The organism is Paenibacillus plantiphilus, assembly GCF_927798095.1.
Lineage (GTDB): Bacteria > Bacillota > Bacilli > Paenibacillales > Paenibacillaceae > Paenibacillus_Z > Paenibacillus_Z plantiphilus.
In genome coordinates this window covers 1-57,671 of the sequence record NZ_CAKMMF010000026.1, presented here as the reverse complement: position 1 = coordinate 57,671, position 57,671 = coordinate 1, and the positions used below count along the sequence as shown (strand labels likewise).

Annotated in this window: 46 protein-coding genes and 9 tRNA genes (1 of these 55 running past the window's edge); 48 read left to right on the top strand and 7 right to left on the bottom strand. The window is 49.4% G+C overall.

Annotated features, from left to right (window positions below; translation table 11 throughout):
* From nirB (L6H65_RS20130) to L6H65_RS20090, 9 genes are all read left to right on the top strand, one after another.
* Positions 1-1,573: the 3' portion of a nitrite reductase large subunit NirB gene (nirB, locus tag L6H65_RS20130; RefSeq protein WP_236344444.1), read on the top strand. The gene continues 857 nt to the left of window position 1, outside the view; only the last 1,573 of its 2,430 coding nucleotides appear in the window; its start codon lies off the left edge, out of view; its stop codon occupies positions 1,571-1,573.
* A gap of 20 nt (positions 1,574-1,593) precedes the next feature.
* The gene (gene nirD / locus L6H65_RS20125; RefSeq protein ID WP_236344443.1) at positions 1,594-1,929 is read left to right on the top strand and encodes a nitrite reductase small subunit NirD; all 336 of its coding nucleotides are present in this window, start codon (positions 1,594-1,596) and stop codon (positions 1,927-1,929) included.
* A gap of 64 nt (positions 1,930-1,993) precedes the next feature.
* Complete coding sequence (locus L6H65_RS20120; protein ID WP_236344442.1) at positions 1,994-3,169, top strand: MFS transporter; 1,176 nt, start codon at positions 1,994-1,996, stop codon at positions 3,167-3,169.
* Between the two features lie 53 nt (positions 3,170-3,222).
* On the top strand, positions 3,223-5,691 hold the full coding sequence (gene nirB / locus L6H65_RS20115; protein WP_236344441.1) for a nitrite reductase large subunit NirB: 2,469 nt from the start codon (positions 3,223-3,225) through the stop codon (positions 5,689-5,691).
* Between the two features lie 10 nt (positions 5,692-5,701).
* Positions 5,702-7,846, top strand: a complete 2,145-nt coding sequence (gene nasC / locus L6H65_RS20110; RefSeq protein ID WP_236344440.1) for an assimilatory nitrate reductase catalytic subunit NasC — start codon at positions 5,702-5,704, stop codon at positions 7,844-7,846.
* 590 nt (positions 7,847-8,436) lie between these two features.
* On the top strand, positions 8,437-8,952 hold the full coding sequence (locus L6H65_RS20105; protein WP_236344439.1) for a DUF6036 family nucleotidyltransferase: 516 nt from the start codon (positions 8,437-8,439) through the stop codon (positions 8,950-8,952).
* Positions 8,927-9,388 (top strand): hypothetical protein, encoded by a 462-nt coding sequence (locus L6H65_RS20100; RefSeq protein ID WP_236344438.1) that lies wholly within the window; start codon positions 8,927-8,929, stop codon positions 9,386-9,388. The genes L6H65_RS20105 and L6H65_RS20100 overlap by 26 nt, the downstream gene beginning before the upstream one ends.
* A gap of 21 nt (positions 9,389-9,409) precedes the next feature.
* Positions 9,410-10,198: a GTP pyrophosphokinase gene (locus L6H65_RS20095; RefSeq protein WP_236344437.1), complete on the top strand. Its 789-nt coding sequence runs from the start codon at positions 9,410-9,412 to the stop codon at positions 10,196-10,198.
* A 135-nt stretch (positions 10,199-10,333) separates the two neighbouring features.
* Positions 10,334-10,561, top strand: a complete 228-nt coding sequence (locus L6H65_RS20090) for a DNA-binding protein (protein ID WP_236344436.1) — start codon at positions 10,334-10,336, stop codon at positions 10,559-10,561.
* 145 nt (positions 10,562-10,706) lie between these two features.
* On the opposite strand, the gene L6H65_RS20085 is transcribed toward L6H65_RS20090, so the two are convergent.
* On the bottom strand, positions 10,707-11,483 hold the full coding sequence (locus L6H65_RS20085; protein WP_236344435.1) for a Cof-type HAD-IIB family hydrolase: 777 nt from the start codon (positions 11,481-11,483) through the stop codon (positions 10,707-10,709).
* A gap of 190 nt (positions 11,484-11,673) precedes the next feature.
* On the opposite strand from L6H65_RS20085, the gene L6H65_RS20080 reads away from it, so the two are divergent.
* The 7 genes from L6H65_RS20080 (at position 11,674) to L6H65_RS20050 (ending at position 21,019) form a co-directional block, all read left to right on the top strand.
* A complete protein-coding gene (locus L6H65_RS20080; protein ID WP_236344434.1) occupies positions 11,674-12,222 on the top strand; it encodes an RNA polymerase sigma factor in 549 nt (182 codons plus the stop codon).
* Complete coding sequence (locus tag L6H65_RS20075; RefSeq protein WP_236344433.1) at positions 12,209-13,072, top strand: hypothetical protein; 864 nt, start codon at positions 12,209-12,211, stop codon at positions 13,070-13,072. The genes L6H65_RS20080 and L6H65_RS20075 overlap by 14 nt, the downstream gene beginning before the upstream one ends.
* 437 nt (positions 13,073-13,509) lie before the next feature.
* Positions 13,510-17,466: an S-layer homology domain-containing protein gene (locus L6H65_RS20070; RefSeq protein WP_236344432.1), complete on the top strand. Its 3,957-nt coding sequence runs from the start codon at positions 13,510-13,512 to the stop codon at positions 17,464-17,466.
* A gap of 280 nt (positions 17,467-17,746) precedes the next feature.
* Positions 17,747-17,935 carry a hypothetical protein gene (locus L6H65_RS20065; protein ID WP_236344431.1) on the top strand — a complete coding sequence of 63 codons (189 nt, stop codon included), beginning with the start codon at positions 17,747-17,749 and terminating at the stop codon, positions 17,933-17,935.
* A gap of 141 nt (positions 17,936-18,076) precedes the next feature.
* On the top strand, positions 18,077-18,991 hold the full coding sequence (locus L6H65_RS20060; protein ID WP_236344430.1) for a helix-turn-helix transcriptional regulator: 915 nt from the start codon (positions 18,077-18,079) through the stop codon (positions 18,989-18,991).
* A gap of 47 nt (positions 18,992-19,038) precedes the next feature.
* Positions 19,039-20,040 (top strand): cysteine peptidase family C39 domain-containing protein, encoded by a 1,002-nt coding sequence (locus L6H65_RS20055; RefSeq protein WP_236344429.1) that lies wholly within the window; start codon positions 19,039-19,041, stop codon positions 20,038-20,040.
* 16 nt (positions 20,041-20,056) lie between these two features.
* On the top strand, positions 20,057-21,019 hold the full coding sequence (locus L6H65_RS20050; protein WP_236344428.1) for a hypothetical protein: 963 nt from the start codon (positions 20,057-20,059) through the stop codon (positions 21,017-21,019).
* 531 nt (positions 21,020-21,550) lie between these two features.
* On the opposite strand, the gene L6H65_RS20045 is transcribed toward L6H65_RS20050, so the two are convergent.
* A complete protein-coding gene (locus tag L6H65_RS20045; protein ID WP_236344427.1) occupies positions 21,551-21,850 on the bottom strand; it encodes a hypothetical protein in 300 nt (99 codons plus the stop codon).
* Between the two features lie 124 nt (positions 21,851-21,974).
* Between L6H65_RS20045 and L6H65_RS20040 the strand changes: the two genes are divergently transcribed.
* Positions 21,975-23,387: an aldehyde dehydrogenase gene (locus L6H65_RS20040; protein ID WP_290370460.1), complete on the top strand. Its 1,413-nt coding sequence runs from the start codon at positions 21,975-21,977 to the stop codon at positions 23,385-23,387.
* Positions 23,388-23,411: 24 nt separating this feature from the next.
* On the opposite strand, the gene L6H65_RS20035 is transcribed toward L6H65_RS20040, so the two are convergent.
* Complete coding sequence (locus tag L6H65_RS20035; protein WP_236344425.1) at positions 23,412-24,092, bottom strand: LrgB family protein; 681 nt, start codon at positions 24,090-24,092, stop codon at positions 23,412-23,414.
* On the bottom strand, positions 24,022-24,471 hold the full coding sequence (locus L6H65_RS20030) for a CidA/LrgA family protein (RefSeq protein ID WP_236344424.1): 450 nt from the start codon (positions 24,469-24,471) through the stop codon (positions 24,022-24,024). The genes L6H65_RS20035 and L6H65_RS20030 overlap by 71 nt, the downstream gene beginning before the upstream one ends.
* A 148-nt stretch (positions 24,472-24,619) precedes the next feature.
* Here L6H65_RS20030 and L6H65_RS20025 point away from each other — a divergent pair, with 148 nt between their 5' ends.
* The 20 genes from L6H65_RS20025 to L6H65_RS19930 all read left to right on the top strand — a co-directional run bounded on the left by L6H65_RS20025 (position 24,620) and on the right by L6H65_RS19930 (position 49,055).
* Positions 24,620-25,093, top strand: a complete 474-nt coding sequence (locus tag L6H65_RS20025; protein WP_236344423.1) for a MarR family winged helix-turn-helix transcriptional regulator — start codon at positions 24,620-24,622, stop codon at positions 25,091-25,093.
* Between the two features lie 562 nt (positions 25,094-25,655).
* The gene (locus L6H65_RS20020; RefSeq protein WP_236344422.1) at positions 25,656-26,690 is read left to right on the top strand and encodes a LacI family DNA-binding transcriptional regulator; all 1,035 of its coding nucleotides are present in this window, start codon (positions 25,656-25,658) and stop codon (positions 26,688-26,690) included.
* Positions 26,691-26,876: 186 nt separating this feature from the next.
* Positions 26,877-28,148: an ABC transporter substrate-binding protein gene (locus L6H65_RS20015; RefSeq protein ID WP_236344421.1), complete on the top strand. Its 1,272-nt coding sequence runs from the start codon at positions 26,877-26,879 to the stop codon at positions 28,146-28,148.
* Between the two features lie 73 nt (positions 28,149-28,221).
* Positions 28,222-29,088 (top strand): carbohydrate ABC transporter permease, encoded by an 867-nt coding sequence (locus L6H65_RS20010; protein WP_236344420.1) that lies wholly within the window; start codon positions 28,222-28,224, stop codon positions 29,086-29,088.
* A 15-nt stretch (positions 29,089-29,103) separates the two neighbouring features.
* A complete protein-coding gene (locus tag L6H65_RS20005; RefSeq protein WP_236344419.1) occupies positions 29,104-29,991 on the top strand; it encodes a carbohydrate ABC transporter permease in 888 nt (295 codons plus the stop codon).
* A 74-nt stretch (positions 29,992-30,065) separates the two neighbouring features.
* Positions 30,066-31,565, top strand: a complete 1,500-nt coding sequence (gene arfA, locus L6H65_RS20000; RefSeq protein ID WP_236344491.1) for an arabinosylfuranosidase ArfA — start codon at positions 30,066-30,068, stop codon at positions 31,563-31,565.
* 46 nt (positions 31,566-31,611) lie between these two features.
* Positions 31,612-33,519, top strand: coding sequence for a glycoside hydrolase family 127 protein (locus tag L6H65_RS19995; protein ID WP_236344418.1), 1,908 nt, complete (start codon positions 31,612-31,614; stop codon positions 33,517-33,519).
* 346 nt (positions 33,520-33,865) lie between these two features.
* Positions 33,866-34,393 carry a GNAT family N-acetyltransferase gene (locus L6H65_RS19990; protein ID WP_236344417.1) on the top strand — a complete coding sequence of 176 codons (528 nt, stop codon included), beginning with the start codon at positions 33,866-33,868 and terminating at the stop codon, positions 34,391-34,393.
* Positions 34,394-34,395: 2 nt separating this feature from the next.
* Complete coding sequence (locus L6H65_RS19985; RefSeq protein WP_236344416.1) at positions 34,396-34,779, top strand: hypothetical protein; 384 nt, start codon at positions 34,396-34,398, stop codon at positions 34,777-34,779.
* A 22-nt stretch (positions 34,780-34,801) separates the two neighbouring features.
* Positions 34,802-36,862: a ThiF family adenylyltransferase gene (locus L6H65_RS19980; RefSeq protein WP_236344415.1), complete on the top strand. Its 2,061-nt coding sequence runs from the start codon at positions 34,802-34,804 to the stop codon at positions 36,860-36,862.
* A 4-nt stretch (positions 36,863-36,866) separates the two neighbouring features.
* Positions 36,867-37,931 (top strand): flavin-containing monooxygenase, encoded by a 1,065-nt coding sequence (locus L6H65_RS19975; protein ID WP_236344414.1) that lies wholly within the window; start codon positions 36,867-36,869, stop codon positions 37,929-37,931.
* A gap of 128 nt (positions 37,932-38,059) precedes the next feature.
* A complete protein-coding gene (locus L6H65_RS19970; protein WP_236344413.1) occupies positions 38,060-38,749 on the top strand; it encodes a response regulator transcription factor in 690 nt (229 codons plus the stop codon).
* 323 nt (positions 38,750-39,072) lie between these two features.
* Entirely contained in the window at positions 39,073-40,212 is a 1,140-nt protein-coding gene (locus tag L6H65_RS19965) for an ABC transporter substrate-binding protein (RefSeq protein WP_236344412.1), read from the top strand.
* A 15-nt stretch (positions 40,213-40,227) separates the two neighbouring features.
* Positions 40,228-41,190, top strand: a complete 963-nt coding sequence (locus tag L6H65_RS19960) for an NHLP bacteriocin system secretion protein (protein ID WP_236344411.1) — start codon at positions 40,228-40,230, stop codon at positions 41,188-41,190.
* Between the two features lie 22 nt (positions 41,191-41,212).
* Positions 41,213-43,387, top strand: coding sequence for an NHLP family bacteriocin export ABC transporter peptidase/permease/ATPase subunit (locus L6H65_RS19955; RefSeq protein WP_236344489.1), 2,175 nt, complete (start codon positions 41,213-41,215; stop codon positions 43,385-43,387).
* Positions 43,388-43,429: 42 nt separating this feature from the next.
* Positions 43,430-46,123, top strand: coding sequence for an NHLP bacteriocin export ABC transporter permease/ATPase subunit (locus L6H65_RS19950; RefSeq protein WP_236344410.1), 2,694 nt, complete (start codon positions 43,430-43,432; stop codon positions 46,121-46,123).
* A 115-nt stretch (positions 46,124-46,238) separates the two neighbouring features.
* Complete coding sequence (locus tag L6H65_RS19945) at positions 46,239-46,394, top strand: hypothetical protein (protein ID WP_236344409.1); 156 nt, start codon at positions 46,239-46,241, stop codon at positions 46,392-46,394.
* Between the two features lie 64 nt (positions 46,395-46,458).
* The gene (locus L6H65_RS19940; RefSeq protein WP_236344408.1) at positions 46,459-46,653 is read left to right on the top strand and encodes a hypothetical protein; all 195 of its coding nucleotides are present in this window, start codon (positions 46,459-46,461) and stop codon (positions 46,651-46,653) included.
* 110 nt (positions 46,654-46,763) lie between these two features.
* Positions 46,764-48,086 (top strand): dicarboxylate/amino acid:cation symporter, encoded by a 1,323-nt coding sequence (locus L6H65_RS19935; RefSeq protein WP_236344407.1) that lies wholly within the window; start codon positions 46,764-46,766, stop codon positions 48,084-48,086.
* Positions 48,087-48,134: 48 nt separating this feature from the next.
* The gene (locus tag L6H65_RS19930) at positions 48,135-49,055 is read left to right on the top strand and encodes an ABC transporter substrate-binding protein (RefSeq protein WP_236344406.1); all 921 of its coding nucleotides are present in this window, start codon (positions 48,135-48,137) and stop codon (positions 49,053-49,055) included.
* On the opposite strand, the gene L6H65_RS19925 is transcribed toward L6H65_RS19930, so the two are convergent.
* A complete protein-coding gene (locus tag L6H65_RS19925) occupies positions 49,047-50,498 on the bottom strand; it encodes a HAMP domain-containing sensor histidine kinase (RefSeq protein ID WP_236344405.1) in 1,452 nt (483 codons plus the stop codon). The genes L6H65_RS19930 and L6H65_RS19925 overlap by 9 nt on opposite strands.
* A gap of 119 nt (positions 50,499-50,617) precedes the next feature.
* Positions 50,618-52,051 carry a HAMP domain-containing sensor histidine kinase gene (locus L6H65_RS19920; RefSeq protein ID WP_236344404.1) on the bottom strand — a complete coding sequence of 478 codons (1,434 nt, stop codon included), beginning with the start codon at positions 52,049-52,051 and terminating at the stop codon, positions 50,618-50,620.
* Positions 52,052-52,765: 714 nt separating this feature from the next.
* Between L6H65_RS19920 and L6H65_RS19915 the strand changes: the two genes are divergently transcribed.
* From L6H65_RS19915 to L6H65_RS19865, 11 genes are all read left to right on the top strand, one after another.
* Positions 52,766-52,984: a hypothetical protein gene (locus L6H65_RS19915; protein WP_236344403.1), complete on the top strand. Its 219-nt coding sequence runs from the start codon at positions 52,766-52,768 to the stop codon at positions 52,982-52,984.
* A gap of 235 nt (positions 52,985-53,219) precedes the next feature.
* Positions 53,220-53,292 (top strand) — tRNA-Glu (locus tag L6H65_RS19910).
* Positions 53,293-53,303: 11 nt separating this feature from the next.
* Positions 53,304-53,380, top strand: a tRNA-His gene (locus L6H65_RS19905).
* Between the two features lie 5 nt (positions 53,381-53,385).
* Positions 53,386-53,459: transfer RNA gene (locus tag L6H65_RS19900), tRNA-Gln, on the top strand.
* A 1-nt stretch (position 53,460) separates the two neighbouring features.
* A tRNA-Leu gene (locus L6H65_RS19895) sits at positions 53,461-53,547 on the top strand.
* 140 nt (positions 53,548-53,687) lie between these two features.
* Positions 53,688-53,764 (top strand) — tRNA-Pro (locus L6H65_RS19890).
* A 22-nt stretch (positions 53,765-53,786) separates the two neighbouring features.
* Positions 53,787-53,864 (top strand) — tRNA-Glu (locus L6H65_RS19885).
* Between the two features lie 7 nt (positions 53,865-53,871).
* Positions 53,872-53,948: transfer RNA gene (locus tag L6H65_RS19880), tRNA-Asp, on the top strand.
* Between the two features lie 5 nt (positions 53,949-53,953).
* Positions 53,954-54,028 (top strand) — tRNA-Ile (locus tag L6H65_RS19875).
* A 93-nt stretch (positions 54,029-54,121) separates the two neighbouring features.
* Positions 54,122-54,203 (top strand) — tRNA-Leu (locus tag L6H65_RS19870).
* A 52-nt stretch (positions 54,204-54,255) separates the two neighbouring features.
* Positions 54,256-54,846, top strand: coding sequence for a ribonuclease H-like YkuK family protein (locus L6H65_RS19865; RefSeq protein ID WP_236344402.1), 591 nt, complete (start codon positions 54,256-54,258; stop codon positions 54,844-54,846).
* Positions 54,847-55,013: 167 nt separating this feature from the next.
* Here the strand turns inward: L6H65_RS19865 and L6H65_RS19860 are convergent, their stop codons facing one another.
* Complete coding sequence (locus L6H65_RS19860) at positions 55,014-57,254, bottom strand: CHAT domain-containing protein (protein WP_236344401.1); 2,241 nt, start codon at positions 57,252-57,254, stop codon at positions 55,014-55,016.
* Between the last annotated feature and the right edge of the window lie 417 nt (positions 57,255-57,671).

The following is a 57,671-nucleotide window of genomic DNA, read 5'->3' as shown; positions in this document are numbered from 1 at the left end:
CTTGGTTGCTCCGCTTTATGAGCAGGGTGCAGTGCTGGCGAAGCGGCTTGCCGGTATCGAGACGGGCGGCTATCAGGGCTCTGTCGTATCCACGAAGCTGAAGGTGTCGGGCGTGGACGTATTCTCCGCAGGCGCTTATGCAGACGGACCGGATACGCGTGCTGTTCGTGTTCAGGATGATTTTGAAGGCATTTATAAGAAGGCTGTCATTAAGGACGGCAAAGTAATCGGCGCTGTATTATTCGGAGATATAAGCGACGGCTCCCGCCTGTTCGCTATGATTCGCAACGGCGAGGACGTGACCGGCAAGGAGAAGGAAGTGCTTCTCGGCGAAGGCGGAGGCAAGACCAAATCCGGTGTAGACCTTGTTGCCGCTATGAGCGATGACGAGATTGTGTGCGGCTGCAATGGCGTATCCAAGGGTGCGATCGTGCAGGCGATTCAGGAGAAGGGCTGCTCCAGCATCAATGATATCAAGGCTTGCACCAAGGCATCCGGCTCCTGCGGTGGTTGTAAACCGCTTGTTGGAGATGTGCTCACCTATGTGCTTGGAGCCGACGGCGTGAAGAGTGTCAAGGAAGGGATTTGCGGCTGTACAACGCTTGGACGCGATGAAGTGGTCGAAGCGATTCGCAGTATGCGCCTGACGACCTCGAAGGAAGTTATGAACGTGCTGGAATGGTCGAACACGGAGGGCTGCTCCAAGTGCCGCCCGGCGCTCAACTACTATCTCGGCATGGTATGGCCGGAAGAGCATGAGGACGAGAGAGAGTCCCGCTTCGTGAACGAGCGCAACCATGCGAACATTCAGAAGGATGGCACGTACTCTGTTGTACCAAGAATGTATGGTGGTGTAACGACACCGAAGGACTTGAAGAAAATCGCGGAAATCGCGGAGAAATATGAAGTGCCTCTCGTTAAAGTGACGGGCGGTCAGCGCATCGACTTGCTCGGTGTGAAGAAGGAGGACCTGCCGGGCATGTGGGCGGATCTTGATATGCCGTCCGGTTATGCCTACGGCAAGACGCTGCGTACCGTTAAAACCTGCGTCGGCTCCACCTTCTGCCGGTTCGGCACACAGGATTCCATCGGGATGGGCATTCAGCTTGAGAAGCGGTTCGAGCGTTTGAGCACGCCTGCGAAGGTGAAGATGGCTGTGTCGGGCTGTCCGCGCAACTGTGCGGAGGCGACGATTAAGGACTTCGGCGTTGTCGCCATCGATGGCGGCTGGGAGCTGCATGTCGGCGGCAACGGAGGAACGAAGCTTCGCGGTACGGATCTTCTGTGCAAAGTGAAGACGGAGGAGGAAGTGCTGGAGTGGTCAGGCGCGTACCTGCAGTATTATCGCGAGACAGGCAAGTACAATGAGCGGACGGCTGAATGGCTGGAGCGCGTAGGACTGGATACCGTCAAAGCTGCGCTTGAGAGCAGGGAAGATCGGCTCGCGCTGGTGGGACGCATTGAGAAAGCATTGGATTTGATGAAGGAGCCTTGGAGAGAGATTATTGAGAAGCCGGAGCTTCGCCGGACGTTTGAGCCCATGGATACACAAGCTGCACCATCCATTCTGTAAGCGAGAGGATGACAACATATATGAAACGGATACTTGTAGGGAATATTGCGGAAATTGCGGAGAAGAGATCACGGGTTGTTCGGATCGGATCGTTAGAGATAGCGATGTTCAAGCTGTCGGGAGGTGCGATCAAGGCGATTGAGAACCGTTGTCCGCATAAGGCGGGCAAGCTTTCGGAAGGAATCGTCTGCGACCACCACGTATACTGTCCGCTGCATGATTGGAAGATTGATCTGCATGATGGTCAGGTCCAAGCCCCGGATGACGGCTGCGTAGCCTCCTTTGAGGTTGAAGTAGATGAGCAAAGCGGCGACATGTGGCTGCATATTACAGATGAGAGCATTCTGGCCTCTTAGATTAAATTTGTGGGTGTGTGTGAAACATACCGGCATTGAGAATGGAAATATAGGAGATATTACGATGCGACACAATGGATCTGCGAGGGCGCTTGGGTTATCTACATTGGCTATGACGGCCTCATTCGTTATTTGGAGTGTATTCTCCCCCATCGCGGGGCAAATACAAGAGATTTTCCAGTTAAGCACTCTTCAGAAAAGTGTGCTGATCGCAACGCCTATTCTGCTAGGCTCAATTCTGCGGATTCCGATGGGCATCTATACAGACCGATATGGCGGGAAAAAGGTGTTCACCGCAACGATGCTGTTCCTTACACTTCCGCTGCTGCTGGCAGGATGGGCGCAATCCTATTGGATGCTCCTGCTGTGTGCGCTGTTCATCGGCATGGCCGGTACGACATTCGCGGTCTCGCTGACCTATGTATCGAGATGGTTTACGCCGGAACGACAAGGGCTCATACTTGGATTAGCAGGGTTAGGCAACTTGGGTGGAGCGGTGGCGAACTTCTCCATCCCGATTATTTTCAGCCGTTATGGCCTGTCTTGGGTATTCTGGAGTCTTGCCATTATGATCGTGGTTGTAACTTTGATCTTCTGGCTCGGAACCAAGGAGCTGCCTAAACCTGCACAGACGAAGACATTCAAACAATCCATGGAGGTTCTGAAGCAAGAGCCGACGTGGTTTCTATCGATATTCTACTTCCTGACGTTTGGCGGGTTTGTTGCTTTCAGCGTATATTTGCCGACATTCCTGAAGGAATTGTTCCAGCTGTCAGTGACAGATGCGGGCTTGAAGACGGCAGGCTTTGTCGTCGTGGCGACACTCATTCGTCCGCTAGGCGGCTACTTGGCTGACCGGCTCGGCTCGCGCAAAGTGCTTGCGGTTGTGTTCGCCGGCATCGCGGTATGCGCGCTTGTGATGGCGCTGTCGCTGCAGCATTTTGTAGCTTTCAGCGTGGGCTGCTTGATGGCGTCGGTGCTGCTTGGACTTGGCAATGGAGCCGTATTCAAGATGGTCCCTGAGGTGTCGACAGGCAATACGGGCGCTGTAACGGGTATTGTGGGCGCGGCTGGCGGCATAGGAGGCTTCTTCCCGCCGATTGTGCTTGGTATTATTAACGATTTGTCAGGCGCCTATACATTGGGCTTCGTGCTGCTAATGATAACTGCCTGTGCTTGTTTGTGGATGAACCTTGCAACCAAGCGGCTGAAGGCTGCGAAAAAAGTCGCGATGGCTTGATCGATTGGGTGGATAAGGAAGAACTTCAGCATCGGAATGTGAGGTTGTGCAATATGGGGAAACAAAAACTTGTTGTCGTAGGGAACGGGATGGCGGGTGTGCGGTGTGTCGAAGAGATTCTGAAGCTGGCGCCTGACCGATTCGAGATTACGATCTTCGGCAGTGAGCCGCATCCGAACTATAACCGCATCATGCTCTCTAAAGTGCTTCAAGGCGATACCAAGGTAGATGATATTACGATCAATGATTGGCAGTGGTACAAGGATAATGATATTGCGCTGTACACGGGTGAAACGGTTGAGCGCATCGATACGAAGTCACGGCTGGTAGTCAGCGACAGCGGACGCAGTCTAAGCTACGATCATCTCATTATTGCAACTGGCTCGCTGCCGTTTATGCTTCCGCTGCCGGGGGCCGACAAGCCGGGGGTAACGGCTTTTCGGGATATTAAAGATTGCCAGACGATGCTCGAAGCTTCGAAAAGCTACAAGAAAGCCGTCGTGATCGGCGGCGGTCTGCTTGGTTTGGAGGCTGCGAGGGGCTTGCTCAATCTGGGCATGGAGGTTCACGTTGTTCATATTTTTGACCATCTGATGGAGCGGCAGTTGACGCCTACGGCGGCGGGGATGCTGCGCCAGGAACTGGAGAAGCAGGGAATGCGCTTCCTGCTCAAGAAGCAGACGGAGAAGATTCTCGGCAAGAAGCGGGTTGAAGGTCTGCTGTTCAAGGACGGGAGCAAGGTGGAGGCGGATCTGGTCGTCATCGCGGTCGGCGTTCGTCCGAACATCAAGCTGGCGGCAGACAGCGGCATTGAGACGAATCGGGCCATCGTCGTCAATGATTATATGGAGACCGATGTGCCGGATGTGTACGCGGTTGGCGAATGCGCAGAGCATCGCGGCATGGTATACGGACTTGTTGCGCCGCTTTATGAGCAGGGCAAGGTGCTGGCCAAGAAGATTTGCGGCGTTGAGGCTGAGGCTTACGAGGGCTCCATTCTCTATTCGCAGCTGAAGGTTTCCGGTGTTGAAGTGTTCTCAGCCGGGGAAATTCGCGATGCGGAGATTACGACCTCTGTCAAGGCATTCGATGGAATCCGCAATACGTATAAGAAAATTTCTGTACGCGATAACAAAATCGTCGGAGCTGTCTTGTTCGGTGACAGCAGCGAAGGAAATAAGCTGCTCGGCTACATTAAGCAGCAGGCGGATATATCGGTGCTGGATACCGCAGCTGCCGCAGGTGCTGGCGGTGGTTTTGATGAAGCTTATGTCTGCTCGCTGTCGGATAAGGAGACGGTATGCTCTTGTAATGGAGTAACTAAGGGAACCATAATGGATGCCGTTCGCGAGAACGGCTTGGAGACCGTCGATGAGGTTCGCGCATGTACGAGAGCCTCCAGTACATGCGGCGGCTGCAAGCCGCTCGTATCTGCGATTCTGGAGCTTGCGCTGCAGAGCAAGGATGCGCCAGAACCGGAGAAGGAGAAGGTGTGCGCGTGCACAACGTTGGACCATGAAGAGCTGCGGACAGCGCTGGGCAGCGGCGGCTACACATCAGCAGATCAAGCGATGAATGGGCTGGGCTGGCTGCAGGCAGGCGGCTGCAGCGTATGCCGACCTGCACTGCAGTATTATGTTGGTGCGGTGCAAAGCGAAGTCATTGCGAGCGGGGAGGCGGAGCAATTCGCCACGATTGGGAAGGCTCCGATCTCGTCGCCGCAGGCATCGTCTGCGAGCATGCTTGCAGACGGCACGTATGCGCTTGTTCCTCGCATGTATGGCGGCGTCACAAGCGCTGAGCAGCTGAGGAAAATTGCGGATGTCATTGAGAAGTACAATATTCCGCTTGCCAAGCTGGCTGGCGGGGCTCATCTGGATTTGCTCGGCATCGAATCGCAGCATGTCGATTCGATAGGAGAGGAGTTGGGTCTTGCTGAAGGCGGCAGTAGTGCCAATGGCAATCGTGGCATAAGCGGTGGCAGCCGTAGTGGCAGTGGTCAGGTGTATGGCAGACGGATTGCTTCTGTTGCGACCTGCCACGGTATCCGTTATGATGGCAGTGCCATAAAGGATTCTGTCGGGATGGGCGCCGCTCTTGAACGGAAGCTTGAGCATCTGCAAATGCCCGCACCCGTATTCGTGGCAGTGTCCAGCAGTCCGCTCCATCGTGCAGGAACGCTGATGAAGGATCTGGGGATCGTCGGTGTGCCGGGAGGCTGGGAAATCTATGTTGGCGGCAGCGGGAACGCCCAGCTTCGACAGGGACAGCTGCTGTGCATGGAGCCTGCAGAGGCTGGGGCACTGGAGATGTCAGCATCCTTCCTGCAATGGTATCGGGAGGATGCGTATTTCGGGGAGACAACAGGGCAGTGGGTTGAACGTGTGGGGCTGCTGCAGCTTCGCGAAGCTTTATTCGACTTGTTGTTCCGCGCGGATCTGATGGCAAGGCTGAATGAAGTGAATCGGCATTCGGAACACAATCAAGTAAATCCGCAGCTGACGGCTGCTCTGATAAAGTGAGCTGAGCGATATGAATCAAGTGATAGAGCAACAGGACGGCTTGTCGAAGCTGGTCATGGATACGCAATGTCCGTTCTGCAGCGTACAGTGCAAAATGCAGATTATTGAAGAGAGGGAGACTGGCAAGCGCCCTGTCTATACGGTTAATCCGACACCGAATGCGGCATCCGAGGGGCGTCTCTGCATTAAGGGGATGAATGCCTACCAGCATGCGCTGACTGGAGAGCGTCTTCTTCATCCGATGATGAAGAAGGACGGTCAATTCATACGCATCTCCTGGGAGGAAGCTTACAGCCTTATTGAGCGGAAATTCACCGCATTGCAGGGTCAATATGGGAAGGATTCCGTCGGTGTATACGGCGGTGGCTCGTTGACCAATGAATCGGCATATTTGCTCGGCAAATTCACCCGAATTGCTCTTCGCAGCAAGTACATTGATTACAATGGACGGTTCTGTATGTCTGCAGCAGCTTCCGCAGGCAATAAGGCATTTGGCATGGATCGAGGTCTGACGAATCAACTGGCGGATATTGAGCTCGCGAAATGCATCGTGCTTGCGGGCACGAATATTGCAGAGTGCCAGCCGACCTTGATGCCTTACTTCACAAGGGCTAAGGAGAAGGGCGCTTATATCATTGCGATAGATCCACGGGAAACAGGTACAACTCGCATGGCTGATCTGCACCTGTGTGTGAAGCCCGGCATGGATGCATCGCTGGCGAACGGCATGCTGAAGGTTCTGCTGGACGAGGGGTTGATCGATGAGGGCTTTGTGCAGCAGCGGACGAAAGGATTTGCTGAGCTCAAGGCCCACTTGGAGGAGCTGGATTTGGACGCAATCGCCGAGCTTACCGGTGTTCCGGTGAAGCTGATCCGTCAGGCGGCGCTTGCTTACGGCAAGGCATCGACGGGCATGGTCTTCACCGCTCGCGGTGTCGAGCAGCAGACAGATGGTTACATGGCTGTGCGGAACTTCCTGAACCTTGTGCTGTTAACCGGCAAGATCGGCAAGCCAGGCAGCGGCTATGGCGCGGTAACGGGCCAAGGGAACGGACAGGGTGGCCGGGAGCATGGGCAGAAGGCCGACCAGCTTCCGGGCTATCGCTTGATAGAAAATGCTGAAGACCGCGCATATGTGGCGAATGTATGGGGAATTGATCCGAGCGAGCTTCCGGAGAAAGGTGTATCTGCTTACGAGATGATGGAGAAAGTGCATGAGCAGGAGATTCGTGGCTTGTTCGTTATGGGCTCCAATCCGATCGTATCGAATCCCAATGCCAATTTCGTGGAGGAAGGGCTTCGCAAGCTGGACTTCCTCGTTGTCGCTGATATGCTTATGTCAGAAACGGCTCAGTTGGCGGACCTGATATTGCCGGCAACTGCTTACCTGGAGAATGAAGGAACGCTGACGAACCTCGAAGGCCGTGTATTGCTGAGACAATCGAGCCGACCTGCACCGGGCGAAGCGAAGCATGACTGGGAGATTCTATGTGAGATTGCGGAGAAGCTCGGCAAAGGGAAATATTTCGGCTTCTCATCAGCCGAGAGCATATTCGAGGAACTCCGTCTTGCGAGCCGGGGCGGGATTGCCGATTACTATGGCATCACCTATGATCGGCTGCGCAAGGAGGAAGGTGTTTACTGGCCTTGCCCTGCACCAGACCATCCCGGTGCAAAGCGGCTGTTCGAGTCAACGTTCGCGCATGAGGACGGCAAAGCGGAGATGATCCCCGTGCAGAATCATCTGCCGAAGGAACAGGTCAGTGCTGATTATCCGCTGTACCTGACAACAGGCCGCGTGCTCACGCAATATTTGACAGGCGTGCAGACGCGGAGGAGTCATTCCTTGGCTGCGCGTGATGTAGAATCGTTCATGGAGATTCATCCGCGCACGGCTAAAAAGTACCGTGTTGAAGATGCAGCGCTCGTGAAGCTGGAGTCCGTTCGCGGGACGATATTCGTCCGCTGTCGATACAGCAGCGACATCCGTGAGGATACGGTATTCGTTCCGATGCATTGGGGCGATACGCAGAACGTGAACAAGATTACGAATCAGGCGCTGGACCCAACATGCAGAATGCCGGGCTTTAAGGTTTGCGCGGTGAAGGTGAGCCCATTCGCGATTGAGGCTGCAGTCGGATACCTGGCGAAATAAATACGGACTTACAGACGGCAAATTTCCGTCTGTAAGCTCCGCTTTAAGAAGCTCTTCGTGACCACAAATTATGTGGTAACGGAAGCTTTTTTTTCATTTCCCGACACTCCAGAAACACCGTCTGTTAACTCCCAATCATCCTCAAATCCCATTGTGCCACTGTTTTTAAGCAGCAAATGCCGAACAAGAAACCGATAATAAACCTAAAACAATCGCAGCATGCCAAGTGAATCATCCTTCGGAAAAATGGAGGCTGCTTGCCAAACCCTTTCCAACAACCGCAATATGTTGTTAATAGAAATTCATCTCGTACAAATGACTATCAACGAGAATAATAGTAGATTTAATCCCTTTTATTTACAGTTCCTATTTTTAGGGAGAAGATGCATGCTTGTGGCAGAAAAATGTCGATTGACGTCGACTTCACAGATGCTTTTTGAGTAGAGTCCTCAACTATTTCCCTGTAGCTTATGTACTATAAATGATGTTACACAACTATAGTGAAGTGTAACTGGACTGTTTTTGTATATAATAATAGATAGAAATGGTGGGATGGCGCTGTATATACTATGGCTGAGGGGGTGGAGCGAATGGGCAATGAAGCATTCAGCACGGAGGAAAGCATACTTCGGCTCTTCGAGGAAGTCGATAAGGCTCTTCATGGAAAACCATTAATAGAAGTATTTGTTGTTGGATATTCCGCGATTGTGTTGGCCAGAGCAAATAATCGGGGGTCCAATGATGTAGTTATCATCCCGTCGAGATTCTCCAGAGTTTTCTCGGAGCATGGTCTTGAGGTGTTCGATGAACATTATTTCTACCTGCCGGCCGATTATAAATCGAGATTAAAGCCGGTAAGCAGGAAGTATGACAACCTTAACGTTATGTATGTGGATGCACATGATATCTGGTTTACTAAACTGGGAGCCTTCCGCAATAAGGATAAGGTTGACATGATCCAAATGATCAAAGAAGGCGTAGTGGACGTTCATCTGCTGGATATATTGTTCAAACAGTGGAATGCCTATTGGTTTAAAAACAACCCCGAGCTGGAGGAAAACTACAACGAGGTGAGGTATTATGATACCCGAAACTGTAGTACCTAAGGATGTGTACAGGGATGCTTTCAAACAATATGTATTTGATTTAGCAATGAAATGGCTGGGGCTTCGCGCGGAATTATCTTTGCCTTCTCTGGTTCTCGATAAGATTGAGGCCGTCTCCGGAGAAAATCATCGGGCAGTATATTTGAAATATCTTTTGCCCTTGGCGGAGCCTGATTATATCGGGCTTGTCCCAACCGATATAATCGTTCAGATGCACAAAGTGCTGCATAGTCTGCGAATGAATGATCTTGCCTACAATGATTTCATGGTAAACCGGTTCTGCGATATTTTCCTTGAGTCTGTTGACTGTAAGGGACTACTGTACACGCCGCTGCCGGAGGGGTACAAAGATTTGCAGAAGCTGGTATGGATGTTCGTGCAAGCTTTCAGGAAGAATGTCGCGCCGCAGTATTCACAGGGGCATGAGGTTATTTAGCGGGCGGAAGAGAAACTCAATATGGCACAGGAAGGAATAGGCGAAGTGACTCCAAACCAAGTCGAACAATTCAAAAATATGAAGAGAGAAATTACCAGATTCCTGATGATGTATAAATTTGCGCTGCAGGAATTAGAGACCAAGGTCGAAATCCTGAATGAGGAATTCCATTTATTGCATGATTATAATCCGATTGAGCATACCAAGTCACGGTTGAAATCCCCGGAAAGCATCATGAAGAAGCTGCATCGGAAAGGGTACGAGCTTTCTTTTGACGGCATAAAAGACAATATTAAAGATATCGCTGGATTTCGAATTACTTGCTCCTTCTTATCCGATATTTATCTCATTAGCGATATGCTGAGCAAACAAAGCGATCTGACAGTATTAGAGGTCAAGGATTATATTAAGAATCCCAAACCAAATGGCTACCAAAGCCTTCATCTTCTGCTTGAGGTTCCCGTGTTTATGTCGGATCGGCAGGAGCAGATATGTGTAGAGGTGCAGATTCGTACGATAGCAATGGATTTCTGGGCGAGTCTGGAGCATAAAATCTATTATAAATACAATCAGGCAGTTCCTCCGCAGCTTCTTCAAGAGCTGAAAGAAGCGTCGGATTCCGCCGCCGCGCTCGATAAACAGATGGAGCGTCTTCATAATCAGGTGGAGGCGATCAAGGAATCTCAGGTTACTACAAATGTTGGGGATGAGATTACAGAACTCATCGTTAAGGATCAGCATTTTACCATCCCTAAATTGTTCTATGAGCTGTTGGAGAACCCGAATGTTCTTACCAGGCACAGGGAGTAGCAGGCAGCAGCGAAGGCAACAAGATCATGAGATATTCTTAACTTCTTAACTGTCAGCTGAATTCCATGTTATAATAAAGGTAATTAGTTGGTGAAACGAAGCTTTATGACATGGAATTAGAGAGGTTGAGAGAATGTGCAGGAGTTCGAAGACTGGAATCAAAAGGTTAAGAAAACGTTCAATGCAACAAGCAATGAGAAGGTATTAACGGTTACGGAATCAGGGAAGCTGCTCGGTCTGACTAAAGACCAGATGAAGGTGTTTGTGGAGAAGAACAAGCTGACTAAGGTTTCCATAATGAGAAGTGTCCATAGATACTTATTGCTGAAGACAGAGATAGATGAGATATTGAAAAAAGCATAGCTTCCCATAAAGCAGCTCAAGTGCTTGCCAAGGCAAGATTAATTATCCCCCTCGGGGCAGACAGTGAAGGACGCGTTCATGATAGGATGAACCCGACACTGTTTGCCGCCGGAGGGGTTTTTTATTTGGTTATGCCTGCTTGTCCTCAGGGCAGCAAGCCGGCATGCTGCAGACCTTGCACGACGCCGCCCTCATCGACATGGGCTGTTACGAAGTCGGCGAACGGCAGCAGCTCAGGGTGTGAGTTGCCCATCGCAATGCCGAGGCCAACATGCTTCAGCATTTCTTTGTCGTTAAGACCGTCCCCGAAAGCGACCGCTTGTTCCGGTTGAAGCTTCAAATGACGAAGCAGCATATCGATTCCGAGCGCCTTGGAGCCATCGGAAGGTAGCACGTCGAGCGCCTTTGTATGCCAACGGACCATTTTTAACTCTGTCAGCAGCTGCTCGTACAAATGCTCCTCGTGGGACTCGCAGTGCAGGAAGACCTGATAAATATCTTCGTTGCGCCAGTAGCCCGGGTCGAAGCCCGGCATAGCGACACGCAGCGAAGCGATGGCTTCTTCCACGAAAGGATGCGCTTCGCTATCGGTGAAATAAGCTTCCCCGCCTTCAAACACCAGTGAATGCCGATGGCTGCCAGCCAGAGCTACCAGCTTTTCCAAATCTGCTCTGGGGATCGGGCGCTTGAGTAGCGGCTTGCCCTGATACACGACATAGGCCCCGTTCAGGCTGATATAGGAATCGATACCAAGCGACTCTAGAATTGGGAGGAAGAAGTAAGGGGCCCTTCCCGTAGCGATAACGGGCTCCACACCGCGTTTCTTCAGCTCGCGAACGGCATCCGCCGCATCGGCGGGGAGCTGCTTCTCCTCGTTTAATAGAGTGCCATCCAGATCGAAAAATACAATTTTATAGCTCATATCTATCATGCTCCTTCTAGGTTAGTATTGAGCAATAGCCCAAGCCAATAAGCCCAGCCTTTTAATAGTTCATTCTTCTATAATATCGCCTTGTCGTCAATAGGCGGATGCAGTCGGTTTTTTGCGCTATGCGTTCATTAATGAACCGTAAAGCTTGATGGATTGTCTATATAGTGGAGGTGAGGATAAATTGAGCGAGGATTCTTTGAAATATCTAGCCGAAATGGACCCCTTCACGCTGGATGAGCTTATGACGCAGCACGGACAAGAGGTGTGGAATTTTGCATACTTCCTAACGAAGAACCGCAGCATGGCTGACGACATCACGCAGGATGTATTTTTGCAAGTATACCGTCATGTAACTTCCTTTAGGGGCGAGGCATCTATTAAAACCTGGCTGCTTAAAATCACTCGAAACATTAGCCATAATTATCGCAATACGGCTTTTATTCGCAAGGTGCTGCTAGTGGATGTTGCCGTCTCCAAGGAATACAGCCGTTCAGCCGAACAAGCCTTTCTGGAGAAAGAGACGGCGAATCATGTGTGGAGACAAGTGTTCAATTTGCCGGTGAAATTTCGGGAGGTGCTTGTGCTTCATGCCAAATACGAGCTATCCATGAGCGACATTGCCCACATATTGAAAATTCCCGAGGGGACAGTCAAATCCAGACTGTTCGGAGCACGTAAGAAAATGTCAGCCTTATTAAAGGAGGAGCGTATAATCAATGAGCCCATCTAACCCTTACTGGTACGAGGAACTGAAGGACAATCCCTTGAGCCGCAAAACCTTCACCGATCAATTGGCCGTACGGATCAAAGACAACGCATTCGCATCGACTGCTGCTCAGAACCAATCAAGAACCGTGCTGCGCCCGGTAGTTATAGCCGGTGTAGGTCTCCTGTGTTTAATGGGGCTTATCCTATTTTTGAGTGACAGGGAATGGAGCAGCAAGGGAGGAAACAGTGAAAGCTATATGGCCGGTATACCTGAGCCGCCTGCTGGATTGCCTGAAACGCCTATTCAAGCCGCCCCTGTGTTATCAGATGAGGAAATGTACCAGATTTTATCTAAGAAGTCTCCTACAGATAGTGAGTGGGAGCAATTAATTAATAATGTCCTCCCTCATGAAGATGAAGAGGTGATGGATAACAGCAAGGAGATGCTGTATAAGGAGAGCGTCGGCAATGATATTATGTTGATCTTCTCGAAGACGCGAAATCAGTCTCAACAGGCGGCTGTAGCAGTGGATTATTACGAGCGGGTCTCACAGAAATGGGAAAGGCAGACGCGTGCTGCGTATACGTTGCCGGAGAATTCGAATGACGCCGACGCCAACAGCTTTGCTACTGGATCGTTCAAGCTGGATGAAATTCCACTCCTTTGCGGTGCTATTATAGACCCGCAGATTTCTCAAATCCGCATAACGAATAAGGAAGGGGACATTCAGAAAATGGCTGAAATTATTCCTGCTGATGACGGGCACTCCTACTGGTTTACAACATTGCCCCAACAGAAGGATACTTATCATGTGGAAGCTTTGGATGCAGATGGTGAGATAATCGCAACGGGTACTTCTTATGTTTTTTAAAAGACTAGGAGAAAAGGGCGCCATGAGGGCGCTCTTTTCTCTGCTTTCACCCAAGAACAAGCGATCCAAACCAATTTATGCGTGAAACGATATTGATAATAAGTTTAACGAAATTGTCCTGCGGTAATGGGAGATTTATTTCGAAAGTCGAAAGTTAATTATTTTATTGTTCTCAGAAATATAAATGCATTTATGTTCATCAATTGATAGTATTTACCATACTATGTATACTGTTAGTAGGTATACCAGCTAGCTGCACTGCAAAAGTATGATCACAAAATGAATCAGAGGAGGACAACCATACATTTATTGTGCACGGAGCTTGTAATCAACCTGAGATAAGGAGTGTCGAGCAAATCTCGTAGAGTAATGTATGGCGTCATAGCACAACACAACTTTATTCCAATCATATTTTACAAACTGGGGGAGTATCGCCTTTGAAAAAGTCAAAACAACGCATCATTTCATTCGGGATTGCAATGCTATTAATGTTAACGACAGTGGTTGCGCCAGTATCGGGAGCAGCTTGGAAGGATGCGCAAGGCCATTGGGCGCAAGAATCGATCGATAGATGGAATGGATACGGTGTTGTAAATGGATATGAAGGTTCATTCCGACCGAACGATGATGTGACAAGAGCCGAATTTGCAACAATGATAAATAATATTATGAAATATATAGATAAGGGAGATAATCCATTCTCCGATCTGCAGCCTGACAAATGGTATTTCGAATCGTTAATCAAATTAAATACTGCTGGTGTTTTGAATGGGGTAAGCGGAAAAGCGCAGCCTAATCATAAAATTACTCGCCAAGAAGCGGCAGTAATGATCTCCAAAGCTTTTCATATTAAGAACGACTTGAATGATGTTTCTTTCAAAGACAAAGCCGATATAGCGGATTGGGCGAAAGAAGCAGTAGCCGCACTCGTATCCAAAAAAGTAGTCAATGGCTTGCCTAATGGAAGCTTTAAACCTCTTAGTCATCTGACAAGAGCGGAAGCGGTAACTATTTTCAATAATCTGGTTCAAGACCTTATCTCCAAGCCAGGTGAATATTCGAAAGATGTTAAAGGCAATGTTATTGTAAATTCCAAGGATGTTGTTCTAAAGGATATGAAGATTTCGGGTGATCTCTACATTGCGCAGGGAGTAGGAGACGGCGATGTTACACTCAATAATGTAGAAATTGCAGGCTCTGTATTCGTGCACGGAGGCGGCGAGCATTCGATTATTTTCAACAGTGTCAATGTAGGCGGATCTCTCGTTGTGAACAAATATGATGGGAGAGTTCGTATTCTGGCAACCGGCAACACTTCGGTTTCTGTAACGAGATTGGAGAGCGGAGCTTTGCTGGTGACTAAGGAGCTTACCGGTGGAGGGTTTGAAACGGTTGAGATTCCTGCAGACATAATGGCAGGTCAAGCGGTTGTTCTTGACGGAAATTTCAACAAGGTCATTAATCATTCTGCTGCTGCACCAATCACGGCAAACGGCAAAATTAATGAGTTGATTGCAAAAGTAGACACGAACATCAACGGGAAAGTGACGATTAATAAAGTAACAAGCGATACAGGGGTAAACGCAACGGTTAACAATAACACTGTGGAGACTACTAACGGTGGAAGCAGCAGTGGAGGCGGAGGAAGCAATGCTGGGGGCGGCTCTAGTGGAGGTTCTTCAGGCGGTTCGTCTGGCAGCGGCAATAATACGGTTTCCGTTACTGGCGTTTCTATTAATGAGAAGAATGCGGCTTTACTAGTTGGTAAGACGAAACAGCTTACCGCGACAATATTGCCAAGCAATGCGACGAATAAGAAATTAACCTGGTCTGTAGCAAACAACAGTACAGCTGTTGTGACCATTGACCAGAACGGCCTGGTTACAGCTGTTGGGGAAGGAACGGCAACGATTAAGGTGGTAACGGAAGACGGAGGCAAATCGAGTGAAGTTGACGTCAACGTCAGCAAAGCTGCTTTTGCCGTATCGCTTTCGAAGTTTGAAGGGGCTGCTATTGATCCTCTCTCTCCAGTTGATGCTGCGATTATCGCCAACAGCAGTCAACTGTCTATTCAGAATATGAACAAATCTCTCTACCAAGAGAATCACTACGACTCTGCTATTGTTGCTAAGCAAGCAATGTCAGAATCGGCGGCGCCAGCAGGGAATTATGTCAATGTCATTGTTACTCTAAAGGATGCGGGCGGCAATCCGATTGCAGACACGTCGGGTATTACTGCAACTGTAACGAATGCGACCTATTCTTATGAGCCGGTCTTTGCCGATCATATTGCGGAAGGCTATAGGGCTGGAAGCTTTGTCTTGCAGATGGATGCAGGCAATCCTGAAGCGATCCAACGGAATACTTTGACCTTCGCGCATAGCCAATATGCCAGTACGGCGCTTTCTATTGTCTATATTCCAGACGGAACGGCGTACATTACGGGTATCGAAGCTGTCACAGGAGAGAACACGATAGGGTCGCAGTTAACGGCGGGAACTGTGCAATATGAAGGGACTCCTGCTAACAACAATGTAACTTACAAATGGTTGCGATCAAATGATGAAGCGGGTCCTTACAAGGTTATTGAGGGGGCCTCGGATGTTTCCTATGTGCTGACGAAGGAAGACAGCGGGCAATATATCCGCGTAGAAGTATCAGCAGACGGAACGCATGTGGGTGGGACGGCTTTAAGCGCTGCTTTCGGACCGATCCAGAAGTTGGTGGATGAAAACGAAGTATTCGCGGCCATCGAAGCAGCGTATTTATCGGCCAATGCGGATCAGAATAACATCACCTCTAATTTGAATCTCATCACATCACTGCCTCAGTTTCCTGGCGTAACAATCTCCTGGGAATCAGATAATGAGGCATCAGTTGCCAATAACGGGACTGTAACAAGAGGAGAACAAGATGATCAGTTGGTCAGTGTGACTGTTAAGCTCTCTGGAAGTGTGACTGCCACGAAAACGTATGAGCTGATAGTTAGGGCAAAAGGCATGGATCATGTAGATATTGTGGACTTTATCGATCCTTATTTTGCCGATGGATATCCGCAGGCTTATGTGAAGGATGGCAAGATCTCGGTTCGCTATAAGCTGAAGGCTTCAGCGGAATTGTACATGGTTGTGAACGGGGGGAATGGCCGGTGGGAATCCAGTGTGAAGTCGGTGCTACAAGGACATGCGGGAAAAGATAATGAAGTTATCCCTGTAGAAAGTTGGCCATACTTCAAGGTAGAGGGCGCGGATGTCAATACATTGCAAGAGTTTGATACCGGTGTTTTCCCAAGAGAACAGGCTCGTGTGGAGTTTGTTATTCGGGACGCAAGCAATAACTATACTTCCAGTGCGGTAACGACAATCTTGTTTGATCAAGAAACGATGGCTGCATTGGACACATATCCTCCTACTGCAAGTATTTTCAGCATGAATGATGAACGCAGCGCCATCTATATTCACTATTATGACTTTATCGATCCACTAAGTGTGCCGGCAACCGCCGATTACCAGTTGAATTATGGTACGGTTGATAGTGTCAGTCTATACAATTACCCCACGCCGGGGGGCATGGCTGCCTCCTATGTGAAGCTTCATGTAAGCGGAATAACGGAGGAGCAGAGTAACCAGGTTCAAGTTTCCTACACCGGAGATGCGATTCGCGACACAAGCGATGCTAAGAACAAAGCAGTTGCCTTTACCAATCATCCAGTCGCATTGAGCGATGAGAAGATCGATTACGTCAAGATTAGTTCAGATAGAAAATCGATTGTTATGGAAATAAATTCGGGCTGGAATCCAAAAGAGAACAACCTGAATTTAGTGAATGGTAATAGATTTACTGCTGCTGTTGCAGGTGAAGGCAGCTTCACACCCATTTCAGCGAATTATAGTTACGGTATAGATAAGCTTAGGTATACCCTTAAGTTTGATTCTCCTCTCCCTGCAGGGGCTGTAACGGTCACTATGAACACTTCAGACGTCATTAACTGGGCCAAAAATAATTATCCATCTGAGCTTGTATCGCAGCCTGCGTTAGAAATCCCAGTACCGGGCATCCCGACGGCTGTCTATCAGAATGGAAGTCTGAAAGTCACTTTTGCTGCTGGTTTTGAATTGTCCAATTATTCCGCTCCTGCGGCGGGTTTTGTATTAATGGTAGACAATGTGGAATATTCACTCAGAGGTTATATAGCTTATCCTTGGGTGGATCATAATGTCCTAAATATTAATTTGAACGACCTGTATTCTGCTCGCTTCAAACAGGCGATTGATGCCGGATCAGTCGTTCAAATTAAGTATGCCAAGGTAAATGGCAATAATGGGAGTCAGCAGTCAGACGCTGGAGGAGCCTTGCTCCCTGATTTCGATTTTGTGACAGTTACAAAGCAATAATTGCTATTCATGTATAGTGGCTGCCCTGAAGGTTCGACCTTCGGGGCAGCCACTATCTTTTCGTTGCTGCTTCTCGATAGCGGGGTACAATGTGTTGCTGGAATGATCGAAAAACCCGCAACTGATACGACATTTTATGTCGTATCAGTTGTTTTATAATAGGGGTGCAATAGGAGGCGGGCATGGTGCTTATCATCTATGGGTGTTTGCAGTTCGCAATCCTTTGCAGGGCCGGACATGAATGGCCATAAGAGATGTTTGGAAATGGGGTTAAGAATGAATGGCAAAAACAAAAAGAGGACGCGTATTGTGGAGCCTTCCTTCACGAGGTCGCGGAACCTGTCCGATTTGCAGTGCTACGAGAATCAAATTGCTCTACCCCCGCACGAAGTCTGATGGGACAGCGATCAAGGTATGCAAAAGATGCTATAAAGCGCCGCAATTGAAGGTAGATGCGATCACCGGATAATGGTGAGGCAATTACAAGCCTCCGTCCTTGTTACACAGGGATGGGGGCTTGTAATACTTAATATACTTTCCAGTTAAGCGGATAAATCATGTAGTATATGGTTAACGGCATTGCGTATTCTGTGGAGGGGGAGCTTGCTGAATGAGCAATATGCATCGGATTCAATGGTTTGACCAGCAAATTAGAGAGGGCAAATATCCGAACAGCAATCATCTTGCACAGCAGTTCGAAATTTCCAGACGGCAGGCGCAGCGTGATATTGAGTATCTTGGTATTTCTTTGCGTGCCCCCCTGCTGTATATGTCCAAAAACCGTGGCTACTGCTACGAGCATCCAACCTATGTGCTTCCACTCTTATATATGACTGAAGAAGAGAAACAGGTGCTCAAATTTCTCGCTTTCCGTTACCGTCATTACAGTTACGATAATGCGTCCGCTGTCAATCGCGTGGGACATCTGCTTAGCCGGTTTACCGATGAGCAGCATGCCGGGACTGTCACAGATAGGCTTCCTGTCTTTGATGCGCATCCTCGGCTTATGCAGAACATCGAATTGCTGTCTCATGCGATACAGGATTGTCTAATTGTCCAAATTGTATATAAGCATCCAGAGGAAGAGGCGACGCGACTTGGCATCTGCCCGTTCAGACTAATGAATCATTATAATGGCGACTATGTGATCGCCTTCTGTGAACAGCAGCATAAACAGCGAATCTTCCGCCTTGACAGCATTGAACATGTGACCGTCACCGATGTTAGATTCGAGCGGACAATTGAACCTGTCGGATGGGAAGCCGGAGGCTCGCCTGTACGTAAGCCATTCATTGCTGCGGTGCGTTTATCGAGCCCCCTTATCGGAGAGACATGGAAGGGCTACCCTGCTCAGTCCATGGGGGAGCTTCTTTACAACATTGAATTTTATGATATCGATTCCTTCCTGCAGCATTTGCTCAGCTCTGAGTGGCAGCAGGTAGTAGCTCCGAAATGGCTGCGAACGAAATTGCAGGGCAGATGTCTGAAACTGCTTGCTCAATTAAATGGAGAGGATGAATCATGAGCAGGGAAACGGGTGCGAAGGGCTAGAGATAGAGATCGAGGGGGAAAATGATGTCCAGCGCATGTTTGGAGCACATTCGGCTGATACGAGAATCGAAGTCGTATACCGATAGTTTATATGCTGTATTAACAGCGGCCCATATATTCAACGGCCCTAAATATATGCTCTCAGGGCTCAGCGGCATGGCGTTCAAATTTACCGTACATGAGAAGCTTCTCCCGATGTCTGTCACGGCATATGGCCAGTGGGGAGATGAGCATTGGCAAGCAGTCAACAATCTGGGTGTATATACGGAATGGGATGGAGGACGTACGAGGCATCCTACGTTTCGCTACTACCAACAGGATGCGGTGCAGGCGGTGAAGGACAGTCTGGATCGCGGGATCGGCGTGATCTACTGGCTTCCGGAATTTGGCGTCATCTATGGCTATGATGATGAGGATGAGGTCTTTTACGTGCAGGATGGTTCTTCCAGGGAGGGCCAGATTGTACTGTATCATAACTTTGGCTTGAACTCTACGCCCTTCTGGTATTGTCAGGTGTTTGGCGAGCATGTGCATGTTGCGAGGGAAACGATGATCCTCGAATCGCTCCGGCTAGCTATATTGGACTGGGAGACACCATACAAAACATTGCCGCACACGGATATTGCTTCAGGAAGAATGGCGTATGCCTTTTTAAGGCAGGGGTTGGAGAAGGGGGGCTTCGATGAAGACGGAGCCGTGTATATTCTGGATAATTACTTATGTGCGAGAACAGAAATCAGGGACTATTTGCAAGCGGTTAGCGGAACTTGGCCGGAGTTAGGGCAGGCATTCAATCTCTATGACCATCTTGTATGTACGGTTTCGGGCATTAAGGGCTGCATAAAGGAGACAGCCGGACTAAGGAGAGTGGATCGGAGACAAGTTCATGAATTAATTGCCATGCTGACAGCGGCAGAGTCATTGGAGGAACAGGCCATAAGTCTTTTTCGTGCGATTGCTGGCAAATATCCTGATCTGAAGCGATCTACTGTTCCCAGATGGGGCACGCACTCGCCGAGATGAACAAAGGAGTGAAGACATGGGCGCGGTCTTATTGTCTGAATTGCAAATGAAGGCTGAATCCAGGTCCTACGTGGATGCTATGCATGGCATTCTGGCGCATGGGGGATGGACAACGTTGGCTAAGCCTATGCTCTCCGGCATGTCAGTGACGGGGTTCCGCTTTACCGTTAACCGGAAATTAGCTGCGGATTCATCCACCGTCTACAATTGGATGGCCGAAAATTTTTTGGCTGCCGACTTTCTGGGGATAACATCGTCGCAGCAGGCGGGCTATAGTTTCGACGTAACCTTTCCGTTATATCAGAAGCGTGCAGTTTCCGTTATTAAGCGATCGATAGATCACGGGATGGGCGCCGTATTTTGGAAGGACGGATTTGTTATAGCAGCTGGGTATGATGATGAGAGGAGCGAGCTCTACTACTTGGATGGTTCGAACGATGAACATCAAATCGTGCCTTACGCCGATTTTGGAATTAACCGGTCTCCTTATTGGTATTATCAGGTTTTTGATTCGCGGATAGAGTTGGATGAGTTGGCGGTATATAAGGAATCCTGTATACAGGCGATTTATAAATGGGAGACGCATGATCCGATGCTGCCTGAATCGCATTATGCCTGTGGAAGGAGTGCCTATGATGCAATTATTCATGCACTTCGAACGGGCGACTACGATAGGGCTGGCGCGCGGCAAGTATTCAATGACTATGCGGCATCCAAAAGAGATGTTCAGCTGTATGTCGATACGCTGCAAGGGATCTGGCCGCAGTTGAGCGCTGCTGCAGCTTGCTACACCAGATTGTCTCAACTATTTGCAGAGATTGTTGGAATAACAGACAGTGCAGAGGAGACAGCAAGCGAAGCAGAATGGATACGGCTTGTTATGGATGCCAGGCAGACAGAAGAGCAAGCGATACAAAGCATGGAATCGTTCATGCGTGAAACGATTGATAATCGATATAATGATATAGCTCTGCGATAAGGGTCGGAGCCTCGTCCTGCACATTCTCATGCCCATGCCAGAAAGCAGTTATTTGGAGCAGCAGTAGAAGGCGGACGCTCTTTATCCGAATACGGCGCTGATCAACGAGTGGTCTTTGTTTACTTTTAGGCATAACTGCAAAAGTACAGTTCCTGCATCGAAAAAAGTCTCATTCCACTAAAGTTGCTGTAAAAATACATCAAATATCGCCACTAGTCAGAGTAATCAGTGTTATTCGGGTTTCATTAGGTGCATTTTTGCAGCAAGTAGCCTTGCAAATGGTCATTTTGATCTTTTTTACTGTATTTATGCAGCAATGGAACCCCGAGCACTCCGGCGGTGGTTGAAGCTAATGCCTTGCTGGCGATTGTGACCGCTCCAACAAAACGAATCCGGAAGCTCCCCGGATCCGCACCGCTCGCGCCTCCCAGCGCGCGGTGCCATCGCGGCACACGGTGCTCGGTCACACTTCGGCGGTCAAACGGCTCCCATTTTCACTCTGGGGGTGACGTCATAAGACGTTAGTCAGCTCTACAGCGTAGGGTCCTTCTTGATAAAGGTTTTGTTCAGATTGTCGGAGTAGAGATCCCGATGATTCTTCTCATAATCCTCGATAACATCAATGGTGTATTCCTCGCCGTCCCTGTAAGCTGTAAATATAAACTGCTCCTGATCGATGACGGCGCGGACATCATGCCCGCAAGCCCGCAGACACTGCTCGAAATCTTGAATGGCAGGCTCCTGGCCTTCCTCCAGATAGAGAAGTCCCCGCAGCAAGCTTGCCTGCCCTTTATGGAACACTTTAAAATAAACGATATGTTCTTTTCTCATCAGTGTGCACCTCGTTATCATTTTATTCGCGTACAGCTGGAATTATAGTAGGGTATGGTTACAATTGTAACAGAACGACTATTGTTATGCAGTGACAAAATGCATAGAGACGCGCAATTACAGCATGCATGAAGAGGGGGCGGGACCGATGGAGGCGATTACTCGAACAACGGTTATGGAGCTGGTGCGGAATCAGCAGCAATATGTGCAGTCCGGCGCAACGCAATCCGTGGATTATCGGCTTAAGCAGCTCCAGCTGTTGAAGACTGCTATCAAGTGCAATGAATCCCTGATAATTGAGGCGATGCGCAAGGATCTCCGCAAATCGGAGTTTGAAGCTTACACGACAGAGATCGGGTTCGTGTACGATAGTATCCGTTATATAAGCAGGCATCTCAGAAAATGGGCGAAGGTCAAACGGGTGCGAACACCGCTCGTCCATTGGGGCTCGAAGAGCTATATTTACCCGGAGCCGTATGGCTCGGTACTGGTCATCGGACCTTTCAACTATCCGTTCATGCTGGCCATTGAGCCGCTGATCGGAGCGATTGCCGCCGGCAATTGCGCCGTTGTGAAGCCATCGGAGTATACACCGCATGTGTCGGCAGTTATCGCAGCCATCATTCGGGCGAATTTTGAAGAGCGGTATATTAGTGTTGCAGAAGGGGGCAAAGAGGTTGTCTCCGCGCTTATTCATACTCCCTTTGACTATATATTCTTTACCGGCAGCACTGAAATTGGCCGCATTGTAATGGAGGCGGCGGCGAAGAATCTAGTGCCTGTGACGCTCGAATTGGGCGGGAAGAGTCCCTGCATTGTGGAGCGGGACGCCGATCTTGATACGGCCGCGCATCGAATCGTATGGGGCAAGTTTCTCAACGCCGGGCAAACCTGTGTTGCCCCGGACTATCTTCTGGTCCATCAGGATATTAAAGAGGCGCTTATCGTCAAGCTGAAGGAGAAGATAGCAGCCTTCTACGGCGATGATCCGCATAAGAGCGCCGATCTCGGCAGAATTGTGAACGAGCGGCATTGGGAACGACTGACGGGATTGCTGGATGCGGGCAAAATTGCGGCAGGCGGCGATTCAAGGCGGGATGACCTGTATGTGGGTCCTACGATTATAGACCATGTAATGTGGGAAGATAAAATAATGGAGGAAGAGATATTCGGACCTATCCTTCCTGTGCTGGCTTACGATAATCTCGATGCGGCCATTAAGCGCATTAATGGAAGATCCAAGCCGCTAGCGCTGTACCTGTTCACAAGCGATAAGAAGACGGAGGAGAAGGTGCTGGAGAGGGTCTCGTTCGGCGGCGGCTGCGTGAATGATACGATACTCCATTTGGCCAGCCCCCATCTGCCGTTCGGCGGGGTAGGAGCATCCGGCACAGGGGCTTATCACGGGCGCAAGAGCTTTGAGACATTCTCTCATATGAAAAGCGTGCTTAAGAAGAGGGCGAAGTTCAATTGGAGCTTCCTTCACCCGCCCTATTCCGTGAAGAAGCTCAACCTGATCCGCAAGTTTATGAAGTAGCGGCTAAGGGCGACTCCCGTTAAGTTATAAGAACCAGACGATAAGAGGAGCGAGCAAGGAGCCCACCAATGCGCAAATTGTCATGGCGACAGAGCTCATGGATACAGCCTGCTCGCCATATTCGATCGCCTTCACCGTGCCGATGGCGTGAGAGGCGCTCCCCAGCCCGATTCCCCGGCCGATCATGCTGTCGATTCTGCATAATTTGAACGTGAGCGGCCCCAATATAAGACCCGTGAATCCGGCTATCATGACGAAGGATGCCGCGAGTGAAGAGATGCCGCCAAGCTCGTCGGCGATCTGAATCGCCACAGGCGTCGTAATCGATTTGGGCAGGAGCGTATAAAGAATCTGCTTCGTCACGCCGAGCAACTCGGCGAACGCCAAGCCGGTAACCATGCCCACAACGGAGCCGACGATCACTCCACTCAGAATCGGGACGGCATTCTGCATCAGCTGCGTCCGCTGCTTGTAAAGCGGGTAGGCAAGCGAGACTACGGCAGGACCCAGCAGCAGATTGATCCACTGTCCGCCGATCATGAATGTATCGTAAGGGATATGGAGGCCGGTCAGGATCAATATGATGATGAAGGATGTCGTAATGACCGGTACTAGAAACGGCAGCTTGAATTTCTTATAGATACGGCTCATCAGAAGATACAGCGCGATTGTCAGAACGATGATGATAATTGCTGTAAGTGGCATCGTTAACGTTCCTTTCCTGCCCTTTGCCGGACCGTCGGGTAATGAATTGACTCGTATAGCCTGCTGCGATCATCGTAATAAGCGTGCTGGCAATCACGACGAGAATGAGCAGCATCCCCTTGCCCGCGAAAATATTAAAATAATTCATAATGCCGATTGTAGCCGGGATGAAGATGAGCGGCAAATAGTTTTGGATGAAATTCGCCCCGGAATCAATCCATTTGGCCGGCAGCAGCTTGCACAGCAGAGCCGCCCATAATAGAAGCAGACCAAGGATGCTTCCCGGCAGCGACAGGTTCAGCAGCTCTTGAATGCCGTCTCCCGCCAGGTAGAACAGATAGAGAATTCCGATTTGGACAATGATCGTTATAATTTTCATAGCGTTGACTGCGTCCCCCTTACATGGGCACTCCAATAGGGCAATTCATTGACCTAACAATTATATAGGTGTGTCTGGGAATACGTCAATATGATTGACCTATTCCTTTATTTTGATATACTGAAAACAAAAAGGGGATATGGAAGGGGTGCTTAACAGAGTGACGGCATCGGATCATGAGCATGCGCTTTATAAGAAGATTGCTTTATTCTTTTTTGCATACCGCAGTTTTAATGAAAAGCCGGATATGATAGCGGAGAAATACGACATTCAGCGCGTTCATCACCGGATTCTCTTTTTTGTCGGGCATTTTCCCGGACTTAGCGTCAACGAGCTACTTGCCATTCTCGAAGTAACCAAGCAGGCGTTGAACGCGCCGCTCAGACAGTTGAAGGAGAAGGGCTGCATCATGACGGATGCAGATCCGCGCGATAAGCGGGTGAAACGGCTGTTCCTGACGGATAGCGGCTCACAGCTGCTGCAGAAGCTGACCAAGGTGCAGATGGAACAGCTGCAAGCCATAATAGATAAAGTCGGAGATGCCCATATCGATGCCTGGACGAAGGTAATGGAGGAGTTCGCAATAGAGAGGCCGGGCAGCAAATATTTGGACTCCCTGTAGTATATGATGCGCAGCCTCGTCCTAAACAGGGAAAGCGGCTGCGCGGCGCGGCTGGAACGTATGTAAAGCTCCTTCATAAACTTCGTAATGGCGCTTGCCATCGGATCAGTAGATTCAACGGTTGCTGGAGTACCGTTGCTGCGAAAATACAGCAAAAAGTTGCAGAATGACCAGTTGAAAGGCTCCTTACTGCAAAAGTGCAGTAAGGAACTCCGAAAAACGCTGTTTACTGGGCTGGTGGCGATATTTGATGTAGTATTGCAGCAATTTTTGCGAAATGGGTCTTTTTTCGATGTAAGAACAGCATTTTTGCAGTAATGTACAGATTGCTGCCGCAGCGCAGCTGCTGCGCAACAATAACGGGACGTATGGGCAGGGTGGAACGTCGTGTGCAGAATAAATTGGCAGGCTAGGGATGCTCGTAGGGGAGAATTTTTTTAAAACGGGTGCTTTACAAACCATCAAAGCGGGTGTATATTAATTTCAGTGAAACGATTAACTATACAAACGAGTCAAACGTGAGCAGCCGGCTATGATTATGGCTTAACGAAAGGGACAGACGATGGTCACTATTAAAGATATTGCGAAAGTAGCTAATGTTTCGACCGCTACGGTCTCCTATGTGCTGAACGGCAGGGGCAATATCAGCGAAGAAACGAAGAAAAAGGTTATGGACATTGTTCGGGAGCTGAATTACAAGCCCAATAGTATCGCCAAGAGTCTGAAGATCAACAAGACAAGCACCATTGGCGTTATCGTCGAGGATATTACGGTATTCAACTCGCCGGAAATTATCGACGGCATTAATGAAAGCGCTGAACAAAACGGCTTCGGCATTATTTTGTCCAACTTGCGGATTAATAAGCGGATCGGCAATGACTTCGAGAACTTTGACAAGTGCAGGGGCGCGATTGAAGATGCGGTTAACGATCTGCTAAGCAAGCAGGTGGACGGTATTCTGTATCTGGGCGTGCATCCCCGCGATGTGAAAGGGCTTATCGACACTAAGAAACCGATTGTTTATATATACTGCTATTCGACGGATGACGCCGATTACTCCGTTAATTACGACGATGAGCAGGCGGCTTATGAAGCGGCTTCCTATCTGATCGGGCAGGGGCATGAGCGGATTGCCACCATTAGCGGTCTGATCGGCTCGGCGCCCGCGCTTGCCCGGTTCAATGGCTACTACAAGGCGGTTATGGAGAATCACTTGACCTTCGAGCCCTCTTACATCAAGACAGGCAACTGGCAGTATGATTCGGGCTATGAGCTGGCCAAGGAGCTGCTCTCGCTGGAGTCCAGGCCGACCGCAATTATGGCGATGAATGATCTGATGGCCGGCGGCGTGCTGGATGCGTGCAGAGATATGGGAATTAAAGTGCCGGAAGAAGTATCGGTTATCGGCTTCGACAACCGCGAATTCAGCTTCTACTATACGCCTAAGCTTACGACGGTCGATTTGCCGCTGCGGCAGATGGGGAAGAAATCGATTGATGTCATCGTTGATTTGATTCACGGTAATTCAGTTGAGGAGCGCAAATACAAGCTGGACTGTCAGTTGATTGTCAGAAACACAGTTGCGAGGCTTCAATGAAGCCCTTTTTATTGCCCAATAAGTTAATCGATTAATTAGATTTATCACTTTTAGAATGATTTGTAAGCGCGTACATTGGTTAAGCGTTTATCTAATGAAATCTATTTAAGGTGGTGATGCAGCTAGGGATCAGGAATAAATGGCTGGCATTAAGAGAAAGTAAACCTAAGGGAGGTTGCATTCACAATGAAAAAATGGTCTATGCTACTGAGTGCAGTTATGGTCTTTATGTTAATCGTTGCAGGCTGTGGAAACAACAATAATGCCGGCGGCAATTCAGGTTCCGGCTCGTCCGGCGATAAAGTTGAACTGTCCTTCTCTATCTGGGGAGACAAGGAATTTTGGGAGGAATCACTGAAAACCTTCGAGTCGAATCACCCGAATATTAAAGTGAAGCTGAACTTCATGGCTGATTCCTATGAGGACAAGCTGTTTACGATGATCTCGGGCGGCAACGCGCCTGACGTTATGACGATGTATGAGACAACTACGCCGGATGTAGCGAAAAAAGGCGTCGTCGAGGATTTGACCCCCTATATCGAGAAGGACAACTCGTTCGATATTAGCGACTTCTACGATGTGTCTCTTGAGCTGAGCAAGATTGACAATAAAATATACGGCTTGGGTTATGCTCTCGCTCCGCAAATGCTGTTCTACAATAAAACGATGTTCGACAAAGCCAATGTAGCGTACCCGACAGGAGATTGGACATGGGATGACTATTTGGAGGCCGCGAAGAAGCTGACGGTCAAGGAAGGCGACAAAATTGTGCAATACGGCTCCGACTCCAACACGAACTGGTGGATTCCGGCTGAGATTGCGGTGCGTCAGAATGGCGGCGATTTCTTCAAGGATGAGAAGGCGAATTTTGACTCGCCGGAAGTTATCGAAGCATTGCAATTCTGGGCGGACATTACGAACAAGCATAAAGTAGCACCTACACTTGCAGAGATGTCTGGTCAAGGCGATCTGTTCCCGAGCGGACTTGTGGCAATGACTCGCAACGGCGTGTGGCTGAAGGATACGTACAAGGATATTAAGGATTTCGAGTGGGATATCGCCCCGCTGCCGAAGCAGAAGCAAGCAAGCACAGTGCTGCACACGTCCTACTTCACGATGTCATCCAAATCCAAGCATAAAGAAGAGGCTTGGGAGCTGATTAAATGGCTGAGCGGACCTGAAGTGCAGGAAGGCATAGACAGTAAGGCAGGCTTCCTGCCGACGCGCAAATCGGTGAGCGACAAGGAAGTATACGATACCAAAATGCCTGCAAGCACGCACTTGATTGGCGATACCGCCGACTATGGCCGACTGCTTCCTTATGCGCCGGGCGTCAAGCAAGCAACGGATGAGCTGCAGAAAGAGCTGGAGCAAATTTTCACGGGCAAAGTAACCGCAGAGCAAGCGATGAAAGCTTTTCAGGCTAAAGCGCAGTCGGTTATCGAAAAGAATAAATAATGATGTTGATCGAAGGGGGAGACTTTGCGCTCCTCCTCACGGTCAAATGACAAGAAGGAAGGACTAATGGCGCATGAAACAAAATAATCTTGCGGGTTATTTATTCATCTCTCCATGGATCATAGGTTTTTTGTTTTTTACCGGGGCGCCAGTGCTGTACACGTTTGCAATAAGCGGCTTTCAATGGGACCTCATGTCCACGCCCACATTCATTGGACTGGACAACTACGTGAAGATGTTTAAAGACCCGCTCTTCTATCAGTCGGTTAAAGTAACGCTAATCTATACCTTAACGAGTGTCCCGCTTCAAGTTATTGTGGCTATGCTGGCCGCAATGCTGCTTAATAAAGAGCTGAAAGCGATGAAATTGTTCCGGACACTGATCTATTTGCCGTCCATTATGTCGGGTGTAGCGGTAGCGATGATCTGGAGCTGGATGTATAATCCCAAATTCGGACTTGTAAATGATGTGCTGGGCTGGTTCGGCATTGCCGGTCCCGAGTGGCTGTTCGATGAGAAGTTCTCCTTAGCGGCATTGGTGCTGATGAGTCTGTGGAGCATCGGCGGGCCAATGGTTATTTTCCTCGCAGGTCTGCAGGATATACCGGATTACATGTATGAGGCCGCCCATCTGGATGGCGCATCGAAATTTCGGCTGTTCTGGCATGTGACACTGCCTATGCTATCGCCAACCGTTCTGTTCAACTCGGTAATGGGACTCATTCTAAGCTTCCAGGTGTTTACGCAGGCTTATGTGATGACGGGCGGAGGCCCGAGCGACAGCACGTTATTCCTCGTCCTTTATATCTTCTTGAATGGATTCAAATATTTCGATATGGGCTATGCTTCAACGCTGTCTGTCGTTCTTTTCCTGATGGTGTTTGTGTTGACGGTTCTGCAGTTCAAGCTGTCCAAACGGTTTGTGCATTACGACAGATAAAGGGGGATGAGTGCAATGTCCGCGAATGCGACCAACATGTCTTCAGTCGGCTCATCCTCTCGTAAGGGACGAACCGGCGTGAAGCGCGACGCAAGCAAGCTCATATGGTACGCTCTGCTAATTTTTTTCTCGCTTGTAGCAATCGTGCCGATTCTATGGATGGTCTCATCCAGTCTTAAGACGAATCTCGGCGTATTCATGGTACCGGCCAAATGGATTCCGGAAGACCCTCAATGGTCGAACTACCTGCATGTATTTACAGATATACCGTTCTTCACCTACTTCAAAAATACTGCAATCATTACGGTTCTCGGCATAGTAGGCACGGTCATATCAAGCTCGCTCGTAGCTTACGGATTGTCGAGAATTAAATTCAAGGGAAGCAATATCATCTTCTATTTGATTATCGCTACGATGATGATTCCGCCGCAGGTGACCATTGTCCCCCAATTCTTGATCTTCAAGCAATTGGGATGGATCGACAGTCTGAAGCCGCTTATTGTGCCGGAATGGTTCGGCTCGCCGTACAATATTTTCTTGCTGCGGCAGTTCTTTATCGGCATTCCGAAGAGTCTGGATGAAGCGGCGATGATCGATGGCGCAGGCCTGTTCCGCATCTACTGGAGAATTATTCTCCCGCTGTCGAAGCCGGTACTTGCGGCGATCTCGATCTTCGCATTCATGTTCTTCTGGAATGATTTCTTCAAGCCGCTCATCTTCATCAACGATGACAGCCTGAAAACATTGACGCTTGGCATTATGGATTTCAAAAGCTCCTTCAACATCATCCAATGGAACTACCTGATGGCGGCTTCCGCGTTAATTCTGCTGCCGTGCGTGCTGCTGTTCTTCTTCGCGCAGCGCTACTTTATTAAAGGAATCTCGGTTTCAGGTCTCAAATAAAGCATTCAAGATGGAGTTGATATGAGGTGGCATCTGAACATAAAGCAAGAGTGGCATCGGGACATAAGGCGAGCATGGTGCTGGACCGGGCTTATGTACTATCTGAGATTGACAGTCGGATTTACGGCTCCTTCATTGAGCATATGGGTCGTGCCGTATACGGCGGAATCTATGAGCCTGGCCACGCTTCGGCGGATGCCGACGGCTTTCGCGGCGACGTTGCGGATATGGTCCGGGAGCTGCGGGTGCCATTGGTTCGATACCCTGGCGGCAACTTCGTCTCCGGGTACAACTGGGAAGACGGCATAGGACCCAAGGACAGCAGGCCTCGCAGGCTGGATCTTGCTTGGCGGGCGCTTGAGACGAATCAGGTTGGCACGAATGAATTTATGCAATGGGCGAAGAACGTCAATGCGGAAGTGATGATGGCAGTCAATCTCGGCACACGCGATCTGGATGCGGCGAGAAACATCATCGAATATTGCAATCATCCGGGCGGCACTTATTGGAGTGACCTGCGGAAGGCGCATGGCTACAGCGATCCGCACAATATTAAGCTGTGGTGTCTGGGCAATGAAATGGACGGTCCGTGGCAGATTGGACAGAAGACTGCTGATGAATATGGACGCACAGCCAGCGAAGCGGCCAAAGCGATGAAATGGGTGGACCCGTCCATCGAGCTGGTTGCCTGCGGCAGCTCGTTCAGAGCGATGCCGACCTTCCCGCAATGGGAGGCGACAGTGCTTGACCATACGTATGAGCATGTCGATTATATCTCGCTTCATACGTATTACGGCAACCCGGACAACGATATTGCCAACTATTTGGGCCGGACGCTTGATATGGATGAATTTATTCGTACGGTCATCTCCACCTGCGATTACATCAAGGCGAAGAAGCGCAGCAAGAAAACGATCAATCTCTCCTTCGATGAATGGAATATTTGGTTCCATACGCTGGAGTCAGATAAGGTGATTGAGCCTTGGCAAATTGCGCCTCCGCAACTGGAGGATGTGTATACGTTCGAGGATGCTGTTGTAGTCGGCCTTATGCTGATTACACTGCTGAAACATGCGGATCGCGTTAAAATTGCCTGTCTGGCGCAGCTCGTCAATGTTATTGCGCCGATTATGACAGAGAATGGCGGCCCGGCATGGCGGCAGACGATCTTCTATCCATTCCTTCATGCTTCGCTGTATGGCAGAGGCATGGCGCTAAGAACCGTTGTGAGCTCTCCGGTCTATGACAGCAAGGATTTTACCGATGTTCCTTATCTGGAATCCACCGCTGTGTGGAATGAGGAGAACGGGGAGCTGACGATCTTTGCCGTTAACCGGGATACCGTAAATCCGCTGCAACTGGACTGCGATTTGCGCAGCTTCGAGGATTACAGCTTGGCGGAGCATCTCGTATTGGAAAGCGATGATCTCAAAGCGTGCAATACAGCAGCGAATCCTTATCGCGTAGTGCCCCACAACAGGGGCGAGGCCGAGATGAGCGGTGGAAGACTGACCGTTGCGCTGCCGAAGGTATCGTGGAACGTTATTCGATTCAAGAAAGCAGCGAAGCAATAGCTGTGCAGAACGTGCAAATTTTGATAGAGATAAAGGAGGATGTCAGATGTTAGACATACAAACGAAGCTTAACCCCGTCCCGTTTACACGGGTGCGCATCGACGATCCTTTTTGGATGGAGCGGAGCAGAACGAACCGTGAGCATACGATTCCGGCAATCTATGATCAATGCGAGCGGAGCGGACGTCTCGAAGCATTGAAGCTGCAGTGGAGGGAAGGCGAGCCGAAGCCGCATGTATTCTGGGATTCGGATGTCACCAAGTGGATTGAGGCGGCCAGCTATAGCCTGGCTCTGCATCCTGATGCGGAGCTTGAGAAGCGGGTTGACGAGACGATAGATTTGCTAGCGTCCGGGCAGCAGCCTGACGGATACTTGAACATTTATTTCACCGCTGTTGAACCGGGCAAGCGATGGATGGATTTGAAGGATGCGCATGAGCTGTACTGTGCGGGGCATCTGTTCGAAGCGGGCGTTGCCCACTTCGAAGCAACGGGAAGCAGGAAGCTGTTGGATGTCGTCTGCAAATATGCCGATTATATCGCACAGGTATTCGGAAGTGCCGAGGGCCAGATTCAAGGCTATTGCGGTCATCCGGAGATTGAATTGGCGCTTGTCCGTTTATATCGCTGCACGAACAATAGGTCCTACCTCGATTTGAGCAAATATTTCGTTGACGAGCGCGGTCGGCAGCCGAATTATTTCGATTCAGAGAAAGAAGCGCGCGGCGGAACGCCGGCTTACTTCGAGCATTATTTTAGCGCGCCGGGCAGACAGACGACGCATGATTACAGCCAGTCGCATAAGCCGGTTCGCGAGCAGGAGCAGGTGGTCGGCCATTCCGTCAGGGCGATGTATCTGTACAGTGCAATGGCGGATTTGGCGGAGGAATACAACGATCCAACGCTGATGGACGCCTGCAAAAACCTGTGGAATCATCTGACAGAGACGCAGATGTATATTACGGGCGGAATCGGCTCATCCGAAGGAAATGAAGGCTTCACGGACGAATACGATCTGCCGAACGACACGGCATACTGTGAAACCTGCGCTTCGATCGGCCTCGTGTTCTGGAATCATCGGATGCTGCATGCAACGGGAGAAGCCAAGTATGCGGACGTTCTGGAGCGGGCTCTCTATAATGGCGCCATTTCGGGTGTGTCGCTTAGCGGAAAATCATTTTTCTATGTCAATCCGTTGGAGAGTCATGGGCAGCATCATCGTCAGGAATGGTTCGAGGTATCCTGCTGTCCGGCTAACCTTAGCCGTTTGTTGACAACGTTGGGGCAGTACATCTACTCCGAAGGCGAGCGCGAAGCGGCTGTAAATCTGTATGTCCAAAGCACAGGTGAGCTTGCCGTTAACGGAGAGCAAGTGAAGCTGCGCCAGCAGACGAACTATCCGTGGGAAGGTCATGTTGCCGTTACGCTGGAACTGGGGAAATCATCCGAGTTCGCTCTTAAGCTGCGTCGGCCGGGATGGTGCAGCCGGGTGGAAGTGTCTGTGAACGGTGAGAAGCAACCGGCTTCGGTTGAAAAAGGCTACATCGTGCTGGATCGCGTATGGAATAACGGCGATCGTGTCGAGCTTGAGATGGAGATGGTCGCGGAGCGTATCTACGTGAATCCTGCCGTTGCGGCAGACCGCGGCCGTGTGGCGATCCAGCGCGGGCCGGTAGTTTATTGTCTGGAAGAGGCGGACAATGGTCCCGGTCTGGACAAGCTGAGCTTGTCGCCGGAAGCGCCGCTGAACGTGAAATTCGACGCCAGCCTTCTGGAAGGCGTCGCCGTAATTCGGACGATGGCTCAGCGTCCGATAGAGCAGGATTGGGCAGGGAAGCTGTACGCGAATAAGCGCGGCCGCTCCGAGAATATAGAGGTAAGCGCGATACCTTATTACGCATGGGACAACCGCCAACCCGGCGCCATGCTCGTCTGGATTCGCGAATCCAGCTGAATCTAGCGAAGGGGCTGTCACAAAGGGCATTTTTGGCAGGATCAGTCCCGCTATGCAAGTGATATTGGATCAAATAGGAACCTTCAGCTCCACTTACATAGTGGTTTTGAAGGTTCTTTTGCATCTTTTATGGGATTGACTCACCTGGTCTTGCCCTTTTGGGACAGTCCCCGCCGCGCTGCATCTGATGCGAACCAAGCAAAGTGCCTCCGCTTTAACAATTGCAGTGTTTTTTCACAAAGTTACATATTTCGACATCGTTTAGACACAATCGGACATTACTATGAGTTGGATAAACGTGTTCTGCGAGATTAAATTATTGCGCAGTTGTCGGGAAGGGTGTTGGGTGTCGGTTATGAATGATCCTGCAGAAATCAGACCGATCTGCAAGGCAGATATTCCAAGTGTAATAGAATTGCTGCATTCTGAAGGGATGAATTATGGCTCGGTTGAGCTTCATCAAAGCTTCTTCCATAAAGTGCTGATCGGCGGCGAAATTGCAGGCTGTGTTGCAGTTATCCCTAGAAGAGGTTTCTCTGAAATCAAGTCGCTCGTTGTCCTGAAAAAATATCGCTCATTCAGCATATTTTCTAAAATTAGCGACTTTGTAACGTATAAATCACTGCAGCAGAACAATCCTTGTGTCGTTGTGAAGGTCAATAAGTATAATTCCGCTACCCTTTTATATCGCCGCAGACGGTTTGTTCCTTTAACGAAAGAAAGATATGAGGATATTTACAACCAGTTGAGAGCGGATTGCATTGCATGCCACATCATCGTGCAGTCCATCTGTCATCCTGTCTATATGGTTATCGATACGCGGATTACGCCTTACGATATTAAAGAATGGCAAGCCAAGGTCGGGGAGGTATAGCTATGGATCCATTAGCGGAATGCCAGCATATCGAAAGCTTGATTGGTCAAAGCGCAATCGTTCAATTCTGTATCGTTGTTGGCTGCGATCAGCCCTATTTGTCAGCGCTCATCACACCGGACAAAGCCGCTCTGGCAGCAGTGCTGCGCGATAATGATCCGCTCACCGCGTATAATCTGGACACGCACAAGGGCTTGAACCATATTGAAGTGAGAAGCTATTACTGCGATTTGCTGGAACAAGTCAATAAACAGTGCAAGGGCAAAATGATTGTGCGATTTTCCTTGATCGAGCTGAGTGCTGCCAAGAGCCGGGACGCATTGTGTGAGGAGAATAAAGTCGTTATCGAATCGTTTTATCAGGAATATGTACCGGGAATCGGATAATCGCTCACAAGGAGTCCAGATAATGAATCAGGAAACGATTACGGAAGATCTCATCAATCTTTTTACATATGAAGCTGCGCTCGCCCCATCGCCTCATAATGCCCAAGGATGGAAATTTCGCTTTGATGGTCAGAGGCTTGACGTTATGTATAATGCGCAATACAGAATATTGCACGAGCTGGACCCGGATGAAAAGGAAGGGTCGATTGCTTTGGGCGCTGCGATTGAAAATATTTCTTTGGCCGCCCTCCACAGAGGCTTCCTGGCGCAAATAGTATGGTTTCCCAAAGAGCGAACCCCCAAAGAGAGAACCGATGACGATCCAGTGGTTGCTTCCATCACATTCGTACCCGCAGCGGGGCGCTCATTATCCGGTTTGCAGCAGCAGCAGGATCTCTATCGCTATATAGAGCAGCGCTCCATGAACCGTTCGAAGTATAAACGGACATCCGTACCGCATGAACAGATCGAGGCTTTGCAAAAGATTGCCGCAGAGGAAGGGCTGGAGCTGTGCGTCATTACAGACAGAACACAAATTAAGCGCTTGGCTGTCATGGCTGGCGAAGCCGGCCGGTTCAAATTTTCGCATGAGCCGACCCATCGGGAGTTGTTTTCTTTTTTGCGTTATACGGCTAAGGAGGCAGCTCATCACAGGGATGGTTTGCCGCTGGAGCATTTTAACATCCCTGCATGGATCGCGCGGTTCGGGAGGATCGGCATGGATTGGCGGGCTGTTCGTATATTGAACAGGCTGGGATACCATCGCGTACTTGCCTTCATGCAAGAAACGAATTTGGTGAACAGCGCTCCTGCGGTATGTCTGTTGCGAACGAAAGACGGTGATCGGCTCAGCTATTTGCAAGGAGGCCGGGTGCTGCAAAGAATTTTGCTTGCTGCTGAAAAGTATCAGTTAGCGGTGCAGCCCCATAGCGCGATTGCGGATCTTGGCTACGCCAGACTAGCCGGATATCATGAGTCCGTATCCGCACAATGGAGACAAAAAATCGATGAATTTCCAGCAAGGTTAAGAGCTATTTTTTCAGTGGAAGACGATCTGCATGTCATTAATGTATTTCGTATAGGTTATCCGACCCAATCGCTGGAAAAAAGGAGTTTGCGAAGAAATAGGGGCGATATGATGGAGGAAGCTGTTGAGCTTGATGACAACGGCATGCGCGCAGAAACTTATTATCAAGAGCTGACCAAGCGGAATTACCCCTTTATAAGCAGCGGGGATCAACAACGGCTGAGAAAAAGCCGAATCGGAATAGCGGGTTGTGGCAGTATCGGCGGCGCGGCGATCGAGGTGCTGGTACGTATGGGCGCGGAACGTTTGCTGCTGGCAGAGCCGGATGTCTTCGAATTGAGCAATCTGAACCGGCAGAATGCCACAGGGCCAGATATCGGGAAGCACAAAGCGCAATCGATTCTGGAGCGCATGCAGCAGATTAATCCTTATATCAAGGGTGAAGTGCTGGGCGATGGTGTGACACAACAAAACCTTCACTATTTTGTAGGTTCGTCTGAAGTCATTATTGATGGGATGGACGTTACAGAGAAAAGTGTAATCCAATTAAAGGTCATGCTGCATGAAGAAGCCTGGAGGCAGCAAAAAACCGTCATATCTGGCTACGACATTGCCGGGACGCAATTGCTCAGAGTCTATGATTATCGGTCTGGCAAAATTCGTCCGCTGGGCGGACGGTTCAAGCAAATCGACCTGGAGCAGCTATCGTCGCTGGCTTTTCTTTCAAGGGTCATTTCGCCCCTGGACTTGCCGATCGAAATGCTGCCGGTGACCCAATCGATGATTGAAGGATCGCAAGAGAGCATTCCCCAGCTCGGACCGACTGCAAGCCTGTTCGGTGTGCTGAGTGCTTGGGCTGTTCTGGATTTATTGTCGGGCCGCCCTGTCCGTCATAAAATATCGATTGACATCCCCGGAGCCCTCCGGCCGAAAGGCAAGTCATTGATTCTGGGCTATAAACGCATCGTTGGCATTGTGAAGCTGAAGCTGCTGCTGAACAAAGTGACGAAAGCGCAGAAACGATCCCGCCCGCAAACATCCGAAGAGAGAGTGTAGCGCTATGAATGCATCGTATCAAGTGGTCATCATAGGAGCGAGTCAGGCCGGTCTTGTTATGGGTTATTATTTGAACCGCTGCGGTGTTTCGTATGTGATTGTGGGAAAAGAGGAACGTATTGGCGATGTGTGGCGAAACAGATACGATTCCCTTGTGCTGTTTACACCGCGCTGGATCAATCGTTTGCCCGGAAGAAACCATCTCGATAATCTGGACCCGGGCGGGTATGCCGATAAAGATGAAATCGCCGATGAGCTGGAGCGTTACGCGTCGGAGCATCTATTGAACGTTCGAATGAACACATTAGTTACCAAATTAACTAGAGAAACCGGCGGATTTGTAGTTGAGACGAACAAAGGAAACCTCACGGCATCCCATGTTGTCATTGCGACCGGTCCCTTCCAGCAGCCGAGCATTCCGGATTTCGCCAGTCAACTGTCTGCGGAGGATGTGTTTCAGGTACATACAGCCCATTACAGGAATGCGGATCAACTGCAGGATGGCGATGTATTGATTGTCGGTTGCGGCAATTCAGGCGCACAAATCGCGATGGAATTGTCCAGGCAGGGGCGGGCGGTGTTTATATCTGGAAGCGGGGCGATGAAGTGCGTCCCTCGGGAAATAGGGGGGGAAAGCATTTTCTGGTGGTTTGAAAAACTGGGCTTATACAAAGCGCATATTGCTACCAGAATCGGAAAAAAACTTAGCAAGCGCGGAGATCCAATCATCGGAACAGAGTTGAAATCATTCATAAAGCGTAAAACGATTACCGTTTATCCGCGAGCTGCTCAGGCGAGTCACGATACAATCATTTTTAATGATGGAACGCATCACAAAGCTCGCAATGTGATCTGGGCCACCGGATATAAGTCGGATTACAGCTGGATTGACATACCTGATGCCATCAACGAGCATGAAAAACCAAACCATATCAGGGGTGTCAGCCAGGTGAACGGCTTGTTTTTTCTTGGTTTGCCATGGCAGCATAACAGAGGGTCCGCATTAATTGGCGGTGTAGCTGCAGATGCCGAATATATTATGAACCGCATTCTGAAAAGTATAGAGTGATTTTCCCACCTTCATGTCGGTGCGAAAGTAACGAGCAGGAGGTAAGGTCGATTTTGTCGAATAATGGAAGGGAAATCGATGAATTCTCATTCTTTCTATGACTTCATTTAAATGTGCGGAGGTGCAACATGCACAAGATTCTAATTATCGAGGATGAGGCAAACATATCCATGGTGTTAAAGGTCTATCTGGAAAAGCAAGGCTATGTGGTCGAACAAGCCTATGACGGGGACCAGGCGCTGGACATGTTCGCCAAGGGAAAGCCGTCGCTGGTGCTGCTGGATGTGATGCTTCCTGGCATTGACGGCTGGTCGATCCTGAAGCATATTCGGGAACGGAGCGCATGTCCTGTCATGATGCTGACCGCGCTGGGGGATATTCAGTACAGGCTGGAGGGTCTGACCGGCGGAGCGGATGACTATCTGGTCAAGCCCTTCATCGGGGCCGAGGTGGTGGCCAGAGTGCAAGCGGTATTAAGGCGAATACCGCAAGTATGGAGCGAGGAGGTCGTTATATTCGGCAACCTGCGAATCGATTACACGGCTCGCGAAGTATTGCTGAGCGGTCAGCGTGTACACTTGACGCCGCGGGATTTGGCTTTGCTGCTATTCCTCGCGAGCCATCCGAACCAATTGTTCGACAGGGAGCATCTTATCCAGTGCGTATGGGGCATCGAATATGAAGGCAGCGATCGCGCGGTGGATCTGGCAGTGAAACGAATTCGCAAATCGCTTGCGGCATGGTCCAGCGAGGAAGGCGAGCTTGAGACATTGCGGGGCATGGGATATAAATTCCGTGCTAAAGCCTGCTCCTCATAGGTATAAGATATCGTTCGAAATGATGCCCGCCGCAGCATGCGGGGCGCGACATCAGCACGGAGGCGGCCAAGCAAGAAGCGGCCGCCTTGCGCACGAATTCACCTGCTGGCGTCTGTGCAGAAGCGAACCGCTTCCTGACAGCCCGGCACTGCCGCTGTGGCGGCCCCCGCACGAGGCTGTTAAACTACTCCAGGGTTAATCTGCAATCAATCACCCTCCCATTTCAAATGCCCAATTCGACTTATGACTGACACAATTCGATGTTATCGTTAGTGGGATTCATCATACCAAATCCTACAACCTGAATGAGGGATATATTACGTATGAAACGTAGACTGATCATCATTGTTTTGATTATTGCACTATTGGCGGCGGGCTGCTCGCAATCCGACAATATTGCCGGTCAGAGGGAGAAGCTGTTGAGCGACAATACAGCGGACATCGTGGTCGGAGTTGCATGGCCCTTCGAAGCTAAAAATGACGGGTTCAGAGAGGGACTACAATTAGCGCTGGAAGAAATCAATCAGAACGGGGCTGCAGGACATCAGATCAAGCTGGTGCAGGAGGATGACCAATCCTCGGTTACGGCGGGGTTGTCGGTTGCCCAGTCCTTTGCCAACAATTTAGAGATGTCGGCGGTGATCGGCCATCGCAGCTCCGCAGTAGCAGTTCCGGCTTCCAAAGTATATGAGAACGCCGGACTGCTGCTGCTCGCACCCTCCGCCACTTCTCCAAGCTTGACGGAAGGAGGAGTCAAGCATGTGTTCCGTCTCATACCCAATGATAGTCAACTTGGGGATAAGATGGCGGACTATGCCAAATCCAAGGACTACAAAAATATCGTTGTATTCTATGCAAATGATGAGTATGGAAGAGGTTTGGCCAATTCCTTTGAAGACAGCGCCAAAGCAAACGGCTTGCAAATTATAGATCGCATTTCTGATTATAAGGACAGCGATGATCTGAAGAGACTAGTGAAGAAGTGGAGGCTGCTGGGCTGTGATGCTGTTTTTATTGCCGAGACGATGCCGGACGGCGCCGACTTTATCGTACAGCTCCAAGCTGCGGGATTGAATGTCCCGTTGATGGGAGGCGATGGTCTGGATTCGCAGGATCTACTGGCAATAGCGGGGAAAGAGGCGGAGGGTGTCGTTGTTGCTTCGATTTTCAATCCGCAGGCAGCAGACGAGAACGTCCAATTATTTGTGAAGAAATATAGGGATAAGTATGGCGAAGAACCTCGTAAATACGCGGCTCAAGCTTATGATGCGCTGCATTTGCTGGCCAAGGCGATAGAGAAGGCGAATTCGCGCAGCCCCGCTGATATTGCCAGAGCGCTGCGGGAACAGAAATCGTGGCAAGGGGTATCCGGCGCCAGAGCGTTTGATGCGAACGGTGAAGTACACCATATGGCGAGCGTGTTGAAGCGGGTCGTCAATGGAAGGCTTGAGCAAATGAACTAAAGGGAGTATCCCAAGATGAACAATAACATTTACCGCAAGGTTTCAATAGAACGCTTATCTTCGCCAGAGCAGCTGGACATCTTGATGAAAGTGACTTCCCCAAAAGGCTGGCTCGCCTTGCTTGCTGTCGGCTTGCTGTTGATTTCCGCGATTTCATGGGGCTTTTTCGGCACGATGAGCACGAAGATAGAAACAGAGGGCGTACTGATTCGGCCTGGAGGGTTGCAGACGATTTACGCTTCAACGAGCGGACTGATTACCGACCTTCGCGTTGTTGAGAATGAATATGTGAAGAAAGGAAACGTCATCGCGAGAGTTGAACAGCCGCAGCTTCTGCAGCAGCTAGAACAGTTAGCCGAGCATTTGGCGACGGCAGAGGCAGCCTATATAAACGGACCAACCGCACAATTAAACGAGCAAGTTGCCAGCTACAAGCAAGCCATTGCTGATCTGAAGGCGGAATACATCAACCAATCCAATATTGTCAGCGCTCATACCGGGCGAGTATTGGAGGTAAATGTGAAGAGCGGCTCAACGGTTGATGCCGGTTCGCCAATGATTCTAATTGAATCAGGCGAATCGCAGACGAAAGATTTGAAGATCGTCATATACGTACCTGTGCAAACCGGGAAGAAGATTCTCCCCGGCATGAACGTCGATGTTACTCCAAGTACGGTCAACAAGGAAGAGTTCGGATTTATGATCGGACGCGTTACTTCAGTTTCCGAATATCCCTTGACCACGCAATCGATGTTTCTCACCTTGGGGAACGAGGCGCTGGTGCAGGAGCTGGCCAAAGGAGATATGGCGATGCTTGAGGTCAAGGTTGATCTTATTCCCGATTCCTCTACCATCAGCGGCTACAAGTGGTCTACACCTGATGGACCGCCGCAGCAAATAGATAGCGGGACATTAGTATCTGCTTCGATCACCGTGAAGCAGCAGAAGCCGATTACTTCAATCATTCCGCAGATCTAATGACAAGGGAGTTGAACGGGTGATGAAACCGCCGAAGAGGGCAAAAACACCAACCGTGCTGCAGATGGAAGCTGTAGAATGCGGCGCGGCGTCATTAGCGATCGTGCTCGGTTATTATGGGAGCTTTATCCCGCTGGAAGAACTACGCGTCGAATGCGGTGTGTCCAGAGACGGCAGCAAGGCCGTCAACATTCTCAAGGCCGCAAGAAAATTTGGTCTGATCGCCGATGGCTACAAGAAAGAGCCTGAAGAATTGCGAGAGATGCAGGGACCGATGATCATTCACTGGAACTTCAATCATTTTGTCGTCCTGGAGGGATTCGCAGGAGATAAGGTGTACTTGAATGATCCGGGCACGGGCCCGCGAGTGGTCACCTATGAGGAGTTCGATAATTCGTTTACGGGCATTGCTCTTGTCTTCGAGCCTTCGCCGGAATACATCATACAAGGATATAGGCCTGGTATGGCAAGCTCGCTGAAGGAGCGGTTAAAGGGCTCGAAGCTGGCTTTATTCTATGTGGTTTTAGCCGGATTATTTCTGGTAATCCCCGGACTAGCCATTCCAGCCATCACGAAAGTGTTTATCGATCATGTTCTGCTGGGACAAAACAGCAGCTGGCTGATTCCCATATTGTTCGGCTTGCTGATGACTGCTTTCATGCGGGCAATATTAACCTGGCTGCAGCGATATTATCTTTTGCAGCTGGAGATGAAGCTGTCGCTCAGTATGTCCAGCCGTTTCTTCTGGCATGTGCTGCGACTCCCGGTCCAATTTTTCTCCCAGCGGTTTAGCGGGGAAATCGGCAGCAGAGTGATGATTAACGATTCGGTGGCGCAATTGTTGTCGGGTGAACTGGCGGTTGCCGTTCTGAGCTCCATCATGATCGTATTTTATTTAGTGCTGATGTTTCAATATAGTATCCTGCTTACGTTCATAGCTATTGCGGCCGCATTGCTCAATGTCGCTTTTTTGCGCTACATCTCAAGAAAACGGGTCGATCAAGGGATGAGGCTGCTGCAAGACGAGGGCAAGATGGAGGGTGTCTCGATGAATGGCTTGCAAATCATTGAAACACTTAAATCCAGTGGCTCCGAATCCGATTTTTTCGCCAAGTGGTCCGGTTATCAGAGCAAATTAATGAATTCAGAGCAGCAGCTTGGAGTCTCTTCAAGTGTACTAGGCGCTGTTCCTACCTTATTGACGGGGGTTAGCTCGGCTGTGATTCTTGCAGTTGGCGGCTTTCAGGTGATGGAGGGAATGATGACGATCGGTATGCTCGTTGCCTTTCAGAGTCTGACAGTCAGCTTTATCGGGCCAGTCAACCAAATGGTTGAGCTAGGCGCATCCCTGCAAGAAGCCGATAGCGGCTTGAAGCGGTTGGACGATGTGCTGAATCATGATTTGGATAGTCACATCTCTCCATTATCCGAGCCAGCTCTTGCAAGCAATGACAAGACACGCTCTGCGAATACCAAGCTGGCGGGATTCGTTGAATTGAGGGATGTCACTTTCGGCTATAACAAATTGGAAGGCCCAATGATAGAGAACCTCAGTATAAGCTTGCGATCCGGGTCGCGTGTTGCGCTTGTTGGCGGTTCAGGCAGCGGGAAATCGACTGTAGCCAAATTGATTGCGGGCATCTATCAGCCATGGTCCGGCGAAATTCTCTTCGATGGAGTCAATCGCCGATCCTTGCCAAGCAGTCTCATTGCAAATTCATTGGCGGTCGTCGATCAGGATATTCATATGTTCGAAGGGACGATTAAAGATAATTTAACGCTATGGGACACGACCATACCTGAGGCGAATATGGTTCTCGCAGCCAAGGACGCCTGCATAGATGACGAGATCAGCTCAAGAAGCGGCGGTTACGAATATGAGCTTGCGGAAGGCGGCGGCAACTTCAGCGGAGGGCAGCGCCAGCGTCTGGAGATTGCCCGCGCATTAGCCGGCAATCCTTCGATTCTTATTCTGGATGAAGCGACGAGCGCGCTGGACCCGAAGACCGAACAGCTGGTAGATGCAAGCTTCCGCAGACGGGGGTGTACATGTGTAATTGTCGCGCATCGGTTAAGCACGATTCGCGATGCCGACGAGATTATTCTGCTGCAAAGGGGCAAGGTTGTCGAGCGAGGTACGCATGAGGAGCTGATGAGCATGAATGGGGCATATGTCAAACTGATCGAAGAACACTAATTGCAGGGTTGAAAGCTTGACTCGAAGCGGGGAGAATCACCTATGATCCAGATGGATAATGCGACGTTGGAACAATTTTTCATTAAGCATGGCGTGGCGTGCAGCGTTGAAGGAAATAACCCGCTTAGAATTACGGATGAGGCTTCCGTTTGGTATATTCAATCGGGTCATGTAGATGTCTTCGCCGTTACGATGCGGGACAGTATGATTATTAGCCGGCGCCAATTTCTATTCGGGTTGGATGCCGGACGCATCCTCTTCGGCTATCATCACGATGAGGCCGCGAATGATGAAACGGCGGGACATCTGGCTGCCGGTTTAGCAGGAACTGTACTGCTGCGTGTGGATTGCTCGCTGTTGTTCGAAGCAGGCGCAGATCGCGCCATTCACGCTGCCTTGTCTGAGCAAGTTCATGCATGGATTCAAGACTGGTCCGCAGCGCTGAACATATCGAATCCCGCGCAAGAGCTTCATCTACTTGATGCACAATTATCCGCCTTTCACAAAACCGCTCACAACCACTATTTGCATAATCGCTCTATAACATGGGAAGCGGAGCGGCAAGCTCTCTCACGAAGAGTGGAAAATGATCATGATGTTATGGATCGCGCGCTTAATCGGCTGGCAGCTGTAACAAGGAGCAACAGCCGCAATAAAGCTGGGGCGGATGTGTCAAGCAGCGACAGGCTCTATATCGCTTGTAAAATTGTTGGGGAGCATATCGGGATAAATGTTAGACCTGCGAATGCCAATCAATTGAACAACACGCGCGATCCGGTAGCTCTTATTGCCAATCATTCAGGATTTCGCTGCCGTCAGGTCGTATTGAAAGACCGATGGTGGCATGATGATAACGGGTCCTTGCTTGCTTTTATCGAGAGTCATGATTCACCTGTCGCCTTAATTCAGAAGACGCCCAAAACTTACGTGCTTGTTGATCCCGATACCGGCTCCGAGCAGCCCGTTACGGGACAAATCGCCGAAACGATCGCTCCTGTGGCTTATATGTTCTACCGTCCATTGCCGGAAAAGCCGCTGCAAGTGATGGATATAATCAAGTTCGGGTTACCCAAATCGATGAAGCGGGATATCGTGGTCATGCTGCTTATGGGGATTGCCGGAGGACTACTGGGCATGTTCATACCGATAGCCAATGGCATCCTGTTTGATGGAATCATTCCGGCTTCGGACAGCGGTCTGCTATTGCAGATGGGACTAGTGCTGTTATCTGTAATCGTTTCATTGTTTCTGCTCGATTTGACTCGCAATATGGCGATGCTGCGGATTGAAGGCAGGATGGACAGTTCGATTCAAGCGGCCGTATGGGATCGGCTGCTCAGTTTGCCGGTTACCTTCTTTCGCGGCTATTCTGCCGGTGATCTCTCCATGCGGGCAAACAGTATTAATGCGATACGACAATCGCTTTCAGGGGTGGCGATAACGGCAATTTTCGGCGGAATCTTCTCCTCCTTCAATTTCTTTCTGTTGTTCTACTATGATGTGCAGATGGCGCTTGCCGCTGCTGTTATGGTTCTCGTAGCGACTGCTGTAACGATTGTTATTGGGATATTGCAAGTCAAGCGACAGCGCATGCTGCTGCATTTAGAAGGGAAAATTACCGGAACGATATTGCAAATCATAAACGGCATTACTAAATTTCGAATGGCTGCTGCGGAGAAAAGAGCTTTCCTTATTTGGGCGAAGCTGTTCGGGGAAATGAAGGAAACGGATTTCCGGGCGAGAACGTTAGCCAATATACATGCCGTTTTTAATGTTTTTTTTCCTGTCGTGACTACGATCGTCTTGTTCTATATGATTGCCTCCGGCTCAAATGTACTTAGCCCGGGAAAATTCATCGCCTTCTACGCTGCTTTTTCGACCTTTCTGGGAGCGATGCTTATGATGTCGTCAGCAGTCGTATCGAGCCTGAACATTTTACCGCTATATGAGAGAGCGAAGCCGATACTCCAAACGATTCCCGAGGTGCTGGAATCACGGAATGATCCAGGTGAATTGACGGGGGAAATAGAAGTTAAACACATTTATTTTCGCTATAAAGCAGATCAGCCATTCGTTCTTCATGATCTCAATCTGCACATTCATGCTGGTGAATTCATCGCCTTGGTCGGCGCTTCGGGCTGCGGCAAATCGACCCTGCTGCGGCTGCTGCTTGGCTTTGAAAGCCCTGAATCCGGTTCGATTCTGCTAAATGGACAAGATCTGCAAATGCTGGACATCCGTTCTGTGCGCAGCCAGTTTGGTGTCGTACTGCAGAATGGAAAGGTCATGTCTGGCGATATATTCACCAATATTGTGGGCTCGTCTAATCTGACCATTGACGAGGCTTGGGAAGCAGCAGAAATGGCAGGACTGGATGAGGATATTCGGCAGATGCCTATGGGCATGCATACGATGGTTTCCGAAGGGGGCAGCACACTTTCCGGCGGACAGCGTCAGCGTCTCTTAATCGCCAGAGCCATCGCTAAGAAACCTGGAATACTTTTGTTCGATGAGGCTACCAGCGCCCTTGACAATGTTACGCAAGCGATCGTCAGCAAGAGCTTGGAGTCGCTGAAAGCTACTCGTGTCGTAATCGCTCATCGGCTCAGCACGATCAGAAATGCCGATCGCATCCTTGTATTAGATAAAGGCCATATTGTACAAGCAGGCACATATGACGAATTGATACAGCGGGAAGGTCTCTTTAGCGAACTGGCCAAGAGGCAGCTGGCCTAAAAATATTTCTTAACGGCTCACAATATTTCAATTCTCGACATTTTGCTGACATCTTCGACTTGTACAATCAAGGTGTAGAAGAAATAACGAGATGAAATATAAGGAGGAATGTACATTGAGCCCGAAAGAAGAAAATTTGAAGGACAAGTTGTCTGAATCGGAATTGGAGAATGTAGCAGGCGGCGGTTTACTTGATGCTATCGGGAAGAATAAGAAAGATGGAGGCCGTGAGAAACCTCCGTATAAAACGCTGCCGATTGACGCCAAGTGATCATCCCCCCGGTTCGTACAACGGGGTTTGATAAAAAATACCATCCATGTAGGAGGAATTATCAATGAGTAAAGAAGAAAAAGGCCAATTATCCGAATCAGAATTGGAAAGTGTAGCAGGCGGCGGTTTCATTAAGGATATTACCAAAAAGGCTAAAAAAGGGACCAATGATCTGATCGACAAAGGTAAAAAAGGCGCGAACGACGCTATTGATAAAGGAAATGGCGCTGTTAATGATGGAGTCGACAAAGTTTATTAATAATTAGACAACGGCCTGTGAAAGAACCCCGATTATAATTATATCGGGGTCTTCTTTCTGCACACGGGCATATGATCGCACTATAATACGGAATGTAGGTGTGCCGCTTCATGGAATGGTTGAAGTCTATATGGACGATATTGGGGAGTATTGCCGCAGGTGTGATGCTTGGATTATACCAGCCTGAATTGTCTCTGAAGCTTGTACCTTATGGTGATTTGTATTTATCTTTCTTGAAGATGTGCGTCATTCCGATTATGGTTACAGCCATTGTGTCGAGTGTGGGGCGGCTGCTCATGTTTCCAAGTGCAACCAAAATACTGTCTCGCATGATTATTGTGTTTATTTCCGGGATGTTTATTGTCAGTACACTCGGTGTTGCTGTCGGTATGCTGGCTGAACCGGGCGGGGGAATTCCCGCAAGCAGCAGAGCGGTACTAGGAACTGTTTTGCAGCATAATGAATCAGTGGTTTCTTCAGTCCCGGCGGACATCGAAAATGTTGGCGGCGGTTTGATGGATTTCATCTTCAATCTGATACCTGACAATATATTTGTAGCTTTGGGTCAAGGCGATAGCTTGCAAATTTTATTCTTCTCTGTAGTGATGGGCGCGGCTCTGGGGCTGCTCTCTGCTCGTTCGGGCGATCATCAGTTTATTACGATGATTGATTTGTTGTTCAAGGTGTTCCAGAAAGTAATTTATTGGTCGATGTATATGCTGCCATTCGGGCTTCTATTTATTATGGCAGGGCAAATTGCCGGAACAGGTCCCGGATTAATGGTGGCGATGTTCAAATTTACCGGGCTGATTCATATTATTGCGCTCATTATGATGATCGCGAGCGGGATTATGATAGCTGTCAAGCTAAAGCTTTCTTTCATAGAATCGCTCAGAAGCTTAAAGGAGTCATTGACGATCGCCTTCGGAACACAAAACAGCATCGCCACAATGCCCTCCGTACTTGATGCGCTGCGCAGCCGGTTCAAGCTGGATGCCGATTCCGTTAATCTGGTCGTTCCTCTAGGCATTGTAATCTGCCGTTACAGCATGGTGATGATCTATTCCTTGGGACTTATATTTATTGCTCAGTTATATGGAGTCCCCCTTGGGCTTCAGGAGCTGCTCATTATTTGGGTTGGATCTGTTCTTACCTCCATTGCGGGCGCCGGAACTCCAGGTATTGTAGCTATATCTATGATTTCACTCGTTGCGGTTCCCCTCCAGCTTCCTTACAGTACAGGGGTCATTCTGTTAATGGCCGTCAATTCCTTGATAAACCCGATCATTACCGCATCTAATATTCATATTAACTGTGCGGCGGCAGTGCTCATCGCTAATAAGAGCCCTGAGACAGAGGGGGAGGCCGATGCCCGGAGGAAAGTCGATGGATTAGGCGGACAACAGCCGCTTCCTGGTTACGGCGTTCAATAAGCCGGGTTGATGCATGAGTCGTGACGATGCTGCGGAAGGAAGATGCATATGAAAAATGGTTTCATTCTTATATCCATACTCATATCGGTGTGCATATTGGCAGCGTGTGGAGCAGGGCACTATTCGGCTGCCGGTTCTGATGCGGGAACGGGAAGGGATGCTGCCGTTCCTTCTGTGCCGTCGAAGAAGGCAATCGTTTCGCAAGAGGAGCTGGCGAATTATTCACCGGAAATGAAGCGAATATACGATCGAGGCGTATTGCGTGTGGCGATCTATTCCCGGAATCGCGAGCCGTTCTTTTATGGGGATGATACCGGAACACTCGCAGGAATTGATGTGGAGTTGGCTGCCGATATAGCAGCTCAATTCGGGGTGGGAGTCGAATTTATACGGACTGCACAATCGTTCGATGAGGTAGTCGATCAAGTGGCTTCGGGGCAAGCGGATATCGCTGTCTCCAAACTTAGCGCAACGTTATCCCGTTCGAAGCGAGCGTTATTTTCCCAGCCTTATTTAACACTCCATCAGGGATTGCTGGTCAATCGATTAAAGCTCGCCCAGTTGGAGCAAGCCCATACAACGTTGCTGGAAACAATCAAGAACACCCCGGTTAAGATCGGCGCAGTTGCGGGAACCTCCTATGTCCGTTTCGCCAGCGAGCGATTTCCGTTAGCCGAAATCAAGCAGTTTCAAACGGTTGAGGAAATGATGAATGCGGCATTAAAAGGCGATATAACCGCGATATTCTATGATGAATTGCAGCTGAAGGATATGGTGGAGAACAATCCGACACACTCCATTGCATTGCAGCTTATCATCATGAAAGATCAGATTGATCCGATCTCCATCGCTATACCGCCCAATCAAGTGCAGATGCTCAATTGGATCAACCTCTATTTACAAATCAACCAATCAAAGCTATCGGAAATTTTCCGCGCTCATGGTGTTCGAACCGAGGGGTCAGATTGACGTATGCTGGATGTGATCAGAGGAAAGGATCAGTGTAAACGTAGTCCTCCCAGGGGTTCCGTCAGACAATACCAAATCTCCGCCAAGAGACCGCGCGATTAATCTGCTGAATGGCAGTCCGATTCCAAGCCCGTGCTCGCGTGTTGTATTATCGCTTCCTCGATAGAACAGCTCGAACATATCATCGCTCTTCTCTTGAGATATGCCGCGGCCTGTATCCTGCACTTGAATCAGAAAGTTGTCAGACTCATGCTTGAGCAGCACCCTCACAGTTCCTTTGCTTGGCATAGCATCCCTCGCATTATTCAACAGGTTGATCAGCACCTGCTCTACACGAGCGGGGTCAATCCATGTTTGCCAGTCATCTCGATCGCTTGCAGTCTCTTGGACAACCTTTAACTTCTTGTCATGCTGGGCAAGCTTCCATCTATCGATGATTTCCGTGAGGAGCTTATCCAGATCGCAGCTCTCTCGTGCGACTGACACTCCGCCCGCTATGTATCGGTTGAATTCAAGCAATTTCTCAATCATTTTCTGGAAGCGATAGCTTTCCTCAAGTGATGCCTCCAGATAGGCATCCGCCTCTTCGCCGGTGACCTCGCCATTTTTAACCGCTTGAACCAGACTGCGGATCGTGGTGACAGGGGTTTTCATTTCCTTCGTGATTCCTGCCAGCAGCTGCGAACGCAGCGCCTCCAGCCGTGCCAGCCGATTCGTCATTTCATTGAATGAATGCGTCAATTTATAAAATTCTGCTTCTTTATATGCTGTGTTTATGCAAATATCATAGGAACCCGCTACCACTTGCTTAGCGGCTCGGGCAACATCTCCTACCGGCTTGACTAGCCCTCGGGTCATGTAATAGACGATTCCCCAGCCAATCAGCAATAACGTACACAGCAAGATAAACCTCGGGGAACTGGTGAATAAATCCTTCAGTCTGGTTTGTTTCTTCTCGAAATATAATAAATAGCCGGTTATTGTGGATTCATGGAGCATCGGCTGTACGGCAACCATGTAAGGGAAATCACTTGCATCCGTCTCAAATTCAAGAACATGTGGGGAGCCTGTCAGCATTTCTATCAGCATTGGACCAAACTGTCTCGTTCCATCAGGCGGATCCGAAGGATGCTGCTGCCGGATAGAGCCATCACTCTCCAGAATATACAAGATCGGTCTGCCGCTCAGGCCATGCTGGCGCACCATGCTTTCCAGCATGTTATGCATGGTTGGGCTTTTCGGCAAGGTTCCGCCGTTATCCGCCGCTAGAAACGCAACGTCACGCGCCATTGCTTCCAGACTGCGAGTTTGCTGATGAGTTGCCGCCGTCCTGATAATAAACATTGCGGATGCGATCAGAATAGCGACGCTTATAGAGATGATCAAGAAATAGCGGATGGACCAGTATTGCAATAGACTTGGATGTCGAGCGGTATCAGACACAGTACAAATACCCCAATCCTCTTATAGTGATGAATGCTGGCGGGATTTCAATTCTTGTTCACTACAATTCGACAGATTGGGACAAAATTCCTGTTTTTCATCATAAAATGACATTCCGCTTATGAAGAAGGAACCGTAAGTGTAAACGTGGTGCTTCCAGGAATGCTGCCGGTTAGAATCAGATCTCCTCCCAGTGAACGTGCGATTATTCTGCTGAAGGTCAATCCGATGCCCAGACCGCGGATGCGTGTTTTTTTATCGTCGCCTCGGTAGAAGGGCTCGAATATCTCGGAATGCTCCCTGGCCGGGATTCCTTTGCCTGTGTCATGCACTTGAATATGAGATTTCCCAATCCCGGCAATCAGATGAACGGTCACCGTCCCTTTGGAAGCCATCGCATCCCTGGCATTGTTCAATAAATTGACTATAATTTGTTCGATTCGGAGAGGGTCTGTTTGCACTTTCCAGCCATCGGCACGATCAGGCACATTCATAACAACCCGGATATCGGACTGGTCTTGACTGAGAAGCCAGCTCTCCACATTTTCTGCAACGAGCTTATCCAGATCGCACCATTCCTTGTCAATCGACACGGTGCTGTCTACAAAGCTGTTGAAGTCCAGCAGATCCTCAATCATTTTTTGCAGGCGGTAGCTGTCCTTGAGACAAAGCTCAAGGAATAGATCCGCTTCTTCCCCGGTTACCACTTGCCCTTTCACGGCCTGGATCAAACCGCTGATAGAAGTGACAGGCGTCTTCAATTCATGCGTCACGCCAGCTATCAACTGTGTTCGCAGTGCCTCCAACCGATTTAGCCTGTCCGCCATTTCCTTGAATGACTTCATAAGCTCCTGAATTTCTTCTTCCTTATGGGTCTTATCGAATTGCAGGTTGTAGTTCCCTTCGACAATCTGCTCTGCGGCATCTGCTGCTTGCTGTATCGGTTTAATCAAGCGGTTGGTCATTAAATAAATGATTCCCCAGCCGATTAGAACAATCGTACATAAAAGTACAATTAATTCTTTAAATTTGAGCAGCTCTTTCAGAGCATTCACTTTCGGCGTTATATAGAGGGCATAGCCCATCGTCAAGGCTGGATCGGTCATGGGAAACACGACTGCCTGATAGGTTGTGTCATCCTGTTTCGAATGGATCGTGAACATATCGGGTTCATTTCTCGTCATCACATCCTGCAGCTCGGCTTGAACTTGAGTGGCGCTAACAGGAGGGGCAGGAGGGAATTGAGAGATCACCTTGCCCTGCAAGTCAAGAATAAACACGATCGGCTTAATATCCAGCTCGTACGCATTAATACGCTCATTCAGCCAGCGGCCAACCGATGGATTGCCTGGAATGATCCCTTCGTTGGCGGCCGCCGCATGGGCAACATCACGCACGAAGTTCTTCATTCCTTGGCTCTGGGCGGATAAGGCATTTTCTTGAATGAAGTAGAGGGTAATGCTGCCCACGATCATCAAACCGGCGATCAAGAGCAGGAAATAACGGATCGACCAGTAATAGAGAAGGCTTTTACGGTGAATGATATCGGGCACAGTGCGGATATACCTCCTGCGGTTTCGTCGTAATTATGCATCATTCCAATACTATCATTAGACGATGTCAAAGAAATGTCAATGAAGTCGATGCTTTATGTTATGGTCGAAACGGATCTGTATCCGGATGAAATAGGTGGAGAAATAATTGCTTGACAGGGTGTGCAACTTTGAATTAGGATTAGGAAAATTAAGGGATGACAAGAGGGGAGCGTGTGTAGATATGGTAAAGGCGATGAATCCGTTTGGATATGAGCGTAACAATGAATGGAGCCCGATTATTGGCGGCCATTTATTTCTTGATGCTCAGCAGCCTCCATACTTACCACGCGACAGTTATATCTTGGATAGCGCATGTGATGATTGATTTCATCATTGCGGCTAATTGAGGGAGCCCCATGAGGGGATATAACAGGGATCGCTGGAAGTATTCAGCGGTCCCTGTTCGTTTGTTGCAGTCCAGATCCAATAACATAAGGACAACAATATTTTTTAAAAAAAGTATTGACAGTATAAAATTGGGATGATAATATCATAACAGTAAAGCGGTGAAGCATTAAAGTATTAAATAAATACGGAGATGCATGAAGCTAAGCATTACCATGTTGAATCTACAACTCGTAGTTGTAAGTTAAAACAAATCATCTATCACGGGCAGTTCGGCATCGAGCGCTTGGATTACAATAATGCGATTGAGAAAGGAAGGTACAGGTCATGAGAGAACAATTATTCCAGCACGATTACGAACCGATGAATCATCTATTGCTTCATGCTGCAGACTGGCATGAGGATCGTACAGAGAATCAGATTAGCATTAAAGGGCTATTAGTCAGCGACGAACTCATGCCCTGTATTAAGCCGATTATCGGTAGCTTTTACGTACCGCGTTTGGTCCGTTCGAATCCCACAAGAGGAGGAGCGGCACTGACGTGACCATCAATCACGGACCGTTCTGAATCGAATCCGATGAATATTGATTAGATACGTAGAGGCTACTTGCACCCAAGCGAGTGGTCCATTTCTGCATGCTTGTTATAGGGAGGCTTTCTTTACTCCTCCTGCGACGACGAGTGCTGCACAATGGAACCGCGAGGGAGGCTGGTAGTCTTTTCTATTAGCTCAAAAAGAACATATGTTCCTTATAGTTAACGGTGTTTATTGAAAATACGGCGCATTTGGCAAGTGGTTAAGCCTCAAGACTTTCACTCTTGGAACGGAGGGTTCGATTCCCCCATGCGTCATCATCCTTATGGAGATCGTGGTGAAGTGGATAACACGTCAGGCTGTGAACCTGATATCTGCTCGGTTCGATTCCGGCCGATCTCCCCAAACATTGCCCCTTAGCCAAGCGGGAAGGCAGCGGACTTTGAATCCGCGATCCTTGGTTCGATCCCAAGGGGGGCAGCCATGCGGCTGTGATGGAATGGAAGACATGCGGGTCTAAGAAGCCCGTGCAGCGCAAAGCTTGCATGCGGGTTCAAGTCCCGCTGGCCGCACTACAAGTACATATCGGTTCGCACAGTGTGAGTCAGCCACTAGCAGGGGTTCAAGTTGAGGTGTGGCTGAATGAAACACAAGCTGTAAAAAATCAGCGGGAGGCTAACCCTCTCCAAGCAAGGATTTACCGAGTCCATACAGGGATGTAGTTCAGTTTGGCAGAACGCTAGTTTTGGATACTAGAGGCCGTCGGTTCGAGTCCGGCCATCCCTACCAAAATATATGTATGAAGAAGCAAGGCGTGGTGGTGAAATCGGAATAACACACGGGCCTTTCACGTCCGGATTTGCGGGTTCGAGTCCCGTCCACGTCACCATAACTTAGGTCCTATAGTTCAGCTCGGCAGAACGCTGCATTGTCAGTGCAGAGGTCAGGGGTTCGAATCCCCTTGGGACCGCCAAATACGCTTACGTAGCTCAGAGGTAGAGTTCTTGTCTGATACGCAGGAGGTCAATGGTTCGAATCCATTCGTAAGCACCATATCTAATAGGGGTCCATGTTCCAAGGCTGGCGAGTCAAACTCCAAATCTGACTGAGACAGGTTCGATTCCTGTGCCCCCTGCCAACAACTACGTGCCTCTGGCGGAATGGCAGACGCAGCGGACTTAAAATCCGCGGTCCAAGGACAGTAAGGGTTCAAGTCCCTTGAGGCGCATCAATCCAACAAAAGAAGGGAAGAAGCCGACCGTGCAGTACAGGTGAAACTCATGACCAAACAAAGACGAACATTTCCAATGATTCACGAAACAACATTCCGCAATATGTCTGAACAGGAGCTTGATATCGAGGCTGTGAGGAATCGCATTGCCGGATTCATCGCTCAAGATCCAAGAGCGGTCTACAATCTAGTCGTCACAACCGATGCTCAGGTACACAGCGGTCACACGAAATTTGTGACGTTCATCGTCGCTTACCGGGTGGGAAGAGGGGCATGGTTGTGCAGCCGCCAAGTGATTTTGCCGAGGGAAATCCAATCTGTTCAAGAGAAATTGTTCCTGGAAACGACCTATAGCCAAGAAATTGCTGTTCACTTTGATTATCACTACCGTGCGCAGCTGGAGGATATGATCCTTCCCTTTATGGACGGGGGTGCTGACATGAAGTTCTTCGTCGATATTGACGGCGGCACCGATAAAATCAAAAATAAAACAGCAGCATATGTAGCCGAAATGGTCAGTCTCGTAGAAGCAATGGGATTGATCGCACGAGTGAAGCCGGAGTCGGTTATGGTCAGTATCGCGGACCGTGAAACGAAGAAGCCCTACCGACTCCCATTGTCTGCTGCGGCTAACGGATAAAGGATGCGGCAAGCTCTTATTCAGCCTGCCGCAATAGCAACACAATAGAAACGCAATAGAAACGCAATAGAAACGCGATAGAAACGCGATAGAAACGCGATAGAAACGCGATAAAGACTGTGCCGCGGGTTGCATAACCTGACGGACAGTCTTTTGACGTGGATGCGCTATTCGAACAGGATGCCGGAATAGGCGTACATGCTCAGGCTGAGATCCTTTCTTGTCGATTCATAAATTAACGGAACCTTCGGATTGATGGCCTCCAACTGTTCGATAATCGCGCTGTTCCCGCTGCGCATGATCATACGCGATTCATGGAGAGCGGCCGACCATTCCTCGCCTCTGGCGATGCGATCCATGAACAAGCAGCCGATTGCGGGAGCGGCCTGAAAATCTGTCAGCCATAGATGGCCTGCAACGGCCTGCATTTCCTTCGTCAATGAGGTGCCCAGACCGATGAAGCCCATTGAATTGTACCGTACAATGGAGGCGCTGCTCTGACAGGCGTTCAGGACAAGGAGCCGTTTGGCTGGCCTGTCATGGAACGCCATATGAGATATTTCCTCCAAGCGAAGCGGATTTTTATTCTCAACCCACAGCTCTGATTTCGTCGGATCGTCGGAATTGAATTTGCCATGGCACATCATCCAGATTAAGTCATAGGCAGGATCGCTGTATTTCTCGATAAAGGCGGCTTTGCTGCAGCCCTCGATGCCTTCGAACAGATCATACTGTATGCTATGCTTGTCCATGATGCCTGTAATGATCTCCCTTTCTTTAACGGAGAAAGATAAGGATTCATCCGGATCGCACCAGATCAGCGCTTTGCGGATCGGCGAGGGAGGGGCAGAAGCCTTGCCGCTGACTAGTACCGACATCGGACGGTCGGCGGCCTCGGAAAGCAATGGAATGATGGGGAAGTTCGTCCATGTCAGTTCGAGAACGCGGAGCCTTTTGGCAGGCGCAATTTTTTGCAGCAAGGGCGCTATTCGATCGGGCTCAAAATAGGCCAGCAGCGCATTCATGTATGCCTGTGATTGCTCCGGGTCAATCATGCCATGCTCATCCTCGTTGAATTGTGCAGACTCCTCATTGCCAAGCAGAACATTCCAGGTTCCTTCTATTTTATTGCGGATGCTGATCAGTTGAGACAGCGGATATTGTCCACTCGTTTGCACATGTTCGGCGTGATTGTTATTCCATAGTACATATGAAACTTTGTCCTCTGCCGTATTGGGCAATATAAGAAGAAGGGCTTCGTCCACCGGCGGTTCAGCCCCGATGGGCGCGCCTTCGTTTGCGGATCTCCACTGGTATGCGAGCTGTACCGCTTTCTCATAGCGGCCGCAATCCAGACAATGAACGATGATGAGGTTAATAAATTCGCTATAGGCCTGACGCTGCAAATCAAAAATAAGCGCATCCGATGAACGGGAAATGAGAAGCTGCAAAAACTCGGCAACAATTCCGTGCAGGATGCTGTCGTTATAGCTTCTTTCCAAAAGCAGTCTCCGCGCCTTCAGAAGCAGCGTTTTGACCGGGTCATGGCTTCGCAAATGAAGGGCTGGTTTAACATAGGACAACTGATTCGTTACTTCCGCCAGCGTAAAAGCGATTTCGAATGCTCGGGGCGTTCTGCGCTTTTTCTCCAAATCCAACTGCCTGTCCAAGTCTCCAAACAGCTCTTTGAGAAGCATCGTTTTGTGCGGGTAATGGGCCTTTAACAGCTTTAACAGATGGCACTGGTAGGCGATATCCCCGTCAGGAGCGCCCGGCCCTTTAACGAGAAATGGCTTCGTAGTGCTGTATGCGGCCAGTCCTTCTCCGTTGACATCTCCGATGATCGACCTGACCTTTAGATGGACCGTTTCTCTTCGGATGAAAGCTTCTCTTGCAAACTGATCGCCGGACGCTATTAAAAAGTGCCAAAATCGAAGGTTCCTCTTGGCCCGCTCAATGTCGATATGGGTAGATCCGTCGCTTTTGTCATAGAGAGGGTCTTCCGCTATCGCCATATGATCGAAGGCAAGCCCTGGTAGCCCGGCATCCAGCAGCTTGTCAGCCAAGTGAACGTTGATCTCGGAGACGGATACGAGCGTTCTCATCAGCTTGAACGTTTTCGTCCGGTTGGCTAATGTTCCGTGGTTATTGAGGTCGATGGGACCGTTTTTCTCCAGAAACTGATTGATAAGCGGAGTAGCCAGCCTGGTTATCGTTATGGCGATATTGTAGTGGCCGATCGGTGATGCTGTAATGATGAACAAGGTGAAATCGAATAGCTTTTCGATGCTGTCGAAGCTGGCCTCTCCCGCCGACAAAGCGGCGGATAGGGCCAAGCCCCTCTCATAGGCCGTTTTATCGACTGCCTCCAATCCCGCGATAAAATCGTTTATTTCCCCGATAATCATCGTTCTCTCTACTCCCCCGATAGTAATGATTGATGAATGAATCACCTCTCAAGCAGAGGCCTGTCAACGAAAAAAGTATACTATAAAAGCGCTCTGCATATCGCTGCATTCTTGCTGTGGAGTGGAAAAAGTTGCGCAGTCGCACTTATTTGCCGCGCGCTGCAATGTTGGCCTTGTAAGGTCCTCGCTGTAAGCAGGAATTTCCGTGTTACAACAGGAGATGGAGCCGATCAGACGGGCTGTAAGCAGGAAAATCCGCGTTATAGCTCCGATAAAGCCGGTCTGGATGCGGAATCTGCTTGTAGACTAGAAAGTAGACACGCTGTATCAGCGACCTGTTACAATAAAAACAAATGAAAAGGTCGAGGTGTGTCATGGGCGATATCCGTCAGCATTTTGATGAAGAGTTCAAGCGTC

Bases quoted from the DNA above. Each gene is read 5' to 3' on its own strand.
- L6H65_RS20040 (WP_290370460.1), top strand. From the start codon at position 21,975: ATGCATGAAGAGGGGGCGGGACCGATGGAGGCGATTACTCGAACAACG.
- L6H65_RS19985 (WP_236344416.1), top strand. From the start codon at position 34,396: ATGGATCCATTAGCGGAATGCCAGCATATCGAAAGCTTGATTGGTCAA.
- L6H65_RS19965 (WP_236344412.1), top strand. From the start codon at position 39,073: ATGAAACGTAGACTGATCATCATTGTTTTGATTATTGCACTATTGGCG.
- L6H65_RS19935 (WP_236344407.1), top strand. From the start codon at position 46,764: ATGGAATGGTTGAAGTCTATATGGACGATATTGGGGAGTATTGCCGCA.
- L6H65_RS19980 (WP_236344415.1), top strand. From the start codon at position 34,802: ATGAATCAGGAAACGATTACGGAAGATCTCATCAATCTTTTTACATAT.
- L6H65_RS19865 (WP_236344402.1), top strand. From the start codon at position 54,256: ATGACCAAACAAAGACGAACATTTCCAATGATTCACGAAACAACATTC.
- L6H65_RS20015 (WP_236344421.1), top strand. From the start codon at position 26,877: ATGAAAAAATGGTCTATGCTACTGAGTGCAGTTATGGTCTTTATGTTA.
- L6H65_RS19955 (WP_236344489.1), top strand. From the start codon at position 41,213: ATGAAACCGCCGAAGAGGGCAAAAACACCAACCGTGCTGCAGATGGAA.
- L6H65_RS19975 (WP_236344414.1), top strand. From the start codon at position 36,867: ATGAATGCATCGTATCAAGTGGTCATCATAGGAGCGAGTCAGGCCGGT.
- L6H65_RS20005 (WP_236344419.1), top strand. From the start codon at position 29,104: ATGTCCGCGAATGCGACCAACATGTCTTCAGTCGGCTCATCCTCTCGT.
- nirB (WP_236344441.1), top strand. From the start codon at position 3,223: ATGGGGAAACAAAAACTTGTTGTCGTAGGGAACGGGATGGCGGGTGTG.
- L6H65_RS20075 (WP_236344433.1), top strand. From the start codon at position 12,209: ATGAGCCCATCTAACCCTTACTGGTACGAGGAACTGAAGGACAATCCC.
- L6H65_RS20055 (WP_236344429.1), top strand. From the start codon at position 19,039: ATGATGTCCAGCGCATGTTTGGAGCACATTCGGCTGATACGAGAATCG.
- L6H65_RS20035 (WP_236344425.1), bottom strand. From the start codon at position 24,092: ATGCCACTTACAGCAATTATCATCATCGTTCTGACAATCGCGCTGTAT.
- L6H65_RS19950 (WP_236344410.1), top strand. From the start codon at position 43,430: ATGATCCAGATGGATAATGCGACGTTGGAACAATTTTTCATTAAGCAT.
- L6H65_RS20050 (WP_236344428.1), top strand. From the start codon at position 20,057: ATGGGCGCGGTCTTATTGTCTGAATTGCAAATGAAGGCTGAATCCAGG.
- L6H65_RS20105 (WP_236344439.1), top strand. From the start codon at position 8,437: ATGGGCAATGAAGCATTCAGCACGGAGGAAAGCATACTTCGGCTCTTC.
- L6H65_RS19940 (WP_236344408.1), top strand. From the start codon at position 46,459: ATGAGTAAAGAAGAAAAAGGCCAATTATCCGAATCAGAATTGGAAAGT.
- L6H65_RS20045 (WP_236344427.1), bottom strand. From the start codon at position 21,850: ATGAGAAAAGAACATATCGTTTATTTTAAAGTGTTCCATAAAGGGCAG.
- L6H65_RS19915 (WP_236344403.1), top strand. From the start codon at position 52,766: ATGAGAGAACAATTATTCCAGCACGATTACGAACCGATGAATCATCTA.
- L6H65_RS20065 (WP_236344431.1), top strand. From the start codon at position 17,747: ATGGCAAAAACAAAAAGAGGACGCGTATTGTGGAGCCTTCCTTCACGA.
- L6H65_RS20100 (WP_236344438.1), top strand. From the start codon at position 8,927: ATGATACCCGAAACTGTAGTACCTAAGGATGTGTACAGGGATGCTTTC.
- L6H65_RS19960 (WP_236344411.1), top strand. From the start codon at position 40,228: ATGAACAATAACATTTACCGCAAGGTTTCAATAGAACGCTTATCTTCG.
- L6H65_RS19970 (WP_236344413.1), top strand. From the start codon at position 38,060: ATGCACAAGATTCTAATTATCGAGGATGAGGCAAACATATCCATGGTG.
- L6H65_RS19995 (WP_236344418.1), top strand. From the start codon at position 31,612: ATGTTAGACATACAAACGAAGCTTAACCCCGTCCCGTTTACACGGGTG.
- arfA (WP_236344491.1), top strand. From the start codon at position 30,066: ATGGTGCTGGACCGGGCTTATGTACTATCTGAGATTGACAGTCGGATT.
- L6H65_RS20060 (WP_236344430.1), top strand. From the start codon at position 18,077: ATGAGCAATATGCATCGGATTCAATGGTTTGACCAGCAAATTAGAGAG.
- L6H65_RS19860 (WP_236344401.1), bottom strand. From the start codon at position 57,254: ATGATTATCGGGGAAATAAACGATTTTATCGCGGGATTGGAGGCAGTC.
- L6H65_RS20030 (WP_236344424.1), bottom strand. From the start codon at position 24,471: ATGAAAATTATAACGATCATTGTCCAAATCGGAATTCTCTATCTGTTC.
- L6H65_RS20010 (WP_236344420.1), top strand. From the start codon at position 28,222: ATGAAACAAAATAATCTTGCGGGTTATTTATTCATCTCTCCATGGATC.
- L6H65_RS20095 (WP_236344437.1), top strand. From the start codon at position 9,410: ATGGCACAGGAAGGAATAGGCGAAGTGACTCCAAACCAAGTCGAACAA.
- L6H65_RS19930 (WP_236344406.1), top strand. From the start codon at position 48,135: ATGAAAAATGGTTTCATTCTTATATCCATACTCATATCGGTGTGCATA.
- L6H65_RS20085 (WP_236344435.1), bottom strand. From the start codon at position 11,483: ATGAGCTATAAAATTGTATTTTTCGATCTGGATGGCACTCTATTAAAC.
- nasC (WP_236344440.1), top strand. From the start codon at position 5,702: ATGAATCAAGTGATAGAGCAACAGGACGGCTTGTCGAAGCTGGTCATG.
- L6H65_RS20120 (WP_236344442.1), top strand. From the start codon at position 1,994: ATGCGACACAATGGATCTGCGAGGGCGCTTGGGTTATCTACATTGGCT.
- nirD (WP_236344443.1), top strand. From the start codon at position 1,594: ATGAAACGGATACTTGTAGGGAATATTGCGGAAATTGCGGAGAAGAGA.
- L6H65_RS20020 (WP_236344422.1), top strand. From the start codon at position 25,656: ATGGTCACTATTAAAGATATTGCGAAAGTAGCTAATGTTTCGACCGCT.